General features: G+C 74.7%; 46 protein-coding genes (2 of these 46 running past the window's edge). 18 read left to right on the top strand and 28 right to left on the bottom strand.

Going from position 1 to position 57,671, the window contains the following annotated elements:
* The 4 genes from metH to RQM47_RS08110 all read right to left on the bottom strand — a co-directional run.
* Positions 1-1,487: the beginning of a methionine synthase gene (metH, locus tag RQM47_RS08125; protein ID WP_314008400.1), read on the bottom strand. The gene continues 2,227 nt to the left of window position 1, outside the view; only the first 1,487 of its 3,714 coding nucleotides appear in the window; it begins with the start codon at positions 1,485-1,487; its stop codon lies off the left edge, out of view.
* Between the two features lie 241 nt (positions 1,488-1,728).
* On the bottom strand, positions 1,729-2,514 hold the full coding sequence (locus tag RQM47_RS08120) for a YbaY family lipoprotein (RefSeq protein ID WP_311662297.1): 786 nt from the start codon (positions 2,512-2,514) through the stop codon (positions 1,729-1,731).
* Positions 2,515-2,641: 127 nt separating this feature from the next.
* Positions 2,642-3,292 carry a hypothetical protein gene (locus RQM47_RS08115; RefSeq protein ID WP_311662296.1) on the bottom strand — a complete coding sequence of 217 codons (651 nt, stop codon included), beginning with the start codon at positions 3,290-3,292 and terminating at the stop codon, positions 2,642-2,644.
* A 107-nt stretch (positions 3,293-3,399) separates the two neighbouring features.
* Complete coding sequence (locus tag RQM47_RS08110; RefSeq protein WP_311662295.1) at positions 3,400-5,145, bottom strand: aldehyde dehydrogenase family protein; 1,746 nt, start codon at positions 5,143-5,145, stop codon at positions 3,400-3,402.
* Between the two features lie 193 nt (positions 5,146-5,338).
* On the opposite strand from RQM47_RS08110, the gene RQM47_RS08105 reads away from it, so the two are divergent.
* Positions 5,339-6,655: an ATPase domain-containing protein gene (locus RQM47_RS08105; RefSeq protein ID WP_311662294.1), complete on the top strand. Its 1,317-nt coding sequence runs from the start codon at positions 5,339-5,341 to the stop codon at positions 6,653-6,655.
* A gap of 248 nt (positions 6,656-6,903) precedes the next feature.
* Here the strand turns inward: RQM47_RS08105 and RQM47_RS08100 are convergent, their stop codons facing one another.
* From RQM47_RS08100 to speA, 7 genes are all read right to left on the bottom strand, one after another.
* Positions 6,904-7,683 (bottom strand): SDR family NAD(P)-dependent oxidoreductase, encoded by a 780-nt coding sequence (locus RQM47_RS08100; RefSeq protein WP_311662293.1) that lies wholly within the window; start codon positions 7,681-7,683, stop codon positions 6,904-6,906.
* A 112-nt stretch (positions 7,684-7,795) separates the two neighbouring features.
* Entirely contained in the window at positions 7,796-8,218 is a 423-nt protein-coding gene (locus tag RQM47_RS08095) for a hypothetical protein (protein ID WP_311662292.1), read from the bottom strand.
* Positions 8,215-9,063, bottom strand: coding sequence for a 3-hydroxybutyryl-CoA dehydrogenase (locus tag RQM47_RS08090; protein WP_314008396.1), 849 nt, complete (start codon positions 9,061-9,063; stop codon positions 8,215-8,217). Before RQM47_RS08090 ends, RQM47_RS08095 begins: the two co-directional genes overlap by 4 nt.
* A gap of 83 nt (positions 9,064-9,146) precedes the next feature.
* Positions 9,147-10,322, bottom strand: coding sequence for a thiolase family protein (locus RQM47_RS08085; RefSeq protein ID WP_314008393.1), 1,176 nt, complete (start codon positions 10,320-10,322; stop codon positions 9,147-9,149).
* Between the two features lie 298 nt (positions 10,323-10,620).
* A complete protein-coding gene (locus tag RQM47_RS08080; protein WP_314009435.1) occupies positions 10,621-11,712 on the bottom strand; it encodes an agmatine deiminase family protein in 1,092 nt (363 codons plus the stop codon).
* Between the two features lie 148 nt (positions 11,713-11,860).
* Positions 11,861-12,754: a carbon-nitrogen hydrolase gene (locus tag RQM47_RS08075; RefSeq protein ID WP_314008390.1), complete on the bottom strand. Its 894-nt coding sequence runs from the start codon at positions 12,752-12,754 to the stop codon at positions 11,861-11,863.
* A 101-nt stretch (positions 12,755-12,855) separates the two neighbouring features.
* Positions 12,856-14,844, bottom strand: coding sequence for a biosynthetic arginine decarboxylase (speA, locus tag RQM47_RS08070; RefSeq protein WP_314008387.1), 1,989 nt, complete (start codon positions 14,842-14,844; stop codon positions 12,856-12,858).
* Between the two features lie 315 nt (positions 14,845-15,159).
* Here speA and RQM47_RS08065 point away from each other — a divergent pair, with 315 nt between their 5' ends.
* The 3 genes from RQM47_RS08065 (at position 15,160) to RQM47_RS08055 (ending at position 18,337) form a co-directional block, all read left to right on the top strand.
* Positions 15,160-16,152, top strand: a complete 993-nt coding sequence (locus tag RQM47_RS08065) for a deoxyhypusine synthase family protein (RefSeq protein ID WP_311662286.1) — start codon at positions 15,160-15,162, stop codon at positions 16,150-16,152.
* Between the two features lie 150 nt (positions 16,153-16,302).
* Positions 16,303-17,331: an N-acetylmuramoyl-L-alanine amidase gene (locus RQM47_RS08060; protein WP_314008384.1), complete on the top strand. Its 1,029-nt coding sequence runs from the start codon at positions 16,303-16,305 to the stop codon at positions 17,329-17,331.
* Positions 17,306-18,337, top strand: coding sequence for a rod shape-determining protein (locus tag RQM47_RS08055; RefSeq protein ID WP_311662284.1), 1,032 nt, complete (start codon positions 17,306-17,308; stop codon positions 18,335-18,337). The genes RQM47_RS08060 and RQM47_RS08055 overlap by 26 nt, the downstream gene beginning before the upstream one ends.
* A gap of 224 nt (positions 18,338-18,561) precedes the next feature.
* Here the strand turns inward: RQM47_RS08055 and RQM47_RS08050 are convergent, their stop codons facing one another.
* On the bottom strand, positions 18,562-19,059 hold the full coding sequence (locus RQM47_RS08050; protein WP_314008381.1) for a hypothetical protein: 498 nt from the start codon (positions 19,057-19,059) through the stop codon (positions 18,562-18,564).
* A gap of 278 nt (positions 19,060-19,337) precedes the next feature.
* Here RQM47_RS08050 and RQM47_RS08045 point away from each other — a divergent pair, with 278 nt between their 5' ends.
* From RQM47_RS08045 to RQM47_RS08030, 4 genes are all read left to right on the top strand, one after another.
* Positions 19,338-20,669 (top strand): inositol-3-phosphate synthase, encoded by a 1,332-nt coding sequence (locus RQM47_RS08045; protein WP_314008378.1) that lies wholly within the window; start codon positions 19,338-19,340, stop codon positions 20,667-20,669.
* Positions 20,666-21,457, top strand: a complete 792-nt coding sequence (locus RQM47_RS08040; protein WP_311662281.1) for an NTP transferase domain-containing protein — start codon at positions 20,666-20,668, stop codon at positions 21,455-21,457. The genes RQM47_RS08045 and RQM47_RS08040 overlap by 4 nt, the downstream gene beginning before the upstream one ends.
* A gap of 353 nt (positions 21,458-21,810) precedes the next feature.
* Positions 21,811-22,464: a DsbA family oxidoreductase gene (locus RQM47_RS08035; protein WP_311662280.1), complete on the top strand. Its 654-nt coding sequence runs from the start codon at positions 21,811-21,813 to the stop codon at positions 22,462-22,464.
* Between the two features lie 24 nt (positions 22,465-22,488).
* Entirely contained in the window at positions 22,489-23,532 is a 1,044-nt protein-coding gene (locus RQM47_RS08030; RefSeq protein ID WP_311662279.1) for a mechanosensitive ion channel family protein, read from the top strand.
* A gap of 94 nt (positions 23,533-23,626) precedes the next feature.
* Here RQM47_RS08030 and RQM47_RS08025 read toward each other — a convergent pair whose 3' ends face one another.
* From RQM47_RS08025 to RQM47_RS08015, 3 genes are all read right to left on the bottom strand, one after another.
* Entirely contained in the window at positions 23,627-23,896 is a 270-nt protein-coding gene (locus tag RQM47_RS08025; protein ID WP_311662278.1) for a hypothetical protein, read from the bottom strand.
* Positions 23,897-24,111: 215 nt separating this feature from the next.
* On the bottom strand, positions 24,112-28,029 hold the full coding sequence (locus RQM47_RS08020) for a PAS domain-containing hybrid sensor histidine kinase/response regulator (RefSeq protein WP_314008375.1): 3,918 nt from the start codon (positions 28,027-28,029) through the stop codon (positions 24,112-24,114).
* 159 nt (positions 28,030-28,188) lie between these two features.
* Positions 28,189-30,834: a response regulator gene (locus RQM47_RS08015; protein ID WP_314008372.1), complete on the bottom strand. Its 2,646-nt coding sequence runs from the start codon at positions 30,832-30,834 to the stop codon at positions 28,189-28,191.
* A 312-nt stretch (positions 30,835-31,146) separates the two neighbouring features.
* Here RQM47_RS08015 and clpB point away from each other — a divergent pair, with 312 nt between their 5' ends.
* The 4 genes from clpB to RQM47_RS07995 all read left to right on the top strand — a co-directional run bounded on the left by clpB (position 31,147) and on the right by RQM47_RS07995 (position 35,963).
* Positions 31,147-33,816, top strand: coding sequence for an ATP-dependent chaperone ClpB (gene clpB, locus RQM47_RS08010; RefSeq protein ID WP_314008369.1), 2,670 nt, complete (start codon positions 31,147-31,149; stop codon positions 33,814-33,816).
* A gap of 10 nt (positions 33,817-33,826) precedes the next feature.
* On the top strand, positions 33,827-34,132 hold the full coding sequence (locus RQM47_RS08005; protein WP_311662274.1) for a DUF4160 domain-containing protein: 306 nt from the start codon (positions 33,827-33,829) through the stop codon (positions 34,130-34,132).
* Positions 34,132-34,395 carry a DUF2442 domain-containing protein gene (locus RQM47_RS08000; protein ID WP_311662273.1) on the top strand — a complete coding sequence of 88 codons (264 nt, stop codon included), beginning with the start codon at positions 34,132-34,134 and terminating at the stop codon, positions 34,393-34,395. Before RQM47_RS08005 ends, RQM47_RS08000 begins: the two co-directional genes overlap by 1 nt.
* Positions 34,396-34,577: 182 nt before the next feature.
* Positions 34,578-35,963 carry an OmpA family protein gene (locus tag RQM47_RS07995; protein ID WP_311662272.1) on the top strand — a complete coding sequence of 462 codons (1,386 nt, stop codon included), beginning with the start codon at positions 34,578-34,580 and terminating at the stop codon, positions 35,961-35,963.
* 36 nt (positions 35,964-35,999) lie between these two features.
* Here the strand turns inward: RQM47_RS07995 and RQM47_RS07990 are convergent, their stop codons facing one another.
* From RQM47_RS07990 to RQM47_RS07965, 6 genes are all read right to left on the bottom strand, one after another.
* The gene (locus tag RQM47_RS07990) at positions 36,000-38,492 is read right to left on the bottom strand and encodes a protein kinase domain-containing protein (protein WP_311662271.1); all 2,493 of its coding nucleotides are present in this window, start codon (positions 38,490-38,492) and stop codon (positions 36,000-36,002) included.
* Between the two features lie 13 nt (positions 38,493-38,505).
* Entirely contained in the window at positions 38,506-39,087 is a 582-nt protein-coding gene (locus RQM47_RS07985) for a sigma-70 family RNA polymerase sigma factor (protein WP_311662270.1), read from the bottom strand.
* Between the two features lie 100 nt (positions 39,088-39,187).
* Positions 39,188-39,493 carry a hypothetical protein gene (locus tag RQM47_RS07980; RefSeq protein WP_311662269.1) on the bottom strand — a complete coding sequence of 102 codons (306 nt, stop codon included), beginning with the start codon at positions 39,491-39,493 and terminating at the stop codon, positions 39,188-39,190.
* Between the two features lie 179 nt (positions 39,494-39,672).
* Positions 39,673-41,334 (bottom strand): isovaleryl-CoA dehydrogenase, encoded by a 1,662-nt coding sequence (locus RQM47_RS07975; protein WP_314008366.1) that lies wholly within the window; start codon positions 41,332-41,334, stop codon positions 39,673-39,675.
* Between the two features lie 415 nt (positions 41,335-41,749).
* A complete protein-coding gene (locus tag RQM47_RS07970; protein WP_314008363.1) occupies positions 41,750-42,856 on the bottom strand; it encodes a D-Ala-D-Ala carboxypeptidase family metallohydrolase in 1,107 nt (368 codons plus the stop codon).
* A 12-nt stretch (positions 42,857-42,868) separates the two neighbouring features.
* On the bottom strand, positions 42,869-44,068 hold the full coding sequence (locus RQM47_RS07965; protein WP_314008361.1) for a murein L,D-transpeptidase: 1,200 nt from the start codon (positions 44,066-44,068) through the stop codon (positions 42,869-42,871).
* Between the two features lie 163 nt (positions 44,069-44,231).
* Here RQM47_RS07965 and RQM47_RS07960 point away from each other — a divergent pair, with 163 nt between their 5' ends.
* The 3 genes from RQM47_RS07960 to smc all read left to right on the top strand — a co-directional run bounded on the left by RQM47_RS07960 (position 44,232) and on the right by smc (position 48,772).
* Positions 44,232-44,516: a hypothetical protein gene (locus RQM47_RS07960; protein ID WP_314008359.1), complete on the top strand. Its 285-nt coding sequence runs from the start codon at positions 44,232-44,234 to the stop codon at positions 44,514-44,516.
* A 72-nt stretch (positions 44,517-44,588) separates the two neighbouring features.
* Positions 44,589-45,113 carry a hypothetical protein gene (locus RQM47_RS07955; protein ID WP_314008357.1) on the top strand — a complete coding sequence of 175 codons (525 nt, stop codon included), beginning with the start codon at positions 44,589-44,591 and terminating at the stop codon, positions 45,111-45,113.
* Between the two features lie 62 nt (positions 45,114-45,175).
* Positions 45,176-48,772 (top strand): chromosome segregation protein SMC, encoded by a 3,597-nt coding sequence (smc, locus tag RQM47_RS07950; RefSeq protein ID WP_311662263.1) that lies wholly within the window; start codon positions 45,176-45,178, stop codon positions 48,770-48,772.
* A gap of 159 nt (positions 48,773-48,931) precedes the next feature.
* On the opposite strand, the gene RQM47_RS07945 is transcribed toward smc, so the two are convergent.
* Entirely contained in the window at positions 48,932-49,870 is a 939-nt protein-coding gene (locus RQM47_RS07945; protein WP_314008354.1) for a haloalkane dehalogenase, read from the bottom strand.
* 468 nt (positions 49,871-50,338) lie between these two features.
* Between RQM47_RS07945 and RQM47_RS07940 the strand changes: the two genes are divergently transcribed.
* From RQM47_RS07940 to RQM47_RS07930, 3 genes are all read left to right on the top strand, one after another.
* Positions 50,339-50,758 carry an HIT family protein gene (locus RQM47_RS07940; RefSeq protein WP_314008351.1) on the top strand — a complete coding sequence of 140 codons (420 nt, stop codon included), beginning with the start codon at positions 50,339-50,341 and terminating at the stop codon, positions 50,756-50,758.
* Positions 50,759-50,831: 73 nt separating this feature from the next.
* Positions 50,832-52,763 (top strand): ABC1 kinase family protein, encoded by a 1,932-nt coding sequence (locus RQM47_RS07935; RefSeq protein ID WP_314008348.1) that lies wholly within the window; start codon positions 50,832-50,834, stop codon positions 52,761-52,763.
* A 54-nt stretch (positions 52,764-52,817) separates the two neighbouring features.
* The gene (locus tag RQM47_RS07930) at positions 52,818-52,949 is read left to right on the top strand and encodes a hypothetical protein (RefSeq protein WP_314008345.1); all 132 of its coding nucleotides are present in this window, start codon (positions 52,818-52,820) and stop codon (positions 52,947-52,949) included.
* On the opposite strand, the gene RQM47_RS07925 is transcribed toward RQM47_RS07930, so the two are convergent.
* From RQM47_RS07925 to RQM47_RS07900, 6 genes are all read right to left on the bottom strand, one after another.
* Positions 52,907-53,464 carry a zinc finger domain-containing protein gene (locus RQM47_RS07925; protein WP_314008342.1) on the bottom strand — a complete coding sequence of 186 codons (558 nt, stop codon included), beginning with the start codon at positions 53,462-53,464 and terminating at the stop codon, positions 52,907-52,909. The genes RQM47_RS07930 and RQM47_RS07925 overlap by 43 nt on opposite strands.
* Before the next feature lie 18 nt (positions 53,465-53,482).
* Positions 53,483-54,043 (bottom strand): DUF421 domain-containing protein, encoded by a 561-nt coding sequence (locus tag RQM47_RS07920; RefSeq protein ID WP_314008339.1) that lies wholly within the window; start codon positions 54,041-54,043, stop codon positions 53,483-53,485.
* An 84-nt stretch (positions 54,044-54,127) separates the two neighbouring features.
* On the bottom strand, positions 54,128-55,249 hold the full coding sequence (locus tag RQM47_RS07915) for a DHH family phosphoesterase (RefSeq protein WP_314008336.1): 1,122 nt from the start codon (positions 55,247-55,249) through the stop codon (positions 54,128-54,130).
* Between the two features lie 279 nt (positions 55,250-55,528).
* On the bottom strand, positions 55,529-55,627 hold the full coding sequence (locus RQM47_RS07910; protein WP_314008333.1) for a transposase: 99 nt from the start codon (positions 55,625-55,627) through the stop codon (positions 55,529-55,531).
* A gap of 402 nt (positions 55,628-56,029) precedes the next feature.
* Positions 56,030-57,259, bottom strand: a complete 1,230-nt coding sequence (locus RQM47_RS07905) for an alginate lyase family protein (protein ID WP_314008331.1) — start codon at positions 57,257-57,259, stop codon at positions 56,030-56,032.
* Positions 57,256-57,671 carry the 3' end of a glycosyl hydrolase family 28-related protein gene (locus RQM47_RS07900; RefSeq protein ID WP_314008328.1) on the bottom strand. It continues 1,273 nt past the right edge of the window, so the window shows 416 of its 1,689 coding nt (coding positions 1,274-1,689); its start codon lies beyond the right edge, outside the window; the stop codon is at positions 57,256-57,258. Before RQM47_RS07900 ends, RQM47_RS07905 begins: the two co-directional genes overlap by 4 nt.

Genomic DNA, 57,671 nt, shown 5'->3' with positions numbered 1-57,671 from the left:
ATCCGGCGCTCGACCGTATCGGCCTGGCCGTCCTCGTCGAACGCCATCACGATGACGGCGGCGCCGTAGTCGCGGGCGCGCTCGGCCTGCTCGCGGAAGGCGTCCTCGCCCTCCTTGAGCGAGATCGAGTTGACGACCGGCTTGCCCGGCACGCACTTCAGCCCGGCCTCGATGACCGCCCACTTCGACGAGTCGACGACGACGGGCACGCGGGCGATCTCGGGCTCGGACATGGCGAGGAGCAGGAACCGCTCCATCGCCGCCTCGCCGTCCAGCATCCCCTCGTCCAGGTTCACGTCGATCATCTGCGCCCCCGCCTCGACCTGCTGCCGCGCGACCGCGAGCGCCTCGTCATAGTCACCCTCCAGGATCAGGCGCGCGAAGCGGCGCGAGCCCGTCACGTTCGTCCGCTCGCCGACGTTGACGAAGTTGGTGTCGGGGCGGACCGTGAGCGTCTCCAGCCCGGCCGCGCGGAACGTGCGGGGCGGGGCGGCGGGCACGCGCGGGGCCGCCCCGCCCACGGCGTCAGCGATGGCGCGGATGTGCTCGGGCGTGGTCCCGCAGCAGCCGCCGACGAGGTTGAGCAGGCCGTCCTGGGCGTAGGCCCGCGCCTGCTCGGCCATGAACGCCGGCCCCTCGTCGTAGCCGCCGAGCTCGTTCGGGAGCCCGGCGTTGGGGTAGAGGCTCGTGAACACGGGCGCCACCCCGCTCAGCTCCTCGATAAACGGCCGCATCTGGGCGCTCCCGAGGGCGCAGTTGAGGCCGACCGACAGCAGCTCCGGCGCGTGCGCGAGCGAGTGGTAGAACGCCTCGACCGTCTGGCCCACGAGCGTCCGCCCCGACTGGTCCACGACGGTCCCCGAGAGCATGACCGGCGGGAGCGAGCCGTGCGCGCGCCGGTGCTCGCGGAGCGCCACGACGCAGGCCTTGGCGTTGAGCGTGTCGAAGATGGTCTCGACGAGGAGCACGTCCGCCCCGCCCTCGACGAGCCCGGCGATCTGGGTCGCGTAGGCCGCGCGGACCTCGTCGAAGGTGACGGCGCGCGAGCCCGGGTCCTCGACGTCGGGCGAGAGCGAGAGCGTCCGGTTCATCGGCCCAATCGAGCCGGCGACGAACCGGGGGCGGCCGTCGACGGCGGCCGCGTCGCACGCCTCGCGCGCCAGCCGCGCCGCCGCTTGGTTCAGCTCGTGCGCGAGGCCGCCCAGGCCGTAGTCGGCCAGCGAGACGGCCTGCGCGTTGAACGTGTTCGTGGTCACGACGTCGGCGCCGGCCGCCAAGTACGCCGCGTGGATCTCGCGGACCACGTCGGGCTGCGTGAGGACGAGCAGGTCGTTGGCGCCGGCCAGCGACTCGGGCCAGTCGGCAAAGCGCTCGCCGCGGACGTCGTCCTCGGTGATCCCGCGCGCCTGGACCATCGTCCCCATCGCGCCGTCGAGGACGAGGATGCGGTGGCGAAGGGTCTCGCGGAGGCGGTCGAGCGGGGTCATGCCGGGGCGGGGCGGGGTGACCGAACGTACGGAGCGGCGGCGGGCGGAAGATGCCCGCCCCGCCCGCAGCCAGGGGCGGGGCGGCCTGCGTAGCGCCGTTGCATGCAACGGCGTGGCACCGCGGCGCACTGCGGGCGGGGCGGTCTGGGAGGGAGCCGCCCCGCCCGCAGAACGCAGGGGCAGACGCCGCCCCGCCCACGCGTCGTACGGGACCGCGGGCGGGGCGGCCGGGCGGGGCGGGCTACTCGCCCCGCTCGAACACGAGGGCCGCGCTGTCACCCGTGCGGAGGCGGAGGCGGTCGCCGTCGACGGCGTAGCGCTCCGTCTGGCCCAGCGTGGCCAGGAAGCGGCCGCTCAGCGACGGCCCCGGGCACGCGGCGAGCGTGGCGGCCGTCTGCTCGAAGCCGATGCGGCCGCCGTCTTCGGCCTCGTAGCGGCCGGAGTAGGCGTTGCAGTCGGCGCGGCCGTTGAAGCGACCGTCCGCCCCGAGCGTGAGCGTGAGCGTCTCGTCGGCGCCGGGCGCCACCGCCCCGCCATCGTGCGCCTCGATCTGCACGAGCCGCCACGTCGGGCCGACGAGCGCGCTGGCGACCGCCGAGGAGTCGGCGGCCCCCGCCTGCACCACGCGCACCTTGAGCCCGTCCGCCGACGCCCCCTGCGTGAGGGCGGGCACGTCGGGGTCCGTCACCCACTGGAGCGCGCCGCTGCCGTCGCGGATCTCGGCGTGGACGACGTAGCGGCGGCTGGAGTCGATGCGGGCGGGGTCGTAGCGGAGCGTGAACGAAACCGGAACCGACCGCCCCTCGACCGCGATCGTCTCTTCGGCGAGCATCTCGGCGGCGCCCGCGTCGTCCAGGCGGACGTGGACGACGGCGTCGGGCGGCAGCGCGATGCGGGGGAGGTAGAACACCTCGCCGGTGAGCACGGCGTCGGACTCGGCCGCGCCGGGCTCGGCGGGCACCCGGCCGTCGGCGCACCCGACCAGGGCGAAGAGAAGAACGGCGACGCAGACGGAGAGCGGGCGCATGGCGGTAGAGCCGGAGAGAGGGCACTCGGGGAAGCAGAGCAACGGGCGGCGTCCGCCGAACGGTGCGCCGCCCCGCCCGGACCGCGTGCGGGCGGGGTGGCCTCGCCGGTCCGCGACCGCCCCGCCGCTACAGTCCGAGCGCCTTCGCCAGCCGCGCACCGCGGAGCGTCACCGACGGCACGACAACGACGTTCTCCGTTCCCCGGAGCGGGGTGGGGCTGTAGAACACGCCGACTTCGGGGCTGACCGCGAGGTCGGGCCACCCGAGCCGGGCGCCGAAAAAGCCGCCGACCGCCGGCTGCGTGTTGAGCGCGTCGCCCGAGAACGGCGTGAGGTCCTGCACGCGGGCGCCGAAGTACGGCGTCACGCGGCGGGCGAACGACAGCGGCCCCGGCGAGGCGACGACCGTGCCCTCGATGTGGAGGTGGCTCGTCCCGACGACGCCGCCGCCGACGATGAAGGCCGCCCCGCGGTCGGCGCCGGGCGCTCCCAGAAACTGGCGCTGGTACGTCGCCACGATGCTGCCCAGGCCGAGGATCTGGAAGCCCACGTCGGAGCGGTCGTCGAGCCCGAGGCGCGCGCCGTTGCCGATCATGAGCTGCGCGCCGCCCGGCCGGTCGTCCTCGTCGAGCGAGCGGTCCTCGGACGCGATCTGGAACACGACGCTGGGGCGGACCTCGCGGGCCGGCGTCGTCGCCGGCGTCGTCCCGACGGCGTAGGGGACGCACGCGGCGAGCGCGGGCACGAGGCAGGCGAGGGCAAAGAGGCGAAGGCGCACGGCGGGGCGGTCCGGGGGGAGGCCAAGCTACGCCGCCCGACCGCCCCGCCCCGCCCGCGCGTCGAGGAGGAGAGGACGGGGACGCCGAGCAGCGCCTCCGCCCCGCGCTACGACCGGAAGCGGCGGACGAGCGCGTCGATCTCGCCCTCCGGCAGCGGCAGCGCGTCCGCCCCGCCCCGCTCCTCCGGGCGGGGCGGCCCCTCTCCCACCCCGCCCCGCTCGGCGCGGGTAGCTGCGCCATCCTGACGGGTGGCTGCGCCCACCTTTCGGTTGGCTGCGCCGACCTCCTGGTTGCCCGCGCGGGCGACGAGCCGCGCCTCGATCTCGTCCATCCACGAACCGTCGCCGGACGGGTGCGCGGCCGCGCCGTTCGTGCGCTCGGGGCGGGGCGGGGTGGCGCGGGCGGGGCGGGCGCGCTCCGAGCGGGCGCGCTCGGAACGGGCGGCCGAGCGGGGCGGGGCGGCGCCCTCGGCGAGCGGCTCGCCGTGGTCGTCGTTGAGCGGGGCGGTCTCGAACGCGACCCGCTTCAGGTTGACGAGGTGGAGCGGCGTCACGTTGTCGCTCGTGATCGAGCCGCCCAGCGTGCCCGGCCCGAGCGTCATGGCCGGGAACAGGTCGGTCGTCATGCCGACCGAGCCCAGCGCGGCGACCGTGTTGACGACGATGCGCATGGACGGCTTTTTCAGCGCGAACTGCTCGATCACGCGGTCGCTCGTGGCGTGGAGAGCGAGGGTGTGGCCGATGCCGCCGAACTCGAGCACTTCGAGGCACCGCTCGCACCCGGCCTCCCAGCCGTCGGCGACGTAGAACGAGAGGATGGGCGAGAGCGTCTCCATCGAGAGCGGCTCGTCCGGCCCCACGGCGTCGACCTCGGCGACGAGCGCTCGGGCGCCGTCGGGGACCGAGAAGCCGGCCATCTCGGCGATCCGGCGCGGGCTCTGGCCCACGAGGTCCGTGTTGAACCGGCCGCCGGGCTTGATGATGGCCCGGAGCTTCCGGGTCTCCTCGTCCGAGCACACGTGCCCGCCCCGCTCGCGGAGCGCGTCGAGCATCCGCGAGCGGACGGGGCTGTCGGCGACGACCGAGCGCTCGGTCGAACACAGCGTGCCCCAGTCGAACGAGGTGCCCGTGAGGACGTCGGCCGCCGCCTTCTCGACGTTCGCGCTCCGGTCGACGTAGACCGGCACGTTGCCCGAGCCCACGCCGTAGGCCGGCTTCCCCTTCGAGTACGCCGCGCGCACCATGGCCCCGCCGCCCGTCGCCAGGATGACGTCGACGTCCGGGTGTTCGAGGAGCGCGTCGGTCCCCGCGATCGTCACGCCCGCGTCGGTCCGCCCGAGGCAGGCGAGGAGGTGGGGGGGCGCGCCGGCGTCGGTCGCGGCCTGGGCGATCACGTCGAGCGCCTCGGCCGTGCAGCGTGCCGCGCGCGGATGCGGGCTCATGACGATCCCGCACCGGGCCTTGAGCGCGATGAGTGCCTTGTAGAACGCCGTCGCCGTCGGGTTCGTCGACGGCACGAGCGCCGCGACGACGCCCATGGGCGTGGCAACGGTCCAGACGTTGCCGTCGTCGCTCTTGCCGACGATGCCGGCCGTCCGCATCCCGTCCATCTGGGCGGCCAGCGTGCGCGTGGCGAACAAGTTTTTCTGCTCTTTCGACTCGGGCCTCCCGAACCCGGTCTCGTCGTGGGCCAGCTGGCCCAACCGCTTCGCCTCGGCAGCGCCGGCCTCGACGCACGCCGCGACGATGCGGTCCACGTCGTCCTGCGTGGCGGTCTTAAATTGCTTCTGGGCGGCGGCGGCGGCCTGCGCGGCGTCGCGGGCTTCCTGGATCGAAACGAGGTCGGCGTCCATCGGTCGCAAGGGTCGGGGGCGGGGCGGTGAACGTACGGACGGCGGCGCTGTGCCGGCCGCGTTACGAAGTCGCCCCGGCATCGGTCGAAGGTTCCCGCCCCACCCCACCTCCCGCGCGCCCGGGCGCGGGTCCACCCCGCCCCGCCCGGCGGTACGGCGTTTGTCGTCGGTCACGCGGACCCCTCCCCTGCCCATGTCCTCCGTCCTCACACTTTCGCCCTCCGGCCTCCCTGCCGTCGACCGCCAGTGGGGCGGGTTCGACGCCGGCGCCACGTACCTCCTCGTGGGCACCGGCGGGGCGGGGCGGTCCGCGCTCCAGGCCGCCCGGGCGACCGTCGACGGGGGGGGCGCGTGCCTCCTCCTATCGCCCCGCTCGCCGGACGAGCTCGCCGAGACCGGCCGGGGCGTCGGGTTCGACCTCGCCGCGGCCCACGGCTCGGGGCTCCTCCACCCCCTCCGCATCCCAACGGCCGCCGCGCTCGCCGAACGTGGGTCGGACGACCTCGAAGCGGCCTACCGCGGCCTGATCGGCCTCGTCCGCTCCCAGTCTCCGGCCCGCGTCGTCGTCGAAGACGCGACGCCGCTCGTCCAGTTCGACTCGGCCGAGCGCCTGGAGGAGGCGTTTGCGGGCCTCGCCGCGAGCCTCCGCGCGCTGGGGTCGACGCTCGTCGTCGGGCTCGGGGCGCCGGCCGACGGCGCCTCGGACGAGGCCCTCGACGTCGTGCGCCGCGTGGCCGACGGGGTGGTCCGGGTCGGGGAGGACGGGGAGCTCACGCTCGACCCAGCGCCCAACGCCGCCCCGCCCGACGACGAGCGGGTCGGGACGCCGTTCCTGTCCGAAGTCGTCTTCGACGCGCCGGCCGACGGCGCCCGCTCGGGCGGGGCGGTGAGTCCTCAGGGGGCGGGTGCCAAGGCCGCGCCCGCGCCCCCGGCCGCCGTCATCGCCCCGCCCGCCGTCGACCCCGCCCTCCTCCACGCCGGCGACGGGCTGCCCGGAGTCGACCCTGCCGACGCGCTCCTGGAGCAAGGCTACCTCGCCGACTCCAGCGGCGACGGTCAGAGCTCGCCGCCGGCCCCCGCCCCGCCCGCAGTGGCTCCCGCCCCGCCCGAGCCGGCTCCCGAAAGTCCCGACGCCGCGTTCCGCAGCGCCCTCGCCGATGCGTTCCAGGCCCGGAGCGCCGACGCCCCGTTCCTCGTCGTCGCCGTGCGGATGGAGCCCGCGGCGCCCGAGGCCGCCCACTTTGCGGACGTGGCGGCGGCCGTCGGCCGCTCGCTCCCCAACGCGGCCCACCTGCTGACCGACGACGACCGCAAGCGCCTCATCGTGCTCCTGCCGGCGGCCGGGGCCGAGGCGGGCCAGGCGCTCTTCGAGGCGCTCCGAGCCGACCTCCGCCAGTCGGTCGGCGCGCCCGCCGAGGCCACGCTCCGCGCGATCTCGGCCGTGACAATTCCCGACGCTCAGCCGTTCGAGACGCCCGCGGACCTGATGGCCTACGCCTTCGACAGCTAGCGGGCAGCGGGGGCAAAATGCACCACCCTGCCCGCGCCGGGGGCGGGGCGGCCGTCGTAGCGGCGTTGCATGCAACGCCGTCGGGCCGCGGCGCCCGGGCGGGGCGGATCCGTAGGGACACCACGCGTGGTGTCCGCATCGGGCACACCGCCCTGCCCGCAAGACGTGGGGCGGGGCGGGCGCAGTCTGGGGCACACCGCCCGCCCCCGGCGCGCACGAGGGACGGGCCGCGACGGGCGGGGCGGCTCCTACAGCCCCTCGGCCTCCTCCCCCCGCGCCGTCATCGTGTACCCCGACTGCACGCGCGGCGTGACGAGGAGCTCGGCCACGTTCACACGCTCCGGCGCGTGCGCGCAGTAGACGACGGCGTCGGCCACGTCGTCGGCCGTGAGCGCGTTCGTGTCGGCGTAGACCGCGTCCGCCCGCTCGGCGTCGCCGTCGAAGCGGACGAGCGAGAAGTCGGTCTCGACCAAGCCCGGCGAGACGGCCGTCGCGCGGAGGGGCGTCCCGTGGAGGTCCACCTTGAGGCCCTCGTTGATGGCGAGGAGCGCGTGCTTGGTCGCGCAGTAGACCACCCCGCCCGCGTAGACGGCGTGGCCGGCCGTCGAGCCGATCGTGACGACGTGGCCCCGCCCGCGCGCGAGCATGTCGGGCACGAGCGCGCGGATCCCATTGAGGACGCCCTTCACGTTCGTGTCCACCATCTGGTCGACCTCCCTAGAGGTGTTCTCCCACACCGGCCGCAGCCCCTTGGCGAGCCCCGCGTTGAGGACCGCCACGTCGACGGCGTCGAACGGGGCGGGGAGGTCGGCGACGACGCGCGCGTGGGCCTCGGCGTCGGTCACGTCGAGGGCGACGGCGAGCGCGGTGTCGTCGCCGTGCGCCGCGTTGAGCTCGTCGGCGAGCGCGGCGACGCGGTCTTCGGAGCGGGCGGCGAGCACGACGCGGTCGCCGGCGGCGGCGAAGGCGCGGGCGCAGGCGGCGCCGATCCCGGCGGAGGCGCCGGTGATAAAGACGACGTGGGGCATGGACGGGGCGGGGTCAAGAGAATGGAACGTGAGCACGCGCTCCACCCCGCCCGTGTGCCCGGGCGGGGCGGAACTGACCCCCGCGTCCGCCCTGGCCGCGCGAGCGGGGCGGCTAGCGCGACGTGAGGAGCACCAGGCCGACCGCGCACGCCGCCACGCCGGCCCACTGCCGCACCGTCAGCACCTCGCCAAAGGCCAGCAGCCCGATCGCCACGAGCACCGCCGCGACGGCCGCGTTGACGCCCAGCGAGGCCGTCGAGATCGGCCACCCCGCCCGGTAGGCCAGGAGGTAGCCCGCCTCGACGCCGAGCGCGCCCAGCCCGATCCCCGCCGCCTGGCGCCACGCCACGCGCACGCCGCCGGCCACGTCCGCCCCGCCCCAGACCACGACGCCCGCGCACACGGCCGCGCCGACGGCGTACGCCAGCCCGACCACGACGAACAGCGACGCCCGGTCCGGGACCGACTTCTGGGCGATGTGGTAGACGACGGCCCCGGCCACGGCGAGCGCCAGCGGGAGCGGGGTGGCCGTCACGCGGCGTAGTCGTAGAAGCCGCGGCCCGACTTCCGCCCGAGCCGAGCCGCCGTCACCATCTTGCGCAGCAGCGGGCACGGCCGGTACTTGTCCTCGCCCAGCTCGCGGTGCAGGACCTCCATGATGGAGAGGCACACGTCGAGGCCGATAAAGTCGGCCAGCGTGAGCGGCCCCATCGGGTGCGCCATGCCCAGCTTCATGACGGTGTCCACGGCCTCGGGCGTCGCCACGCCCTCCTGGACGCAGAAGATGGCCTCGTTGATCATCGGCATGAGCACGCGGTTCGAGACGAACCCGGCCGCGTCGTTGACCTCGACCGGCGTCTTCCCCAGGCTCTCGGCCAGCGTCTGCACCGTCTCGTACGTCTCGTCCGACGTCGCCAGCCCGCGCACGACCTCGACGAGCTTCATGACGGGGACCGGATTGAAAAAGTGCATCCCGATCACTTGCTCCGGCCGGTCGGTCGCCGCGGCGATCTGGGTGATCGAGATGGACGACGTGTTCGAGGCGAGGATCGCCGTGGGCGGGGCGGCGTCGTCGAGCTGGTCGAAGATGCGGGCCTTGAGTTCGGCGTTCTCCGTCGCCGCCTCGACCACGAGGTCGGCGTTTGCCACGCCCTTGACGAGGTCGGTCTCGGCCTTCAGGCGGTCGAGCGTCGCGGCCTGGTCCTCGGCCGTGATCCGCTCCTTGGCGACCATCCGCCCGAGGTTCTTGTCGATCGTGGCGCGGGCGGCGCCCAGCCGGTCGTGGTCGAGGTCGACGAGCGTGACGTCGTGGCCGGCCTGGGCGAACACGTGGGCGATGCCGTTGCCCATCGTGCCGGCGCCGATAACGGAGAGGTTCATGGTGTGGGGGGACTGGGACTACAAGGGACTGGGGACTGGAAGGGTGCTCGGACTGGGCTCCCCCAGTCCCTGGTCACCAGTCCCTAGTCCCGCTCCAGGATCATCGCCGTCGCCTCCCCGCCCCCGATGCAGATGGCGGCGAGGCCGCGCTTGGCGTCGGTCTCCTTCATGGCGTGGAGGAGCGTGGTCAGGATGCGGGCGCCCGACGCGCCGATGGGGTGGCCGACGGCGACCGACCCGCCCCGCACGTTGAGCTTCTCGTCCGGGATGTCGAGCGCGTCCTGGGCCGCGAGCGCCACGACGGCGAACGCCTCGTTGACCTCGAACAGGTCGATGTCGTCCATCGTGAGTCCGGCCCGGTCGAGCACCTTGCGGACGGCCTCGATGGGCGCCGTCGTGAACTCCATCGGCGCCTGGCTGTGCTGGGCCGACGCCACGATGCGCGCGAGCGGGGTGGCGCCGTTCGCCTCGGCCCACTCGGACGAGGCGACGACGAGCGCGGCGGCGCCGTCGTTGATCGTGCTCGCGTTGGCGGCCGTGACCGTGCCCTCCTCGGAGAACACGGGCCGGAGCGACGGGATCTTGTCGAAGTTGGTCCGCGCCGGCTCCTCGTCCGTGTCGACCACCGTGTCGCCCTTGCGGCCCTTGACGGTCACCGGCACGATCTCCTGGGCGAACGCCCCATTCTCCGTCGACGCCTGGGCGCGGCGGTAGCTCTCGACCGAGAACGCGTCCTGGCGGTCGCGCGGGACGTTGCAGGTCACCCCGCACTGGTCGGCCGCGACGCCCATCGCCACGCCGTCGTAGGCGTCGCGGAGGCCGTCGTGGAACAGGCCGTCGACGAGCTTGCCGTCGCCGTAGCCGTAGCCGTAGCGGGCCTTGGGGAGGTAGAACGGGACTTGGCTCATGTTCTCCATGCCGCCCGCGACGACGACCTCAGCGTCACCGGCGCGGATGGCCTGGTCGGCCAGCATGACCGCCTTCATCCCGCTCCCGCACACCTTGTTGATGGTCATGCACGCGACGGACTGCGGGAGCCCGGCGCCGAGCGCCGCCTGCCGCGCGGGCGCCTGCCCCTCGCCGGCCGTGACCACGTTGCCCAGGATGACCTCCTGGACCTGGTCCTTGTCCACCCCGCCCCGCTCCAGGGCGCCGGTGATGGCGGCGGCACCGAGGTCGGGGGCCGAGACGGTCGAGAGCGCGCCGCCGAACGAGCCGACGGGCGTGCGGGCGGCGGAGAGGATGACGGACTGGGGCATCGGACGGCGGGGCTAGAGGGCGGGACGGAAGCGTTTCCGACAAGCTATCCCGCCGCCCCGCCCAACGGTTGACGGACGGGTGAAAGCAGCGGGCAGCGGGCAGCGGGCGCAAGATGCGCCACCCCGCCCATGCCGCGGGCGGGGTGGCTGTCGTATGGGGCGACCGGCGGTCGCCCGTGGGCGGGGCGGGCACGCTGGCGGGGCGGATTCGTAGGGACACCACGCGTGGTGTCCGCATCTGCGGGCAGTGGCCACCCCGCCCGCGCCGTGGGGCGGGGCGACACCGGACGCCCCTCCCCTACCGCCCCGCCGGCACGTCCTGGCTGAGGCAGTGGCACGCACCCAGGCCCCACACGAGGTCCCGCGCCGGGATGCGCGCGACCGGCCGGTCGAGGACGCGCTCCAGGACCGCCGCCGCCCGGTCGTCCTCGGGCACGCCGAACGACGGCATGAGCGTGGCCGCGTTGGCCACGAGGAAGTTGGCGTAGCTCGCCGGCAGCCGCTCGGCCGCCCCGCCCCCGGGCGCCCCGCTCTCGGGCGTGTGGAAGAGCGCCGGCGGCATGGGCAGCTCGACGATTTCCAGGCCGCGCCCGTCCCGCCCGCGCCACGCCTTGAGGCGCGCGAGGTTCTCGGCGAGCGGCTCGTGGTTGGCGTCGTCCGGGTCCGGCTCGACGGCCGTCACGACGGTCCGCTCGCCCACGAACCGCGTCATGTCGTCGACGTGGCCGTCCGTGTCGTCGCCGGCGATCCCGTCGCCCAGCCAGACCGTCTCGGTCACGCCCAGGCCGTCGAACAGGAGCCGCTCGATGTCGGCCTTGCCGAGCCCCGGGTTCCGGTTCGGGTTGAGCAGGCAGCTCTCGGTCGTGAGCGCGAGGCCCGCGCCGTTGACTTCGACCGACCCGCCCTCCAACACCACAGGGAAGGCGACGCGCTCGGCGTCGTAGGCGGCCGCCATCGCCGCGGGGACGGTGTTGTTCCGCTCGGTCCGGTCGTACTTGCCGCCCCAGGCGTTGAACACCCAGTCGGTCGCAATCCGCCGCCCCGCCCCGTCGCGCACGAAGAGGGCGCCGTAGTCGCGGACCCACTCGTCGTCGGTCGGCACGACGCGGAGGCGGACCGGCGTGCCGTGGCCGCTCGCCACCCCGCCCGCGCGGAGCCGGTCGGCCACGGTTGCCGCGTGGTCGTCCGAGAGCACGCACACGTTGACCGCCTCGCCGTGCCGGAGCGCGTCGATCATGGCGACGTAGGCCGGCTCGACGGCCTCGGCGAGCACGACACCGGGCCACGTGTCCTGGCAGTGCGGCCACGTCAGCCACGTCGCCTCGTGGCGGTCCCATTCGGCGGGGCGGCGGTACCCGAGGGCGCCGGGCGTGGGCGGGGTGGGGGTCATAGACACGTCAGGGGTACGGGGTACGGGGTACCGGGTACGGCCTGAGGCCGCCCCGCCCGCCGCATGGGCGGGGCGGGGCGGGCCGTCCGTACCGGCGGCGTTCGGTGCGGGCGGGGCGGCGTACCTCGTACCCGGTACCTCGTCCCCCTCACCGCCCGTAGCGCTCGGTGACGCCGCCGTAGGCGTCGACGCGGCGGTCGCGGAGGAACGGCCACCCGTGGCGCTGGTCGCCGATGGCGCCGAGGTCGGCCTCGACCACGAGCACGCCCTCCTCGTCCTGCCCGAGTTGGCCCAGGACGCGGCCGTCCGGCCCGGCGACGAACGACGAGCCCCAGAACTCGATGCCCCGCCCCGCCCGCTCCGCGTCCGGGTCGTCGAGCGTGACCGGCTCGAAGCCCGTCCGGTTGACGGCGACCACGTAGACGCCGTTGGCGATGGCGTGGGCGCGCTGAGCGGTGATCCACGCCTCGCGCTGCGCCTCGCCGTGCTCGTCCTTTTCGCCCGGATGCCAACCAATCGCGGTCGGATAGAAAAGAATCTCGGCGCCCTGGAGCGCCGTGAGCCGCGCGGCCTCGGGGTACCACTGGTCCCAGCAGACGAGCACGCCGAGGTCGCCCTTCGAGGTCTCCCAGTTCAAAAACCCCAGGTCGCCCGGCGTGAAGTAGTATTTCTCGTAATACAGAGGATCGTCCGGGATGTGCATCTTCCGGTACTTGCCCTGGTAGCCGCGCGGCCCGTCGATCACGGCCGCCGTGTTGTGGTAGAGCCCGCGCGCGCGCCGCTCGAACAGGCTCGCCACGACGACGACATCGAGCTCGGCCGCGAGCGGCTCCAGCGCCTCGGTCGTCGGCCCGGGCACGGGCTCGGCCCAGGCGAACGGCTCCGGGCTCTCGGTCTTGCAGAAGTACGGCGAGAGGAACAGCTCGGGCAGGCACACGACGCCGGCGCCCCGCCCGGCCGCCTCGCGCACGAGGTCCTGGGCGCGGGCGAGGTTGGCGTCGCGGTCCGTCGTCATCGACATCTGGACCAGGCCGATCTTCAAGGGGTCAGGCAAAACGGGTAAAGAGTGAGGAGTGACGGGTGACGGGCAGGAGGAGGACGGGCGGGGCGGCGAAGGGCCTTTTGCCCTTTACTCGTTACCCGTCACCCGTCGCTCGCATCGAGGTACGTCGAGGCGTCGAACAGGGCGCGGTAGTCGGCGAGGATGGCCTGGGCCTGCTTCGGGCGGACCACCCCGCCCTTCGTCTTCTCGCGGAGCAACGCCTGCACGCGCGTCTGGAGCTCGGACGGGAAGTACTGGACGCGGGCCAGCATCTGCTCGACCGTCGTGCCCGGCAGCGTCTCCTCGACGTAGTAGCCCGAGGGCTCCGTCTCGTCGAGGTAGACGTGGGCCTCGGCGACGCCGCCGAACAGGTTGTGCGCGTCGCCCAGGATGTCCTGGTAGGCGCCGACGAGGAACACGCCGAGCCGGTACGGCCGCCCCGCCCCGCCCTCGCCCCCGATGTCGTGGACTTCGAGCGCGTGCTTGTCGCCCTCAGGCGAGACGAACCGGGCCACCTCGCCGTCCGAGTCGCACGTGATGTCGACGAGCCGCGCGCGCCGCGTCGGCCGCTCGTCGAGCCGCGCGATGGGGACGATGGGGAAGCGCTGGCCCAGCGCCCAGTGGTCCATGAGCGACTGGAAGACGGAGAAGTCGCAGAGCACCTGGTCGGCGAGCGCGTCGCCCAGCGCCTCCAGCTCGGGCGGGGTCCAGTCCGGGTCCGCCGCCTCGACGCGGGCGTGGACGGCCCGGCAGACGGTCCAGTACAGGCGCTCGGCGAGCGCCATCGGCCCGATGTCGAGGTAGCCGTACTGGAACAGGGCCTCGGCCTTTTCGCGGGCCTCGGTCGCGTCGTGGACGACCTCCAGGAGCTCGCCCAGCCCGACCGCCCCGCCCGCCGACGCCCGGAGCGCGTCGAGGTCGCGGACGACCGGGTGGGCGTCGGCCGGGAGCGCGAAGTCGTCGGCGACGCCCGGCTTCTCGGTCTGCTCGAGCGCGTCCACCACCAAGACCGAGTGGTGCGCCGTGACCGCGCGGCCGTTCTCGCTCACGAGGTGGGGCGGGGCCACGCCCTCGGCCTCGCACACCTCGCCCACCGCGTAGACGATGGCGTTGGCGTACTCCTGCATCGAGTAGTCGACGCCGCCCCGCCCCGCCCCCAGCGGGAGCGCCTCGTAGTTCACGCCGAGCCCGCCGCCCACGTCGAGGTACGGGATCTCGAGGCCGCGCTTCGTGAGGTGGGCGTAGACGCGCGTGATCTCGCGGACGGCCGTCTTGAGCGCGCCCACGTCGCCGATCTGGCTGCCCACGTGGAAGTGGAGGAGCCGGAGCGCGTCGGCGCGGCCCGTCGCCAGCAGGCGGTCGGCGACGTCGACGACCTCGGGGAGCGAGACGCCGAACTTCGAGAGCGTCCCGCCCGACTTCGTCCACGGCCCCGGGGCCACGGCCGAGAGCTTGACGCGGAGCCCAAACCGGGCCGGCTGCCCGGCCGCCTCGGCGAGCGCGAGGAACTGGTCGAGCTCGGCCGTCTTCTCGACGATCGGGAGCACGCGCCGGCCCAGCCGCTGGAACGTCAGGATGAGCCCGAGCATGGCCGCGTCCTTGTATCCGTTGACCAGGCACAGCGTGTCGTCGGACTCGAGCCGCGGGAGCGTGGCCACGAGCTCGGTCTTCGACCCGCACTCGAGCCCGAACCCGTACGGCCGCCCCGCCTCGACGATCTCGTCGACCACCTCGCGGAGCTGGTTCACCTTGACCGGGTAGACGCCCGTGTAGGCGCCGCCGTAGCCGGCCTCGGCGATCGCCGCCTGGAACGCTTCGTTGAGCTGGCGCACACGCGTGTCGAGCAAATCCTGGAACCGGACGACAGCCGGGAGCCGCAGCCCGCCGGCGACCACCTCGTCGACGACGGCGGCCAGATCGATCTCGCCCTCGCGCCGCGGGTCCGGCCGGCAGACGACGTGGCCGGCGTCGTTGACCCCGAAGTACCCCTCGCCCCAGGCGCCCATGTGGTACAGGCCGACGGCGTCGGCGGGCGCCCACGCGGCCTCGGGCGGGGCGGTCTCGGAAACGGTCGGGGCGTCGATCTGCAACGGCGGGCGGGGCGGGGTGACGGGGCGCTCGGACGCGAGCGGGGCGGGGCGGTTCGGGCGGGGGCACCGCCCCGCCCGAGTCGGGAACGAGGCGCGCGTGGGGCGGTGGGAATGCACCCCCCGTTTGTGCGCCGGGAGCGAGGCGACCTGCCGGAAAGCGGGGGGTGAGCTCGGGCGGGGCGGCGCAGGCTACAGGAGCGGGCGGGGCGGCCTGGAGAGCCGGCGAAAAAGCTACGACGGCGGACCGCCCGCGCTCCCGTGAACGTCCCGAGGCCACCGTCCGCATCTCCCCGACCACCCCGCCCCGCCCGAGCCGTGTCCGACCGCCCCGTCTCCGACTTCCTCCGCCACCACTACCGCCACTTCAACGCCGCCGCGCTCGTCGACGCCGCCGAGGCGTACCGCGCCCACGTCGACGGCGGCGGGCGGATGCTCGTCGCCCTCGCCGGCGCCATGTCGACGGCCGAGATCGGGCTCTCGCTCGCGGACATGATCCGCCGCGGGCACGTCCACATCGTCTCGTGCACGGGCGCGAACCTCGAAGAGGACCTGTTCAACCTCGTCGCGCACGACCACTACGAGCGCCTCCCGAACTGGCGCGACCTCACGCCGGCCGACGAGCAGGCGCTCCTGGAGCGCGGCATGAACCGCGTGACCGACACGTGCATCCCCGAGGAGGAGGCGTTCCGCCGCATCGAGGCCGCGCTCGTCGACGAGTGGCGCGGGGCCGAGGAGCGAGGCGAGCGTCTGTTCCCGCACGAGGTGCTCTACCGGATCATCCGCTCGGGCCGTCTGGAGGAGTTCTACCAGATCGACCCCAAAGACAGCTGGCTCGTGGCCGCCGCCGAGGCCGACCTGCCGATCGTGACGCCGGGCTGGGAGGACTCGACGACGGGCAACATCTTCGCCGCGCACGTCCTGGCCGGCGACGTCAAGAGCCCGCACACCGTCAAGCACGGGGTCGAGTTCATGACGTGGCTGGCCAACTGGTACACGGCCAACGCCGACGGCGCGGGCATCGGCTTTTTCCAGATCGGCGGCGGCATCGCCGGCGACTTCCCGATCTGCGTGGTCCCCATGCTGGAGCAGGACCTCGACCGGCGGACGCCGCTGTGGGCCTACTTCTGCCAGATCTCGGACTCGACCACGAGCTACGGGTCGTACTCGGGCGCCGTCCCCAACGAGAAGATCACGTGGGGCAAGCTCGGCCCGGACACGCCGCGCTTCATCGTCGAGTCGGACGCGACGATCGTGGCGCCGCTCATTTTCCAGTACGTGCTCGAACGGTCGGAGCGGGGCGGCGCCTGAGCGGGCGGGGCGGCCGGGTTTGTGCGCCCACCCCACCCCACCCCGCCCCGCCCAGAGCGCCCGCCCGCCCGCACCCCGTCCGCCCGGAGCCCACCCCGCCCGGGCGGGGCGGCGTAGACTGCGGGGACGGTCCCCCCGCCCCGTGCACTCATGGCTCAGGCCCCGCCCGGGCGCCGCCCCGGCAAACAGGCCATCCTCCGCGAGGTCTACGAGACCAACCGGACCGGCACGCCGCCGCCCCGCCGGCGCCGCCCCGCCCCCACGCCGCCGCCGCCCGAGCGGGGCGGGGCGGGGCGGGCGTGGGTGGCCGTCGCCGCGGCGCTCGCCGTCGCGCTCGCCGCCGTGGGGGCGTGGGCGCTCGCGCGGCCCGAGCCCGCCCCGCCCTCGCCCCCCGCCGCGGACGCGGGCGCGCTGGAGGACCCCGCCCCGCCCCGCCCCGCCGGCTCGGGCGGCGTGGCCGACGTGCTGGGCCTCGACGTGCGGACGATCGTGGTCGACCCCGGCCACGGGGGCTACGACCCCGGCGCCGTCGGCCCGGGACGGCTGGAGGAGAAGGCCGTCACGCTCGACGTGGCCCGGCGGCTCCGCGACCGGCTCGAGCGGGGCGGCGACTACCGCGTGCTCCTGACGCGCGACGACGACCGCGCCGTGTCGCTGGCCGAGCGCGTCGCGTTCGCTGACCAAGCCGGTGCCGACCTCTACGTCTCGGTCCACGTCAATGCGCTGCCCGACCCGGCGCTGGCGCCGGTCGAGACGTACTACTTCGGCGTCGAGGCCGACTCGGCGGCGCGGGCGCTGGCGCGGGCCGGCAACGCGGGCGGCGGGTTCTCGGTCGCCGAGTTCAACGCGGCCGTGCGCCGAGCGGGCATGGCCGTCAAGCTCCAGGAGTCGCGGGCGCTCGCCGAGTCGGTGCAGCGGGCGCTCGTGGACCAGGGCGGCCTCGTGTCGCGGGCCGACTGGGGCGCCAAGCCGGCCCCGTTCGCCGTGCTCCTGCACACCGAGGCGCCGGCGATCCTGGCCGAGATCACGGCGCTCAGCAACCCCGCCGAGGAGGACCGCCTGCGCACGGCGGCCTACCGCGACGCGATCGCCGCCGCGCTCGAAGCGGGCGTCCTCACGTACCTTCAGGGCTCCCCCCCACCCGCCGCCGCCGATGCCCCCCGCGAAGAAGACCGATAAGACCTCCGCCCCGCTCCACGTGGGCATCGACCTGGGCACGTCGCGGAGCGCGGCGGCCGCCTCGAACGAGAAGACGACGTGGGTCGAGAGCTACGTCGGCTGGCCCAAGGACTTCGTCTCCCGCAAGATGCTCGGGAAAGAGGTCCTCTACGGCGCGGACGCCGTCCGCCACCGGATGTCGCTCGACCTCGTGCGCCCGCTCGAGGGCGGGGTGATCCGCGAGGGCTCCGAGCGCGACCACGAGGCCGTGCGCGAGCTGATTCGCCACCTGCTCGAAGCCGTCCAGACCGAGGACGACCAGCCTGTCCGCGCTGCGATCGGCGTGCCGGCCGAGGCGCTCCACGCGAGCAAGGCGGCCGTCCGCGACGTCGTCGGCGACCTGGCCGAGGCGCTCATGATCGTGTCCGAGCCGTTCGCCGTCGCCTACGGGATCGACGCGCTCGACGGCGCCATGATCGTCGACATCGGCGCCGGCACGGCCGACCTGTGCGTCATGCACGGGACGATGCCGACCGAGGAGGACCAGCGGACGCTCACGCTGGCCGGCGACGCCATCGACCGCCAGCTCGCGCGGCGCCTCAGCGAGCGGTACCCGTCCGTCCGCTTTGGCGAGACCACGCTCCGCCAGGTCAAGGAGGCCTCGGCGTTCGTCGGCGAGCCCGAGGGCAAGGTCTCGGCGCGCGGCGCCGACGCCTCCACGCTCGGCGACTACGACGTGACGGACGACCTCCGGGCCTCGTGCGAGAGCATCGTCCCGGCCCTCGTCGAGGCGGCCGCCGACCTCCTCTCGCGCTACGAGCCCGACTTCCAGGAGACCGTCCGCAAGAACGTGTACCTCGCCGGCGGCGGGGGCCAGATCCGCGGGCTCGCCGAGATGCTCGAAGCCGAGCTCGCCAAGACCGGCCCCGCCCGCGTCCGCACCGTCGACGACCCGCTCTACAGCGGCGCCCAGGGCGCGCTCGCGCTCGCGCAGGACATGCCGGCCGAGTACTGGGAGGACCTGTAGCCGGGGGATGAGGGAGGGATCGGGGATGGAGGGACGGGCAGACAAACGCTCGTCCCTCCGTTCGTTTTCGCCCGTCGCCGCCGCTCCCTCGTCTCGGTTCTGACACGGAATCGCTGAGTTTGCAAGGCATTCGCCACCCCGCCCGTGTCCCCGCCCCTCACCCAGAGGAAGAGGGCGGGGTGGGCGTGTCGCAACTACTCGGCAACCGGGTGTCAGCGCCGCCACTACGCCGGCAGGTCTGCCACGGCGACGGCGTGGGCGAACGCCTCGGCCCGCGCCCGGTCGCCCCGCCCGACGCCGAACGAGACGGCGCCGCGGGGCCGGCCCGGGAGGTCGCGGAGGCCGCCCCGCTCCATCGGCGTCAGCCGGAGCGTGCCGCCCCAGCGCCCCGGCTCCCACCGGACGTCAAGCACGTCGTCCAGCGAGTAGACGCGCCGCCGCACCGGCAGCCGGAGCCCGCCGAACAGCGGGTGCGGCAACTCCACGCCGAGCCGGTGCGCGCCCGCTGCCGTCCGGTGGAGCGACAGCGTCCCCGCCACGGACAGCGCGCCGTCCCCCAACCCGCCCAGCGTGACGGGCACGTCGGCCAGGCGGACGCCTGGGAAGGCCGCGTCCACGACGGGCGGGGCGGCCAGCTCGCGCCAGACCAGCCGCAGGAACGCGACACTAGACGGCACGAGGGGCGGGGCGGCGAGACGCACCGGGAGCGGAGCCTTGGCCATGGGGCGGGGCGGCGGTTCGGGGCGCCCGTACGGCGCTCGGAGAAGCGGGTTACGCCGGGGCCGCCCCGCCCTCGATCTCGGCCCGCCCCGCCCGTGCGGGAATCGTCCGTTTAGAAGCCGGGGTCTGCCCGTGAACGTTTCGGGCCGAGCGGGGCGGACGGCGCTCCCACCCCGCCCCCGGCGGCGCGGGGCGGGCGCCCGCGGCGGAGAGGGCGGGGCGGCTCACGGCACCGGCCGTAGCTTCGCGGGCAGGCAATCTCCCCCTCCACCCCGCTCTCATGGCTCACCACGCCGTCACCCCGCACGAAGGAAAGCTCCTCGTGCTCACGCCCGGCCTCGGCGCCGTGGCCACCACCTTCGTCGCCGGCGTCGAGATGGTGCGGCAGGGGGCGGGGCAGCCCTTCGGGTCGCTCTCGCAGATGCAGACGATCCGGCTGGGCGCGCGGTCCGAGAACCGGACGCCGCTCATCCGCGACTTTTGCGACATCGCCCCGCTCGGCGACCTGGAGTTCGGGGCGTGGGACGTCCACGCGGCCGACGCCTACGACGCGGCGCTCCACGCCGGCGTGATCGACAAGCACGAGCTGGCGCCCATGGAGGGTTTCCTGCGGACGGTGAAGCCGATGGAGGCCGCCTTCGACCAGCAGTACGTCCGCCGCCTCGACGGCCCGAACGTGAAGCCGAAGGGGACCAAGAAGGAGTGGGCCGAGGCGCTCCGCGCCGACATCCGCCGGCGGCTCGACGAGACCGGCGCCGCGCGCGCCGTCATGGTGTGGTGCGGGTCGACGGAGGTGTACCTCCGCCCCGCCCCGTGCCACGAGACGGTCGAGGCGTTCGAGAAGGGGCTCGCGGACGACGATCCGGCCATCTCGCCGTCCCAGCTCTACGCCTACGCCGCCATCATGGAGGGCGTCCCGTACGCGAACGGCGCCCCCAACCTCTCGGCGGACGTGCCGGCCCTGGAGCAGCTGGCCGAGGAGAAGGGCGTCCCGCTCGCGGGCAAGGACTTCAAGACGGGCCAGACGCTCATGAAGACGATCCTGGCCCCGGGCATGAAGGCCCGGATGCTCGGCGTCAACGGCTGGTTCTCGACCAACATCCTGGGCAACCGCGACGGCGAGATCCTCGACGACGCCGACAGCTTCCGCGCCAAGGAGGTGACGAAGACGGGCGTGCTCGACTCCATCCTCCAGCCCGACGTCTACCCCGACCTCTACAAAGACCTCTACCACAAAGTCCGCATCAACTACTACCCGCCGCGGGGCGACGAGAAGGAGGGCTGGGACAACATCGACATCTTCGGCTGGCTGGGCTACAAGATGCAGATCAAGGTCGACTTCCTGTGCCGCGACTCGATCCTGGCGGCGCCCATCGTGCTCGACCTCGCGCTCTTCCTCGACCTGGCCTCGCGGGCGGGGCGGTCGGGCGTCCAGGAGTGGCTCTCGTTCTACTTTAAGAGCCCGCACGTCGAGGTCGGCCACGTGCCCGAGCACGACCTGTTCATCCAGCACGTCCGACTCAAGAACACGCTCCGCGTGATGATGGGCGAGGAGCCGCTCACGCACCTCTCGGAAAACGACGAGATCTACGAGAACGCGGACGCCTCGTGAGCGCCGCCGGCCACCCCGCCCCGGCGGGCACGGGCGGGGCGGGGCGGGAGCCCGCAGGGCGGGCGGGGCTCGTCCTCGCCGCCGGGTTCGGCTCGCGCCTCGCCGGCGTCGACGCGGGCACGGCGCTCAAGCCGCTCACGCCGGTCGCCGGCGTCCCGCTCGCCGCGCGGACGCTCCGCGGCCTCGAACGGGCGGGGTGCGCCCGAGCCGTCGTGGTCCTGGGGTTCGAGCCGGACGAGGTGCGCGCAGGCGTCGAGGCGGCCTACGACGGGCCGCTGGAGCTGGCGTTCGTGGTCAACGAGCGGTACGCCGACTCGAACGGCGTCTCGGTCCTGGCCGCGCGGCCGCACCTCGACGGCCCGTTCGTGCTCACGATGGCCGACCACGTCGTGGGCGACGAGGTGTGGGACCTCGTGCGCGACCACCGCCCCGCCCCGGACGGCGCGACGCTGCTCGTGGACTACAAGCTGGAGACGGTCTTCGACATGGACGACGCGACCAAGGTGCAGACGGCGAACGGCCGCGTCGTGGCGATCGGGAAGGAGCTGGAGGCGTTCGACGCCGTCGACACGGGCGTCTTCGTGTGCACGGACGCCCTCCCGGACGCGCTCGCCGCCGTCGACCGCGAGCGGGGCGACGCCGCGCTCTCCGACGGCGTCCGCCGCCTGGCCGAGCGGGGCCGGATGGCGGCGCTCGACGTGGGCGACGGGTTCTGGCAGGACGTGGACACGCCGGCCATGCTGGCGCACGCCGAGCGCCGCCTCGGCGAGCGGGGCGGGGCGGCGTAGCGACCACCCCGCCCCCGCTGCCGACGTGCGGTGGCGGGTCTGGCTGCTCCCACGGCGGGCGGCCGCTCAGACGGGCGGGGCGGCCGGACGAGGCTGGGGTCACAGGGCTGGGGCCGTCCAAGACCGCCCCGCCCGCCCCAGACACGACGCGTCGTGTCCCTATGGTGCTACGCGGGCGGGGCGGCCTCGGGCGGGGCGGCGGTCGTCCCTACGACACACGGCGGGGTGGCCGGAACTTTTCGCGGCGCCCGCCCCATCCCCCATCCCCCATCCCCCATCCCCCATCCCCCATCCCCCATCCCCCATCCCCCATCCCCCATCCCCCATCCCCCATCCCCCATCCCCCATCCCCCATGACCCTCGACGTGTTCGCTGACATCGCCTGCCCGTGGTGCTACATCGGGGAGGCGCGCCTCGCGGCCGCCCTCGACGCCCGGCCGCACCTGGGCGTCGAGCGGCGGTGGCGGCCGTTCCAGCTCCAGCCCGGGCTCCCCCGCGAGGGCGCCCCGCGTGAGCCGTTTTTCGAGCAGAAGTTCGGCGGCGCCGACGCCATGAGCGCCGCCTTCGACCACGTCACGCGGGCGGGGCGGGAGGCCGGGCTCGCGTTCCGGTTCGACCGGCTGGCCGGGGCGCCCAACACCACCGACGCCCACCGCCTCGTGCTCCTCGGCGCCACTTACGACCGCGCCTTCGAGACGGCCGACGCCCTGTTCGAGGGCTACTTCTCCGACGGCCGCGACCTGAACGACGCCGAGGACTTCGTAGCCATCGCCGAGCACGCTGGGCTCCCCGCCGCCGACGCCCGCGCGCTGCTCGGCGACGACCGCTTCGAGGCTGACGTCCGGCGGAGCCAGGAGATTGCCGCGCAGTCCGGGATCTCGGGCGTCCCGCTCTACCTGTTCGACGGACAGTTCGCGCTCTCGGGCGCGCAGCCGGTCGAGGCGTTCGTGCAGGCTCTCGACCGGGCCGCCGAGGCGGGGATGGAGGACGCCGCGGGCGCTCCGTAGCTTCCGCCCCCCCCCGACCGCCCCATGCAGACCGCCCCGCCCGCCCCCGACTCGGCCGCCGTCGACTCGCTCGTCCTCCAGCCCCTCGACGTGAGCGACGCGGCGTCGGGGCTGTGGATCAAGCTGGGCGAGTGGTACGAGGGGCTCGTCGTGCTCCTGCCGAACCTGTTCGTCGCCGTCCTCATCGTCGTCGCGGCCGCGTTCCTGGCCCGGCTCGCTCGGCGCGTCGTGTCGGCCCTGCTGCTCCGGGTGACGGACCACGCGCCGCAGGCCCGGAACGTCGTCGAGCTGCTGAGCACGCTGGCCTACGTGGCCGTGCTCGCCGTCGGGCTGTTCCTGGCGCTCCGGGTCATCGGCCTCAGCGGCGTCGTGACGACCCTCCTGGCCGGGGCCGGGATCGTCGGGCTGGCGTTGGGGTTCGCGTTCCAGGACATCGCGGCCAACTTTATCGCCGGCGTCCTCATGGCCGTGCGCAACCCGTTCGTGGTCGGCCAGATCATCGAGTCCAACGGGTTCATGGGCACCGTCAAGGAGATCTCGCTGCGGTCGACGGTGATCGACACGTTCGCGGGCCAGAAGGTGATCGTCCCCAACGCGAAGGTGTTCGGGGACCCCATCGTGAACTACTCGGCCCGGCTCGACCGGCGCGTGGACGTGGCGTGCGGCGTGGGCTACGGCGACGACCTCGAGCACGCGGAGCGGGTGGCGGTCCGGGCCATCGAGGGGCTCGACGGGATCGCCCGCGACAAGCCGGTCCAGCTCTACTACAGCGAGTTCGGCGACTCGTCGATTAACTTCACGCTCCGGTTCTGGGTCTCGTTCGGAAAGCAGACCGACTTCCTGGACGCGCAGTCCCGGGCCATCAAGGCCATCAAGGCGGCGTTCGACGCGAACGGCGTGACGATCCCGTTCCCCATCCGCACGCTCGACTTCGACCCCAACGGCGGCGTCGACCTCCGGTCCGCCCTCAAGGGCTCCGGGGGCGGGGCGGCGGACGGCCCGCAGGACGACGACGACGGACGCTACGACGATGCGTACGGCGACCCGTACGACGACGGCGGGCGCTGACTCACCCCGCCCGCTCCAGTGCTCGCGGGGAGGCCGATCCCGCCCCGCCCCGCCCGCGAGCGCCGCCTCTAGCTGGAGGCCGACTTCGCTCCGCTCAGTTCCACGGCAGCTCCGCCACAACGTCCTCGTGGAGCGCCGCGCGGACGTAGCCGACGAGCGCCCGCCGGCCCGGGCCGTCGCGGTGGACGCGCCCCTCGTCGGTCCGCATGCGGACGCGGCAGACGGGGAGGCCGGGGATCACGACCACGCCGTCGATGAGCGCGCGGCCGTCGCCGTCGCCGGCCGTCGTGATGAGGACGAACTCGGGCGTCGGGTCCGGGAACCCGAACTGAGCAAAGTCGCCGGAGGGCGAAGAGAGGGACATGGAGCCGGGGTCGGTGTCCCCTTCCTATCGGCCCGCCTCGCCCCCGGGTAAAGGGCGGGGCGGGATCCGAGGCGCGAAAGCCAAGCGCCATCCCGCGGCGGTCGGGGCGGGGACCGCGTCCCACCCCGCCCGCTTCCTGGGCGGGGCGGGCGGTCCGCAGCGTCCGCGCGCGCGCCGGTCCAGGCGCACGGTCGTCCTGCGCGCGCCGCCCCGCCCTACGCCGCCGCCACGGGGGCGGGGCGGCCCAGACCGGCCGCTTTGGCGAGCGCGTCGCGGAGGCCGTCGAGGGTGACGGGCTTGGTGAGGTAGTCGTCGGCGCCGGCGTCCAGGCACGTTTCGCGGTCGCCGCGCATGGCGTTCGCCGTCAGCGTGAGGACGTAGGGCTGGCGGTCGGGCGGGAGGTCGGCCCGGATGCGGCGCGTGGCTTCGAGCCCGTCCATCCGCGGCATCTGCACGTCCATGAGCACGAGGTCGTAGGGGCGCAGGGCCAGCGCGTCGAGGGCCTCGACCCCGTCGGCCACCACGTCGGCCGTGTGGCCGAGCCGCTGGAGCAGGCGGAGGGCCACCTTCTGGTTGACCACGTTGTCCTCGGCCAGCAGGATGCGGACAGTGGGCGGAGCCCGCTCCGCCCGGACGATGAGCGTGCCGCCCGCGTCCGGGGTATCGCCCACATCTGGGGCGTCGCCCACCCCACCGTCGTCGTCGGGGCAGGGCGAAGCGAGCGCGTTGGTGAGGGCGCCGAAGAGGGCGTCCGGCTTGACCGGCTTGTAGAGCACGGCGCAAGCGCCGGCGGCGAGCGCCTGCTCGCGGACCGCGCGGTCGCGCGTGATCGACGTGAGCATGACGACGGCCGGGCAGTCGGCCCCGTCCGGGCGCGCGGCGAGCGCCTGGGCCACGTCGAGCCCGCTCATCCCGGGCATCTGCGTGTCGAGGACGACGACGTCGACCGGCCGCCCCGCCCCCGCCGCGCGGTCGACGGCGGCGAGCGCCTCCGGCCCCGACGCCGCCTCCTCGACTTCGCCCCCCCACCGGGCGACAAGGTGCGCGAGGACCCCGCGGCCCACCCCGTTGTCGTCGACGACGAGCACGCGGCGCCCCCCGAGCGTGGCGTCCCGGCGGGCCAGCGGGCGGGGCGGGCGCGCGACGCCGAGCGGGACGGTGAACGCGAACGTGGACCCCACGCCGGCTTCGCTCTCGACGCCGATCTCGCCGCCCATCAGCTCGACGAGCCGCCGGCTGATGGCGAGCCCCAGCCCGGTCCCCCCGTACTCCCGCGTCGTCGAGGCGTCGGCCTGCGTGAAGCTCCCGAACACGTGGTCGAGCTTGTCAGAGGCGATCCCGATGCCCGTGTCTTCGACCGCGAACCGGAGCGCGACCGCCCCGCCCTCGCCCAGCGCGTCGGCCTCGGGCGGGGCGGCCTCGGGCGGGGCGGCCTCGGGCGGGGCGGCCTCGGGCGGGGCGGCCTCGGGCGGGGCGGCCGTGACGCGGACGCACACGCTCCCCTCGTGCGTGAACTTGACCGCGTTCGAGAGCAGGTTCACCAGCACCTGCCGCACGCGCGTCGCGTCGCCGACGACGGCGGCCGGGACCTCGGCATCGACAAGGTGGACGAGCTCGACGCCCTTCTCGGCCGCCGGCCGGGCCACGAGGTCGAGCGCGTCCTCGACCACCTGCCGCACATCGAAGGGGGCCTCCTCGAGGTCGAGGTGCCCGGCTTCGATCTTCGAGAAGTCGAGGATGTCGTTGATGAGCGTGAGGAGCGCGTCGCCGCTCGTGCGCACGGTCTCGACGAACTCGCGCTGCTCGTCGTCGAGGGCCGTGCCGAGCAGGAGCGACGTCATGCCGACGACGCCGTTCATGGGCGTGCGGATCTCGTGGCTCATGTTGGCCAGGAACTCGCTCTTCGCCCGCGTCGACGCCTCGGCCGCCTCCTTGGCCGCGACCAGCGCGCTCTGGGCCTCCCGCTCGACCGTCACGTCGCGCGTAACGGCGATGACCCCGACCGCCCCGCCCGCGGCGTCGCGGAGCGGGACGTGCGTGGTCTCGGCCGTACGCCGGTCGCCGGTCCCGTTGAGGAGCGGGTGCTCGAACGGGCAGCCCGGCGCGTTCCGTTTGAGGACGGCCTGCATCCGGCCTTCGATGTCGCAGGCGAGCGCCGGGGGGAGCGTGTCGGCCGCCCGCTTCCCGATTATGTCGCTGGGCGCCGCGACCGGATTGTACCGGCTGGCGTCGGCGTTGGCGAGGGCGACGCGGAAGTCGGCGTCCATGACGAGGACCGAGAGCGGGAGCGCGTCGACGGTTGCCTGGAGCAGCCGCTTCTGGTCCTCGACGGCAGCCCGCGCGCGGCGCTCGTCGGTCACGTCGCGCGTGACGCCGACCACGCCGACGACCGCCCCGCCCCCGTCGCAGAGCGGGACCCGCGAGGTTAGCCCTGTCCGCTCCTCGCCGTCGGGACGGGCGAGCGGGTGCTCCACGTCGAGGATGGCCTCGCCCGACTCCAACACGGGGAGGCGGCTCCGGAAGATCTGCTTGGCCATCGAGCCGACAAACACCTCGAACACCGACCGCCCCACGGCGGCCTCGACCGAGTCGACCGTCGCGTCGGCGAGGCTGGCCACGTTGGCCGCGAGGACGCGGCCGTCCCTGTCAATCGCGACGACGACGTCGGGGACCGTGTCGATCACCGCGCGGAGCAGCGCGTGCTGCCCCTCCGCCTCGCGCTCGCGGGCCTCGGCCGCCCGCTTCGCCTCGCGGAGCGCGGCCTCGGCGGCCCGCGCCTCGGTCACGTCGCGGAAGATGCCGACGAGCCCAGCGACCTCGCCGTTGGCCTGCCGGAGCGGGACCTTCGACGTGTGGAACCACCGCTCCTCGCCGGCGATGGTCAGCGACTGCTCGTCGCTCAGCGTCTCGCCCGTCTCCATCACGTGGACCTGCCGCTCCCAGTCGTACCGGGCCACCGGCTCGGGGAGCACGTCGAACGGCGTCGTGCCCAGGCCGTCCTCGACGTGGTCGTACCCCAGCATGGCCGAGCACGAGGCGTTCCGCGTGACGCACCGCCCCGCCCGGTCGTTGACGTAGACGTAGTCCGGGAGGCTGTCGATGACGGTCCTGAGGAGGACCCGCTGCTCCTCGGCCTCGCGCCGCTCGTCTTCGGCGGCCTCCTTGGCGGCGACGAGCGCGGCCTCGGCCCGCTTCGCCTCGGTCACGTCGCGCGAGACGCCGACGAGCCCGACGACCGCCCCGCCCTCGTCGCGGAGCGGGACCTTCGTCGTCGAGAGCCACACCTCGCGGCCGTCCGAGGTTGTGTAGAAGTCCTCCTGGTCGTGGACGGCCTCGCCGGACGCCATCACGGCCTGGTCCCCCGCCGCGACCTCGGCGGCGAGCGGGGCGGGGAGCGTGTCGAACACGGTGAGCCCGATTGTCTCGGCCGGGTCGTCGTGCCCGATCAGCCGGGCGTCGGCGACGTTCCGCACCACGCACCGGCCCTCGGCGTCGCGGACGAAGATGGCGTCGGGGATGGCGTCGACGAGCGTCCGCAGCAGCCGCTCCCGCGCGGCCACGCCGTCCCGACTCCGCCGCAGCGCCCGCGTCACGTGGACGTGGACAGCCCCGGTAATCGCGATGAGCGAGGCGATGACGGCGAAGTTCGACACGAGGAGGAGAGCCTCGCCGACCGGCGCCCCGGCGACGGCGAGCGTAGCGGCCATGGTCGCCACGAGCGCCCCCACCCCGCCCCACACGGACCGTGTCGACGGGGAGTACAGTGCGATGATGATGGCCGGCCCGCTCCCCACGACGAAGATCCCCATGGTCCACGGTCCGTCCAGCCCGTTGAGGACTCCCAGCCACGTGAAGTACGCGACCAGGCCGCACGCCACGACGACCGAGACGGGGTAGATCCTCCGGCGGACGCCGGCGGAGACGAGGGTGAGCGCGATGACCGCGGAGCAAACCGCGGCGCACGCGACTCGGTAGGCGAGAGGGTCGACGTACGTCGGGTCCAGGAGCCGGTACGGGAGCCAAAAGGCGACGCTCGCGACGGCGCCGATCCCCATCATCCACCGGAACTCGGCGAGGGCCTTCCCCCCGGCTTCGTGGTGGGGGCGGGGTGGCAGGGCGGGGGGCAGCGGCATGGCGGCGGAGGGGCGCCCGTCGGGTATCGGCCGGGCGGGGCGGGACTATAGAAACCGCCCCGCCCACGCGCAGCGGGGCAGACCGCCCCGCCCTCGCGCGGCAGGGCAACCGGGCGGGGCGGCTGAGCGGGGTGTGAGGGCGGGGTGGTCCTGCCGGCGCTACGCGGGCAACGGGTCCGCCTCGGAGGCCGCCGGCCCCGCCGCGACGGACGCGATGGCCGCCGCCAGGGACTCCCGGTTGACCGGCTTCGAGAGGTAGCTGTCGCACCCGGCGTCCAGGCACAGCTCGCGGTCGCCGCGCATCGCGTTCGCCGTGAGCGCGATGACGCGGGGCTGGTGGATGTTGGGGTCGGCGCGGATGCGGCGCGTGGCTTCGAGCCCGTCCACGTGGGGCATCTGCATGTCCATGAGTACGACGTCGTAGGCCTGCCGCTGGACGGCGTCGACGGCCTCGGCGCCGTCGGCGACGACGTCGGCCGTGTAGCCGATGCGGTCGAGCAGGCGGAGGGCCACCTTCTGGTTGACCGCGTTGTCCTCGGCGACCAGGATGCGGAGGGGCCGCGCAGCGGAGCCGGCCGCCGCCCCGCCCGGCCGAGCCACCCACGCCGTCCGCCGCTCGGGCGCCGCGTCCGGCCCGTCGGAGCCGCCCCCGAACAGGCCCAGGACCGTCCGGTGGAGGGAAGCCGGCTTGGTCGGCTTGTAGAGCACGGCCTGGACGCCGGCCGCCGCCGCCCGCTCCCGGAGCGAGGCGTCCCGGTTGATCGACGTCAGCAGGACGACGGCGGGGCCGTCGCCGGCCTCGGCGCGCCGCGCCTGGAGGTGCTGGGCCGTCTCCACGCCGTTCATCTCGGGCATCTGCATGTCGAGGAGCACGAGGTCGTACGGCCGCCCCGCCCCGTCCGCCTCGGCCACCGCCGCGAGCCCCGCCCCGCCCGAGGCGACCGCGTCCGCCGTCATGCCCCAGCGCTCCACCACCCGCGTCAGGATCTCGCGGTTGACGGCGTGGTCGTCGACGACGAGCACGCGGCGGCCGTCGAGCGCCGGCTGCTCGCGCTGGAGGAACGCCTGGCGCTCGCCTGCCACCACCGTGACGGCGACCGAGAACGTGAACGTAGACCCCACGCCGGCCTCCGACTCGGCCCCGATCTCGCCGCCCATCAGCTCGACGAGCCGCCGGCTGATGGCGAGCCCCAGCCCGGTCCCCCCGTACTCCCGCGTCGTCGAGGCGTCGGCCTGCGTGAAGCTCCCGAACACGGCTCCGACCTTGTCGGCGGCGATCCCGATGCCCGTGTCCTCGACCGCGAACCGGAGCGCGACCGCCCCGCCCTCACCCAGCACGTCGGCCTCGGGCGGGGCGGCCTCGGGCGGGGCGGCCGAGACGCGGACGCACACGCTCCCCTCGTGCGTGAACTTGACCGCGTTCGAGAGCAGGTTCACCAGCACCTGACGCACGCGCGTCATGTCCCCGATGACCTGCTGGGGGACACCGTCTTCGACGTGGTAGGCCAGCTCGACGCCCGTAGCCGCCGCGCGCTGCGCGACGAGGTCGAGCGCGTCCTCGACCGCCTGCCGCACGTCGAACGGGTGGGCTTCGAGGTCGAGGTGCCCGGCCTCGATCTTGGAGAAGTCGAGGATGTCGTTGATGAGCGTGAGGAGCGCGTCGCCGCTCGTGCGCACGGTCTCGACGAACTCGCGCTGCTCGTCGTCGAGGGCCGTGCCGAGCAGGAGCGACGTCATGCCGACGACGCCGTTCATGGGCGTGCGGATCTCGTGGCTCATGTTGGCCAGGAACTCGCTCTTCGCCCGCGTCGACGCCTCGGCCGCCTCCTTCGCGGCGAGGAGCGCGGCCCGGGCCTCGTGCTGCTCGGTCACGTCGCGCGTGATCCCGACGACGCCGACCACCCCGCCCTCGCGGTCGTACAGGGGGACGCGCGTCGTCGAGACCACGCGGGCGCCCCCGCCCACGTCGGGGTAGACGTGTTCCGTGTCGAAGATGGCGCGGCCCGTTTCGAGGACCGGGAGCCGCCCGCTGTGGATCAGCGACGCGACGGCCGGCGAGAACACGTCGTGCGCCCGCTTCCCGACCAGGTCACAGAGGGCATCGACTGTCGACTGAGCGACGCTGACGGCGTTGGCGGTGACGAACCGGCCCTCGCGGTCGACGACGAAGATGGCGTCGGGGAGCGCGTCGAGGAGGGTCCGCAGCACCCGCCGGTTCTCCTCCGTCTCGCGCTGGTGGGCCGCCACCTGGCGGCTCGTCTCCGACAGCTCCTGGATCGCCCGGAGCCGCGCGGCGGCCATGACGTAGGTGCTGATCCCGATAAAGACGAAGGCTCCGACGGCCAGCGCCGGCTGAATCCCGGGCTCGGGTGTGAGGAGAACGAACGCCGAGTTGAGGGCCGTGAGCCCCACCAGCAGCCAGCCCGTGCGCCGGGCGCTGTCGCTCATGAACCCCACCACGAGGGCGCAGGCGAACGTGGGGAACATCTGCCCCACCGCCCACGGCCCGTCGTACCCGTTGCGGAGCGAGACCCACCCGAAGTACCCGACGACGGCGTAGGCCACCGGCACGACGACCAGGCCCGGCCGCCGCTGTACCCGACTGCTCACGAACGTCGCAACGACCAGCCCGAGCGGCAGCGTGGCCAGAGCGAGCCGCCCGACGAACGGGTCGTCGTAGCTCGGGTCCTGGAGGTAGAACGTGATCCAGAAAAACGGGATCGCGACCGCGGCCGCCGAGGCCACCCACCGGACGCCCATCAGCGTCGGGTGAACGTCGGCTCTGCTCATCGAGAGTGGGCTCATGGGCGTGACGGCGCTACGCGAGGAGCGGGTATCGGCAGGCCGCCCCGCTCCTAAATCGCCGCGCTCTTTCCACCTGACATTCCGCCCCGCCCGAGTCCGCCTCGGCGGGGCGGGGTGGCGCCGGGGCGGGGTGGCGCGCGGTCCCGCCCCGCTCCCGCGGGCGGGGCGCAGACGGGGCCGCCGACTCTTTCCCAATAACGGCTGACATGGTGGCAGCCGCCCCGCCCCTGGCACGGCCTTCGCCGATGGAGGGGAAACGACTCTGATTCGCCGGCGTCCGCCACTCTGACCGCCGGACCGACCACCCCGCCCATGAACCTCCAGAAGTTTACCGTCAAGGCCCAAGAGGCCGTCCAGGCCGCGCTCGAGATCGCGCAGGCCGAGAACAACCAGGGGCTCGAGCCGCCCCACCTGCTCAAGGCGTTCCTCCAGGACGAGGGCGGCCTCGTGCCCACGCTCCTCTCGCGGCTCGGGGCCAACGCCGAGACGCTCTCGGCCCTCGCCGACCGGGCCATCGAGAAGCTCCCGACCGTGACGGGCGCGTCGGTGTCCGGCCAGTACGTCGGCGACGCGCTCAACAAGGCGTTCGACGCCGCGCTCCAGGAGGCCGAGGCGCTGGGCGACGAGTACGTCGCGTCCGAGCACCTGCTCATGGCGATGTCCGAGGGCGAGGGCGGGGTGGCGAACGCGCTCCAGAGCCAGGGCGTGACCAAGGACGCGCTCCTCGGCGTGCTCCAGCAGGTGCGGGGCGGGCAGCGCGTGCAGGACCCCTACGCCGAGTCCAAGTACGACGCGCTCAACCGCTACGCCCGCGACCTCAACGAGGCCGCTCGCAAGGGGCGCATCGACCCGGTCATCGGCCGCGACGAGGAGATCCGCCGCGTGCTCCAGATCCTGAGCCGCCGCACCAAAAACAACCCGGTCCTCGTCGGCGAGCCCGGCGTGGGCAAGACGGCGATCGCCGAAGGCCTCGCCATCCGCATCGTCGAGGGCGACGTGCCCGAGGGGCTCCGCTCGAAGCGCATCCTCGCGCTCGACATGGGCGCGCTCATCGCCGGCGCCAAGTACCGCGGCGAGTTCGAGGACCGCCTCAAGGCGGTCGTAAAGGAGGTGGCCGACTCGGACGGCGAGGTCGTCCTGTTCATCGACGAGATCCACACGCTCGTGGGCGCCGGGGGCGGGGAGGGCGCCATGGACGCGGCCAACATCCTCAAGCCGGCGCTCGCGCGCGGCGAGCTCCGCGCGATCGGGGCGACGACGCTGGACGAGTACCAGAAGTACTTCGAAAAGGACAAGGCGCTCGAACGGCGCTTCCAGATGGTGCTCGTGGCCGAGCCGTCGGTCGAGGACACCGTCGCGATCCTGCGCGGGATCAAGGACCGCTACGAGCTCCACCACGGCGTCCGCATCACGGACGGGGCGATCGTGGCGGCGGCCGAGCTCTCGGACCGCTACGTCACCAACCGCTTTCTGCCCGACAAGGCCATCGACCTCGTCGACGAGGCGGCGTCGCGGCTCCGGCTCGAGATCGACTCGACGCCCGAGGAGCTCGACCGCGTCGAGCGCGAGGTCCGCACGCAGGAGATCGCCCGCGAGGCCGTCAAGCGCGAGGGCGACGAGGGCGGGGTGGAGGAGATCTCGGCGCGCCTGGCCGACCTGGAGGAGGAGCGCGACCGGCTCCGCGCGCGCTGGGAGCAGGAGCGCGACCTGGTCATGACGATCAAGGAGTCGAAGGCCGAGATCGACCGGCTCAAGACCGAGGCGGCCGACCTGGAGCGCCAGGGCGAGTTCGGCCGCGTGGCCGAGATCCGCTACGGCCAGATCCCCGAGCTCCAGGAGACCATCGACGCCACGACGGCGCGGCTCGCCGAGGTCCAGGAGGGCGGGGCGATGCTCAAGGAGGAGGTCGACGCCGAGGACATCGCCGACGTCGTCTCGCGCTCGACGGGCATCCCGGTCTCGCGGATGCTGGCGACCGAGCGCGAGAAGCTCCTGCACCTGGAGCGCGAGCTCGAAAAGCGCGTTGTCGGGCAGCCCGAGGCCGTCGAGGCCGTCGCGAACGCGGTCCGCCGGAGCCGGGCGGGGCTCCAGGAGGCGAGCCGCCCGCTGGGCTCGTTCATCTTCCTCGGAACGACGGGCGTGGGCAAAACCGAGCTGGCGAAGGCGCTCGCCGAGCAGCTGTTCGACGACGAGAACGCGCTCGTGCGCATCGACATGTCGGAGTACCAGGAGCGCCACACGGTCTCGCGCCTCGTCGGCGCGCCTCCCGGCTACGTGGGCTACGACGAGGGCGGGCAGCTGACCGAGGCCGTCCGCCGCCGGCCGTACTCGGTCGTGCTCCTGGACGAGTTCGAGAAGGCGCACCCCGAGGTCTACAACGTGCTCCTGCAAGTGCTCGACGACGGCCGCCTGACGGACTCGAAGGGCCGCGTGGTCGACTTTTCGAACACGCTCATCATCATGACCTCGAACCTGGGGTCGGAGCTCATCACGCAGCAGCTCGGGCAGGGCCAGGACGTGACGGAAGACGAGCTCGACCGGCTCCGCGACGAGCTCCTGGCGCTCCTGCGCACGCGGCTCCGGCCCGAGTTCCTCAACCGGATCGACGAGACCGTCGTGTTCCGCCCGCTGGGCCGCGACCAGATCCGCCAGATCGTCGCCATCCAGTTCGACCGGACGCGGCGGATGGCCGAGAAGTCGCACGGCCTCCGCCTCGTGCTGACCGACGCGGCCGCCGACGCCGTCGCGGCCGAGGGGTTCGACGCCGCGTTCGGCGCACGCCCGCTCAAGCGCGTGCTCCAGCGCCAGGTGGCCAACAAGCTGGCCGAGCAGATCCTGGCCGGCCTCGTCTCCGACGGCGACACGGTCATGGTCGTCGCCGCGCCTGGGGGCGGGGTGGCGCTCGAAACCTCGCGCGGCCGCCCCGCCCCGCCCGAGGGCGACGGCGCGGACGTGCCGATGGCGCCGGCGGGCGAGGCGTAGCGCGGGCGGGGTGGGTGTACGTTGCCCCGCCCGCGCCTCGGACCGATGCCTGCGGTCTCCTTGCTACTACGGCCTCGTCGTTTACCTGTACTTCTACGACGAGGGTCAGCACCACGAGCCCCACGTCCACGTCAAGTACCAGGGGGAGGAGGCCGCCCTGCGCATCCCGGACGGCGAGGTTCTCGACGGAACCCTCCCCCGCGGTAAGCTGAAGCTGGCCCAGGCCTGGATGGAGATCCACGCTGAAGAGCTCGAAGCCAACTGGGCATTGGCGGCGGCCGGCGAGCCCGTGTTCAAGATCGACCCCCTCCGCTGATGGCCCTCCGCACCATCGTCTCGGCCCGCCCCGCCCATGAGGGGGTTCTGCACGTCCGGTTCGCGTCCGGCGAGGAGCGACTGTTCGACACCCGGCCGTTCCAGCGGAGCGACTTTTTCCAGCGCCTCGCGGACCCCGGCTACTTTGCCCAGGTCCGCGTCGAGGCGGGGACGGTAACGTGGCCGGAGGGGCACGACTTCGATCCCGGGACGGTCTTCGCGAGAGGCGAGGAAGTCGGCGCCTCCGCCGGAAGGGCTCGCTGAGGGCGGGGCGGCGTTCAGAACCGCCCCGCCCGAGGGCACCGGCCGGCGAGGCGTAGCGCGGGCGGGGTGGTCCGCCGCCCCGCCCTGGCGGCCCCGCACGGGCGGGGCGGTTCTTGGCTCGCGTGACCGGCCGGGGCCGCAAACTCCGTGGTAGAGGGTGGACCCCCACGACCACCCCGCCCATGCGCCACCGCCCCGCCCCGCTCCTCCTCGTCGCCGTCCTCGGCCTCTCCCTGGCCGGCTGCGCCGCGGGCGACCGCATCATGGACCGCGCGGGCCAGGCCGCCGAGCGCGCCCTCAACCGTCAGATCGACAACCGGACCAACCGGGCCGTCAACGGCGCCATCGACGGAGCGTTCGCGGCCGGCGAGGACGCCGTCCGCTGCGCGTTCGACGACGACGCGTGCGTTCGCCAAGCGACGGGCCGCGGCGAGAACGTGGTCCTGGTTGACCGCGACGGGACGCCCGTCGACCGCAACGGCAACCCGGTGGACGCCGACGACGTCGAGGGCGCGATCGTCCGCGCGCCCGGCTCGGCCGGCCCGCCGCGCCCCGGCGTCACGAACACGGGCTTCGACTTCGAGCCCGGCGCCCGCACGCTCTTCGAGGACGACTTCGAGGGCACGCGGACCGGCAACGTCCCCGGCTCCATCCGGTTCATCAAAGGCGAGATGGACGTCGTCGAGGACCGCGGCAACAAGGTGCTCCGCGTGCTGCGCGAGTCCATGTTCGGCGTCCCGATGGGCGAGCGGCCGGACCTGTTCACGATCGAGTTCGACGTCTACATGGAGCCCAACGCCGCGCTCTGCATCACGACGACGAAGATCGACGAGTACAGCCGGCTCGACGGGATGCGCTCGTGCGAGCAGGCCGTGGCCTGGATGGACATGACCGCCTTCCGGATCGCCAGCGGCACGGGCCGCGTCCCGCATCAGACCGGGTTCATCGCTCCCGATGGCAGCTCCAGTGGTACGGGCGCGTTCGGAGGGTACGCGCCCCTAGCCGAGCGCTACGTCCCCGTCCGCGCGACGATGGACGGGACCTACCTCAAGGTCTACCTCGACGAGACGCGGGTGGTCAACATCCCAAACGCCCAGCTAGCGCCGGGCTCGGAGCTCATCTTTTTCGTCCAGAGATACTCGGGCTCCTACGCCGAAGAGACGGTGTACATCGACAACCTGCGCGTGGGCTCCGGCGGCCAGGAGACGGGCTACGGCGCGCTTTCGACCGGCGGCCGCGTGACGGCGCGCGGCATCCTGTTCGAGAGCGGGAGCGCCCAGCTCACGGGCTCGTCCACGGCCGAGCTGACCCAGCTGCTCGCTGCCCTCGAAGACGCCCCCGGGCTCCGCGTCCGCATCGAGGGCCACACGGACGCCTCGGGCGGGGCGGACACGAACCGGCGCCTCAGCCAGCAGCGCGCCGACGCCGTCGCGGCGTGGCTGACGGGCCGCGGCGTCTCGCCGTCGAGGCTCGAAGCCGTCGGCATGGGCGAGGACCAGCCCATCGCCTCGAACGACACGGCGGCCGGGCGCGAGCAGAACCGGCGCGTCGAGATCGTCGGTTTGTGAAGCCTCCGCCCCGCCCGGAGCCCGGGGCGGGGTGGCCTACACTGAGTCAGACGAGGGTGCGGGCGGGGCGGCCTCGACGTCGGCGGCCCGCCGCTCGCACTCCCGCGTCTTCTCGTGGTCCGGCCCGAGCACGCGGCGGAGGCGCGGGAGCAGGCGCGCGGCCCGGGCGCGGGCCGCCCCGCCCCGCCCGGCGCGGTCGAGGTTGGTGATCCAGCGGCGCTCGGCCGCGAGCGCCGTCGGGTGGTCCGGCCCGAGCGCACGGGCGAGCGTGGCGACGCCGTCGGCGACCTCGTCGAGCCCGCCGGCGTCGCCCTGGAGCAGGCGGATTTCGCCGAGCAAGAGGAGGCTGTTGCCCACCGAGGCGTGGTCCGGCCCGAGGTGCGCGCGGCGGCCGGCGAGCGCCTCGCGGTAGAGCGGCTCGGCGTCCGCGTAGCGGCCTTGCGTCTGGAGCGCCCACCCGAGGTGGCTCAGGCTCTGCGCCACGTGCGGGTGCGAGCGGCCCAGGAGCCCGCGGCGGACGGCGAGCGCCTCGCGGTGGGCGGCCGCCGCCCCGCCCACGTCGCCCAGGTCGGCGAGGGCCGCGCCGTAGTCGCTCAGCGACTGGGCCGTGAGGATGTGGGCGCCGAGCGCCCGCCGCCGCCCCTCGATGGCCCGACGGAAGAGCGGGGCGGCCTGGGCGGGGCGACCCGCCACGTGGTGGAGCGTAGCGAGCGCGCTGACCGAGGCGTACACCTCGGGGGCCTCGGCCCCGAGCGTCGCCTCGCGGATGGCGAGCGCCTCGCGGACGAACGGGACGCCGCCGTCGGGGTCGCCGGCCGCCCGGCGGAGGAGCCCGCGGCCCTCGATGGCCTCGGCCGCCGTCGGCGTCCGCCGCCCCTCGGCCGCCGTCTCCACGTCGAGGGCCGCCGCGTACAGCGAGTCGGCCGCGCCGTAGTCGCCCTGCGCGAAGGCGAGCCAGGCGAGGTGGTTGAGGCTCTCGGCCACCTCGCGGTGCGCGCGGCCGTAGAGCGCGCGGCGGGCGTCGAGCGCCCGCCGGAGCAGGCGGCCGGCGTCGTCGTAGCGGGCGTAGGTCTGGTAGATCTGGCCGACGTGGTCGTAGAGCCGGGCCTGGACCGCCGGTTCGCCGTCGAGGTCGGCCTCGACGCGGCGGACGGCGCGGTCGAGCACGTCGCCGGCGTCGAGCCGCTCGGCGCCGGCCTGGTTCGGGTCGAACTCGCCGAGGAGCCCGACCATGAACGCCGCCGCCCGCTCGGCCCGGTCCCGCTCGGCCGTCGCCACGCGGCCCTGCCAGACGGCGAGCGCGAGCCCGGCCGCCAGCACGAGCACGCCGGCCGCCGCCCCGCCCACGCCGAGCCGGTGGCGCCGGACGAACGAGCCCGCGCGGTACCGCACGGTGGCGGGCCGGGCCTCGACGGGGAGCCCGCTGCGGTGGCGGGCCACGTCGGCGGCGAGCGCCGCGGCCCCGTCGTAGCGCCGCTCGGGCTCCTTGCGGAGCGCCTTGAGCACGATCTGGTCGAGGTCGCCCGCGAGCCGGCGCGCGAGCCGCTCGGGCGCCCCGGGCGGGGCGGCTCGGGCCGGGGCGCCCTCGGGCGGGGCGGCGCGGACGGCCACGCTCGGGCGGGGCGGCGCGTCGCTGAGCACCGCCCGCTCGACGTCCGCGCGCGTGGCGCCGGCGTGGGGGCGCCGGCCCGTGAGCAGCTCGTAGAGCAGGGCGCCGAGGGCGTAGACGTCGGTCGCCGTCGTGACCGCCCCGCCCGCGACCTGCTCCGGCGCCGCGTAGGTCGGCGTCCGCGGGGCCGACCCGGCGACCGTCACGTCCGGGTCGTCGAGCGCCTTGGCGATCCCGAAGTCGAGGAGCTTGACGCAGGCCGCCCCGCCCCCGTCGCACACGAGCACGTTCGACGGCTTGAGGTCGCGGTGGACGACGAGCCGCGAGTGGGCGTACTGGACCGCCGCGCACACGTCGGCGAACAGGTCGAGCCGCGCCTCGACGCCCAGCCCGCGGCGGGCGGCGTAGTCCGTGATCGGCTCGCCCGCGGCCAGCTCCATCGCGAAGAAAGGCCGGCCGTCCGGGGCCAGGCCGCCGCCGTAGAGCCGGGCGATGCCCGGGTGGTCCAGCCGCGCCAGCGTCTGGCGCTCGGCGAGAAAGCGTCGGACGTCGCCGCCTCCGAAGCGGAGCACCTTGAGCGCGACGGTCCGCTCGAACGCGCCGTCGGCCCGGGCCGCCCGGTACACGACGCCCATCCCGCCCTCGCCGATGCGCGCCTCGACGCGGTACGGCCCGACGCGGGCGCCCGGCGCGAACACGTCGGGCGGGGCGATCCGGCGGACCGCGCGCTCGAAAAAGGCGCCGGCGCCGTCGTGGGCCGCCAGCAGCGACGCGACCTCGGCCCGGAGCGCGGCGTCGCCGCCGGCCTCGCGGTCGAGGAGCGCAGCGCGGGCGTCGCCGTCGAGGCCGAGCGCCCGGTCAAACAGGGCCTCGACGCGGAGCCAGCGGGCGCGGTCGGTGTCTGTGAGGGCGGGGTCCATGCGGGCGGGGCGGCTAGACGGGGTCCGAGAGCGCCCGGTAGAGCCACGCCCGCGCGAGCCGCCAGTCCCGCTGGACGGTCGCGGCCGAGACGCCGAGCGCGGCGGCCGTCTCGTCGACGCTCATCTCGCCGAAAAACCGGCACTCGACGACTCGCGCCTTCCGGCTGTCGAGGGCCGCCAGCTGATCGAGCGAGCGGTCGAGCGCGAGCACGTGGGCGTCCGGCGCCGCCCCGCCCCCGTCGGCCAGCGTCTCGGAGAGCTCGACGCGGGCGAGGCCGCCGCCCCGCTTCTGCGCCCCCTGCCGCCGGGCGTGGTCGACGAGCACGTGGCGCATGGCCTTGGCCGCGACGGCCAGAAAGTGGCTCCGCCCCTCGAAGTCCGACGAGCCGCCGCCGCCGGCCAGCCGGAGGTAGGCCTCGTGGACGAGCGCCGTCGTGTTCACGGTCTCGCACGACGGCCCCCGCCGGACGGCCCGGGCCAGCGCCCGGAGTTCCTCGTAGACGACCGGGAGCAGCCGGTCGAACGCGCCGCCGTCGCCCTCGCGGAGCGCCGCGAGCAGGCGGTCGACCTCGGCCGAGGAAGCGGGCGGAGACATAGGGGTGGAGCCGGTCCTGACGCCCGAAAGGTAGGTCATCAAACGCCTTACGCCACCCCGCCCCTCCACGCCGCCCGACGAGCCTGCGCGGGCGGGGCGGCTAGTTGGCCGAGAGGGCCGGCCCGGCGTCGGGGATGACGGTCACGTCCTGGACCGCGAACCACCCCTCGCCCTCCCCGCCCGCCGAGTTCTTGTACGGGACCGGCTCGCCGTCTGCCCCCCGCCCCGGCTCGATGCCGACGACGTAGACGAGGTCTTTGCGGATGTCCCGCCCCGCCCCGTCCTGGCCCACCACGACGCCGGCCGAGGCGTCGGCCACGCGGCCCTCGATGGCGGCCAGCAGCTGCCCCTCGCGCGTGTACAGGTGGACGCGGACGCGCTTGCCGATAAAGTCGTAGTCAGACACGGGCTCGCTCGGTAGGCCGGTGAGTCAATGGGTCAGAAAGTTGGCAGGTGCCCCGCCCGTGCGTGAGGGCGGGGTGGGCGGCTCCAGGATACCCCCCGGAACGGCCCCCACCCCGCCCACGCGAGCGGGGCGGGCACGCACGGATCTAGCGGGGTCCGCTGCCCTACGAATCCACCGGCTCACGCCAATGGCGGCCACGCGCGCTCCACGACGGCGCGGGCGTCGGCCTCGGGCGGGAGCGTCCCGAAGGCGAGGCCGCCGCCGCCCAGCCGCGCCGCGCAGAAGGCGTCGGCGACGGCGGGCGGAGCGTGGCGGACGAGGAGCGAGCCCTGGAGCCCCAGCGCGAGCGCCTCGACGAGCCGCCGCGCCTGTCCCTCCGCCCCGCCCGGGTCGGCCGCCGCCGCGGCCAGGTCGCGGGCGAGGCGCCCGGCGTGGGTGTCCAGGTGCCGGTTGCCGCCGCGCGCGAGGGCGATCTCGGCGAGCGCGGCCTCGACGGCCTCGGGCGCCTTCTGCGCCGTCCGCAGCACGTCGAGGCACTGGACGTTCCCCGAGCCCTCCCAGATCGCGTTGACCGGCACGTCGCGGTACAGGCGCGGCATGCCCGACTCCTCGACGTAGCCGTTCCCGCCCAGGCACTCGACGGCCTCGGCCACGCCCGCCGCGGCCCGCTTGGTCACCCAATACTTGGCGACGGCCGTGGCGAGCCGCGTGAACGGCGCCTCGGCCTCGCCGGCGTCGAACCCGCGCGCGAGGCGGAGCGCGAACGCCGTCGCCGCCTCGCTCTCGAGCGCGAGGTCGGCGAGCACGTTCTGCATCAGCGGCTGCTCGGCGAGCGGGCGCCCGAACACGTGCCGGTGCGCCGCGTGGTGGGCCGCCTCGGCGAGCGCCCGGCGGAGCGTGGCCGCGCTGCCCAGCGCGCAGTCCAGCCGCGTGTGGCGGACCATCTCGATGATCGTCGCCACGCCCCGCCCCTCCTCGCCCACGAGCCGCGCCCACGCCCCGTGCAGCTCGACCTCGGACGACGCGTTCGAGCGGTTGCCCAGCTTGTCCTTGAGCCGCTGGAGCCGGACCGCGTTGACGTCGCCGTCGGGCGTGAACCGGGGGAGCCAGAAGCACGAGAGGCCGCCCGGCGCCTGCGCGAGCACCAGGAAGGCGTCGCTCATGGGCGCCGAGCAGAACCACTTGTGCCCCGTGATCCGGTACGGCTCGCCCGGGCCGCCCCGCCCCTCGGGCTCGGCGCGCGTGACGTTGGCGCGGACGTCGGTCCCCCCCTGCCGCTCCGTCATCGCCATGCCGACCGTCGCGCCGCGCTTGTCGGGGGCGGGGCGGAAGCGCTCGTCGTAGTCGGTCGAGAGCAGGCGCGGCTCCCACTCGCGGGCAATCTCGGGCTGGAGCCGGAGCGTGGGGAGGGCCGCGAACGTCATCGTGATGGGGCAGGTCGTCCCCTCGTCGGCCTGGTGGCGGAGCATGAGGGCCGCCCCGCGCGCGACGTGGGCACCCGGGCGCGGGTCGGTCCACGGGCGGCCCGCGAGCCCGGCCCCGATGCCCAGCCGCATGAGGTCGTGGTAGGCCGGGTGGAACTCGACGGTGTCCAGCCGCGCGCCGTAGCGGTCGTGCGTGCGCAGGACCGGCGGGTGCTCGTTGGCGAGCCGACCCCACGTGAGCACCTCGGCGCTCCCGCACCGGGCGCCGAACGCGTCGACCTCGCCGTCGGCCCACCCCGCCCCCTCGCGGGCGACGGCCTCGCGCAGCGCGGCGTCCTGGGGGTACGGGTTGTAGTCCTCCAGCGGCGGCGGCTGGTTGAGGACGGCGCGGACGGGGTCGGGGGCGACGACGTGCATGGCAGGATGGAGGAGGTACTCGGTACAGGGTACTCGGTACGGCCGGGGCGCACCCGCTACTCTTTGTTTCGTGCCGTGTGCGGGCGGGGCGGCAGCCGGGGGCCGCCCCGCCCAGGCAGGAGCGTGGGGGCGGGGCGGCCTTACAGCCGGCTCGGAACGCAGAACCAGGCAGCGACTCAGAGGCTGTTCGGTAGAAGCGGAGTCCCCCTCCTGGCCAGGAGGGGACAGGGGTGGTTGTCGATGCGGGCGGGGCGGCCGGCCTGAACGCCCCCCTCCCGGCCTCGCGCCAGTGAGGCAGGAGACTCCACGTCGGTTACCCAACCGTTTCTCAGACCGAGCCCGCAGGTCGGAGGGTCTCCCCCACCCCGCCCCAGGCGCCGACGAGAACGAGTAGCCCCGGCGGCCGCCCCGCCCGCTACCAGCGGACGCGGGAGCCGCGCGTGTCGACGTGGACGAACGGGCCGCGGTGCGGGGCGGGGCCGTAGATGCCCACCCCGCCCACGAGGCTCGCGTTGTGGGGCACGGCCTCGACGCCGTCGGCGAGCGCCGCGAGCCACTCGGCGTCGGCCTGGTCCACGACGCCGTCGCCGTTGAGGTCGTCCATGCGGCCGTCGCCGTCCTCGTCGACGAAGACGTCGGCGGCGTCGCCGTAGAGGTGGCGGCTGTAGACGGTCGTGTTGCCGATCGCCGCGTTGTAGGCCGGCGTCCGGTAGCCGGACATGACGGTGAGGTCGCGGGCGGGGACGCCGGCCTCGTTCACGGCCGCCAGCAGGCGCTCCATCTTGATCAGCAGGTGCGGGCTGAGCGCGACGTACTTGGGCCACCCCGACGCCTGCTTCGCCAGGAAGTCGCCCAGCGTGAAGTTCGGCGAGACGGGCACGTCGCGCGTCTCGGCCGTCACGGCTACGAACCCGAGCGGCTCGTCGTAGGCCGAATCGCCGCCCATCGGCTCGTCCTGGTAGTCGCCGATCTCGTACGCCCCGATCCGGTCCGTGGTGTGGTCGAACGGCGTCAGCGCGAGCGCCTGGAGCACGACGGCCTCCCCGCCCGCGTCCGCCACGCGGACCTGCGAGAGGCCCGGCGTGGGCGGGGCGGTCCAGGTCCACGCGCGCGGGCCGGTCCGCCGGATGGCCCCGCCCGAGGCCGTCGCCTCGGCCTCGCCGGCGACGTAGAGCGCTTCGAGCGCGAGCGTATCGCCGGGCAGCACCACCACGGCGAGCGTGTCGAACGGGACGACGACGTCGCCGGCGCGGACGGCGAACGCCGCCCCGCTCCCCAACAACCCAGCCGGGGCGGGGTCGGCCGGGGCCACGCGCGCCGGCAGCACGGGCGGCGGCGGGGACGTCAGCGCGAACGCCACGGCGACGGCTACCAGCACGGCCACGACCGCGAACGCCGGGCGGAGCCGGCTCGGCCGCACCTCGGGCGGGGTGGCCGCGGCGCCCTCGGGCCGCGCAGGGCCGTCGGGCGCCGCGGCGGCGTGCTCTGCCGTCTCGTCTCGTGTCTCCTGTTCGCGTGCCACCGGTCCCTCTCGTTAGTTGATCTCGTCGTAGACGTCCTGGGCAAAGTGGACCGCCCCGCCCGCGTCGGCCCAGACGGGCAGGTAGACGATGTAGACCGGGATCTCCTCGTCGAGCACCACCTTTTCGCGGTCGCCCGTCGTCATGTTCTCGCGGACGCGGGCCTCGTCCCAGCCCTGCGGGCCGAGCACCCAGGCGCCGAACTCGGCCGGCCTCTCCAGGCGGATGCAGCCGTGGCTGAACGCGCGGTCGGCCTCCTCGAACAGGTGGTCGGCCGGCGTGTCGTGGAGGTAGACGGCGTGCTGGTTGGGGAACATGTACTTCACGAGCCCGAGCGCGTTGTCGGGGCCGGGCGTCTGGCGGAGGCGGAGCTCGCCGTCCCTCACGCGCCGGAGGTTGGCCCACGTCATGGGGTAGACGTCGGCGTCGGCGTGGTAGTTCGCGGCGATCTCGAACCCCTTGCGTTCGAGCGCCGACGGCCCCTGCGACACCAGCTCCTCGCTCGCGATCGACGCCGGAACGCCCCAGTACGGGCGGAAGATGACGTGCTCCATCTTGTCGTGGAAGAGCGGCGTCTCGCGCCCGTCGTACGACGCGCCGACGACGACCTCCATCTGGAGCGCCTCGCGGCCGCCCTCGAACGCGCGCACCCGGAACTCGGGCACGTTGACGACCACGTAGCGGGCGTCCGGCCCGGTCGGGAAGGCGGGGAGCTCGTCCCACCGCGCGAGCGTGGACTGGATCTGCTCGACGCGCCGGTCCGCGCTCTCGTTGAGGGCCGCGCGCGTGTTGCCGCCGAGGAGGCTGTCGACCGCGAGCCCGTGCGTCGCCTGGAACCGGGCGAGGGCGCCGACGAGGGCGCCGTCGTAGACGTCGCCGGCCGGGTCCGCCCCGCCCAACTCGCCCGACGCCGCGAGCCGGTCGCGGAGCGCCTGCACCTGCGTCGCCGCCGTGTCGCCGGGCTCGACGAGGTCGCCGTCGGGGACGGTCGACCAGCCGCCGCCCTGGGCGACCTGCTGGTACCGCGCGAGCGCCTCTTCGAGCCGCTGCCGGGCGGGAACGGTCGAGTCGGCCGGCGCCCCGCTCGCGGGCGCCGCCGTCGCCGGGGGCGGGGTGGCGGCGTAGGCCGGGTCGCCGCAGGCGACGAGGAGCAGGGTGAGGACGAGGACAGAGACGGCGGTGAGGCCGAAGAGCGTGAGTGACAGTCGGTTCATGTGGGGACGGAGGGGTGAGCCGCAGAGACAACGCAAACGGCGCGCCACGGATTGGCCCGGCGGGGGCACCCAGGGTTTCCCCCATGCCCCGCCCCCGCCCGAACCCGAGCGGGCGGGGCGGGTTGGACCGGCCTCCCCTCCCGCCCCGCCCGACGCTCCCGCCATGCCCGCCGACGCCACCCCGCCCGACGCCAACCGCCGCCCGTCCGACGAGTCGCGCGCGCCCGAGGCCCGCGAGCCCGAAGCCGACCAGCAGGTGGAGGGCGTGGACCTGGAGCGCGACGCGGCCCCGGCTGCGACCGAGGTCGACGACGGCGAGGCCCGCGTCGCCGAGGCTGGCAACGCCTACGTCGGCCGACAGATGTCGGACCGCCTCAAGGCCAACCCCCGCGTCGAGGACGGCGACGAGGCGGTCGACGAGGACCCGTCCACACCAGAAGACGACTGACCGGGTAGTCCTCCTGCACCAGGGAGGCCGCGGGGCGGGGCGGTACGATGCGGCCCCTCTTCCACCCCGCCCGTGCCCGCTCCGCTGCTCCGCCCCGCCCCCGCCGGCCTCCTGGTTTTCGCCGTGTGCGCCCTCGCCGGGTGCACCCACATCCAGCCTGCCCCGCTCGCGTCCGCCGGTGGGCGGTCCGACGTCAACGACCGCGCCCGGACGGCAGACGCCACGGTCGTCCTCGCGGACGGGGAGCGCGCACGGGCGCGGGCGCTCCACCTCGCCCCCGACCTCGCCACGTGGACCGATCCCCAGACCGGGGCCGCCCGCTCGGCGCCCACGGCCGACCTCCTCTCCGTCCGCTTTGTTGACCGGGCGCGGGGCGGGGCGGAGGGGGCCGGGCTCGGCCTGCTCGCGGGCGCGGGCGTCGGGCTCGCCCTGAGCGCGCTCGTCGTCGCGAGCGGCGACACGGGTCCCCTCGAACCGGCCGAGGGGGCGGCCCTGATCACGTCCGCGTTCGGCCTGATCGGCGCCGGCGTGGGCGCGGTCGGCGGCCTCGACCGGGGCTCGCAGGCGGTGTACCGCCCGGTTCCGGGCGCCGACTGACGCCGCCCACGGCGGGCAGGGCGGGGCGGTCGGTATCTTCGGGCTCCCCCCGACGCGCCCGCATGTACCTCAGCCGGCTCGAGCTCCACGGCTTCAAGAGCTTCGCCCAGAAGACGGCCGTGTCGTTCTCGCCGGGCGTGACGGCGATCGTCGGGCCGAACGGGTGTGGAAAGTCGAACGTGATCGACGCCGTGCGGTGGGTGCTCGGCGAGCAGCGCGCGCGGCTCCTGCGCAGCGAGTCGATGTCGGGCGTCATCTTCAACGGGGCCGCCGAGAAGCGGGCGCTCGGGATGGCCGAGGTCTCGCTGACGGTCGAGAACAACCGCGGTGTGCTCCCGACCGAGTACGCCGAGGTGACGGTCACGCGGCGGCTCTACCGCAACGGCGACTCGGACTACCTCCTCAACGGGACCGTCGTCCGCCTCCGCGACGTGCTCGACCTGTTCATGGACACGGGCATGGGCGCCGGGGCGTACTCGGTCATCGAGCTCTCGATGGTCGAGGACATCCTGAGCGAGAACGCCGACGACCGGCGACGGCTGTTCGAGGAGGCCGCCGGCGTGACCAAGTACAAGCGCCGCCGCGCCCAGGCCCTCCGCCGCCTCGACGCCACGCGCGCCGACCTCACGCGGCTGGACGACATCGTGGAGGAGGTCGAGAAGCAGGTCCGCTCGCTCTCGCGCCAGGCGCAGAAGGCGGCCCGCCACGAGCGGCTGGCGGGGCGGCTCCGGCGGATCGAGCTGGCGCTCGCCGCCCACGACGTGGCCCGCCTCCAGACCGAGCGCGACGCGCTCGACGCCAGCACGCGCGCCCAGCGAACCGAGGCCGAGGGGCTCGGCGCCCAGCTCGCTGGGGGCGAGGCCGACCTCGAAGCGGCCCGCGCCGCCCTCGTCGACCGCGAGGGCGAGATGGCCGACCGCGCCCGGGCGCTCCAGTCCCACGCCGAGACGGTGCAGCGGCTGGAGGCCGAGGCGCGCGTCGCCGCCGAGCGCCGTGACGCCGCCCGCCGTGCGCTCGACCGGATCGCCCGCGAACGCGAGGCCGACAAAACGCGCGCCCGCAACCTGGACGCCGAGCGTGAGCGGGCCGCCGCTCAGATCGAGGCCGCCGAGGGCGGGGTGGTCCAGACGCAGGCGGCCCTCGACGCCGCCCAGGCCGCCCGCGCCGAGGCCGCCGACCGGGCCGCCGCCGCGCGGCAGGCGCTCCAGTCCGCCCGCGCCGACGCCGGCGACGCCGCCCGCGCGCTCCGCGAGGCGCAGTCCGCCCGCGACCGCGCCGCCGACCGCCGCGCGTTTTTGGAGGCCGACCGCGAGCGTGCCCAGTCCGCCCGCGCCGCGCTCGCCGCCCCGCCCGCCGACGGCGCCGCCCCGCCCGAGGCCGCCCCGCCCGAGGCCGCCCCGCCCACCCCGCCCGATGACCTGGAGGCGGCCGAGGCGGAGCTTGAACGAGCCGGCGCCACGCTCGCCGAGCGCGTGGGTGCCCGGGACGCCGCGCGGGCCGCGTTCGACGCCGCGCAGGGCGCGCTCCAGGAGGCGCGCACGGCCCGCAACACGGCGCGCGCCGAGCTTGACCTGCTCCGCGCGTTCGTCGCCTCGGGCGAGGGCGCGGGCGGGGCGGTCGCCTTCCTGCGCGCGCAGGCGGGGTGGACGGCCCCGACCGTCGCCGACGTGGTCGGGGCGGACGAGGCCGACCGGCCCGCGCTCGACGCCGCGCTCGGCGCCTACGCCGACGCGCTCGTCGTCGGCACCGCCCGCGAGGCCGAGGCCGCCGTCCGCGCGCTCCGCGACGCCGACGAGGGCCGCGCCACGTTTTTCGTGCTGGACCGCGTAAAGGCGCCCGCCCCGCCCGCCGCCCCGCCCGGCGCGGTGCGGCTCCTCGACCGCGTCCGCGTGTCGGAGACCCGGTTCGAGCCACTCCTCGCCGCGCTCCTGGGCGACGTGTTCCTCGTCGACGCGCTCCCCGAGCGGGCGCCGCGGGCGGGGCGGCTCGTCACGCCGGACGGGGCGTGGGCCGATGGCCGGGCCGTCCACGGGGGGAGCCCGGCGACGCAGGAGGGGGCGGGGCGGTTCGGGGCGCGCGAGCGCCAGGACCGGGCAGCCGAGGCGCTGGACGCGGCCGAACGCGCCCTGGCGTCCGCCGAGTCCGCCGCGGCCGACGCCCGCGACGCGCGCGACCGCGCCGAGGCCGACCGAGCGGACGCCGAGCGCGCCCGCGACGCGGCGCGCGAGGACCGGGACGCGGCGCGCAGTGTCCGCGCCCGCGCCGCCGCCGCCGAGGCGGCGCGCGAGGCCGAGGCCGCCGCGCGGCGCGCCGAGGCCGCCCGCCTCGACCAGCGCGTGCAGGAGATCACGGACGCCCTCGGTGCGCTCCCCGCCCCGCCCGCCCTGGACGCGGCCGTCGCCGAGGCCGAGGGCGGGGCGGAAACGGCCGAGGCCGCGCGTGCCCGCGCCGAGGCGGCGGCCGACGACGCCGCGCGCGAGGGCGCCGCGGCCGAGGCGGCGTGGAGCGACGCCCGCCTCGCCCACGCCCGCGCGCAGTCGGCCGTCGAGGCGGCGCGCGCCGACCGCGACCGGGCCGCGCGGTCGCTGGACGAGGTCGCCCGGCGCCAGGCCGAGCGGGCCGCCGAGGCCGAGCGGCTGGAGGCGGGGCTCGCCACGGGCGACGCCGACGACGGCGGGCGGGGCGAGCGGATCGGCGCGCTCCGCCGCGAGACGGACGCGCTCCAGACCGCCGCGGCGGACGCCGAGAGGGCCGTGCTCGACGCCCGCGCCCGGATCGCCGACGGCGAGCGCGCGCTCCGCGACCTCCGCGCCGCCCGCGAGCGCGTGACGACGGCGCTCGCGGACGCCGAGCGGCGCCTCGTCGAGATCGCGACGCGGCAGGAGACGACGCTCGAACGGCTGGCCGACGAGCACGGCACGACGCTAGACGACGCCACGGACGAGCTCGACCGGCTGGGCGAGGAGGCCCCGTTCGAGCCAGCGGCGGCGCGCGCCGAGGTGCCCACGCTAAAGGAGAAAATCCGGGCGCTCGGGGCCGTCAACTCGCTCGCGCTCGAGAGCTACGAGGAGGAGCAGGACCGGCTCGAAACGCTGACCGCGCAGCGGGCCGACCTCGCCGGCGCCGAGGCGTCGCTGCTGGAGACGATCCGCGAGATCAACGAGACGGCGCGGCGCCGGTTCGACGAGACGTTCGGGGCCGTCCGCGAGGCGTTCCAGAAGATCTTTGCCGACCTCTTCGGCGGCGACGCGGCGGCCGACGTCCGCCTCGACGGCGACGACCCGCTGGAGGCGCCGGTCGCCATCACGGCGCGGCCGAAGGGGAAGCGGCCGGTCTCGCTGGCCCAGCTCTCGGGCGGCGAGAAGACGCTGACGGCGACGGCGCTCCTGTTCGCGATCTACCTCGTCAAGCCGTCCCCGTTCTGCATCCTCGACGAGGTCGACGCCCCGCTCGACGACGCCAACGTGGGCCGCTTTATGCGCCTCATCCGCTCGTTCGCGGACTCGACCCAGTTCATCCTCGTCACCCACAACAAGCTGACGATGGAGGCCGCCGACCGCATGTACGGCGTGACCATGCCGACGCCGGGCGTGAGCCGCCTCGTCGGCGTCCGCTTCGACGGCGGCGACGGGGCCGAGGTCGAGGCGGAGCCGGCGTGAGTCGGTGAGTCGGTGAGTCGGTAGGTCGAAAGATGCCCACCCCGCCCGCGCGGCACTGGGGGCGGGGCGGGGCGTTGTCCGATCGTTGTCCACCCCGCCCTCGCCCGCTGCGGGCGGGGCGGCGCTCTGGACCGGCCGACGCCCGGCGCCCCCGGTGCGTTACGTCGGCCTGCCCGGCCGGGTCTGCTCCATGAACCGGAGGACGTAGCCTGCGATCTCCGCCCCGCTCTTGTCCTGGAGAAAGTGCCCGCCCCGGACCTCAACGGCCGGGCCAGCGGTCGGGATCAAACGTTCAAAATGGCGAGCCACCCCGCCCAGGATCGGGTCCTGCGGCGACCACACGAGGAGCGCCGGCTTGTCCCACCGCGAGAGCGCCTCGCGCGCCGCCGTCATGTGGGCCGCCACTGGCCCTCCGGGCTCGGTGGGCACGAGGAGCGGCCACGCGACGGCACCGGCCTTCGAGGCGCGCGTCGGGAACGGGGCTGTGTACGCCGGGACGAACCGGCGCTGGCTGGCTGGCAGCGCGAGGCGCATGAGCGGCCCAACGGGCAGCCACGTCCGCACGACGCCCACGCCCGCTTTCCACGCGCGGAACGCCAGCGACGGCGTCTCCTCGCCGGTCGGCAGGAACGTGTTCATCACGACGAGCCGGGCCACGCGGTCGGGCACGTCGAGCGCGGCGGTTGGCAGCCCCACCAGCCCGCCCCAGTCTTGAACCACGAGCGTGACGCCGCGGAGGTCGAGCGCCTCCATCACGCCGAGCAGCGTCCGCCGGTGGAGCTCGTAGGTGTAGGCGCCGACGCTGGTCAGCTTGTCGCTCCGCCCGAACCCGACGAAGTCGAACGCGACCACCCGGTGCCCGGCGGCCACGAGCGGCGGGATCATCCGGCGGTAGAGGTAGCTCCACGAGGGCTCGCCGTGGAGCAGAAGGACGGTCTCGGCCGCGTCGCGCGGCCCCTCGTCGACGACGTGGACCGAGAGCGGGATGGGCGCGCCGGGGAGCCCCTCCAACGTGAGGTACGTCGGAGCGAACGGCCACTCGGGAAGCCCGGCGAACTGGGCATCGGGCGTGCGGACGACGGGGGCGGGGTGGGGCATCGGGGAGGCGGAAGGCGGAAGGCGGAAGGCGGAAGGCGGAAGGCAAGATGACCGCCCCGCCCCACCCACGCCAGCGGGCAGCGGGCAGCGGGCAGCGGGCAGCGGGCAGCGGGCAGCGGGCAGCGGGCAGCGGGCAGCGGGCAGCGGGCAGCGGGCAGCGGGCAGCGAAGATGCGCCACCCCGCCCGCGACGTGGGCGGGGCGGGTACCGTAGGGGCGACCGGCGGTCGCCTGTCCGGGCACGGCGCGTGATGCTTGGCGAGGCGGCATCGGGCGGGGCGGTGGCATCCCGGACCGTCCCGCCCTCGTCGTCCACCACCCCTATCCCCTCCTGGCCAGGAGGGGGACTGCCGCCGCTCGCGGCCCGCGTCGGCGTCCACTTCCACCGCCCCGCCCAGGTATAAACGGACGGGGCGCAACAAATCCAGCGCCACCCCGCCCACTTTCCACTTTCCACTTTCCACTTTCCATGCCCGACACCATCTTCGACCAGATCGTCCGCGGCGAGGCGCCGGCCCACCGCGTGTGGGAGGACGACGGCTTCCTCGCATTCCTCGACACGCGGCCCTCGCGGCCCGGCCACGTCCTGCTGATCCCGAAAGAAGTCCCCGCCGACGGGGGCGACGACGTGTTCGCGCTCCCGCCCGACGTGTACGCCGCGCTGTGGGAGCGGGCGCGACGGCTGGCCGGCCCGATCCGCGAGGCGATGGACGCCCGCCGCGTCGGGGCCGTCGTCGAGGGGTTCGGCGTGGCCCACGCGCACGTCCACCTGATCCCGCTCGACGACGTCGGCGACCTGGCGCCGCAGGCGGAGGAGCCGGTCTCGCACGGCGAGTTGGCGGCGGTCGCGGCGAAACTCCGAGCGGCCGTCGAGGCGGCGGGCGTGTAACACGACGGGCGGGCTGTCGGGGCCAAGAGTCTGCGGGGGCGGCACCCGAGCGCGCGCCGCCCGTTCCGGCCCCATGCTCGCCAAGACCGCCGCCCCGCCCCCGAACGCCTCGCCTGGCGCCATCCCCGTCGCCCGCCCGGCGCGGCGGCGGTTCCGTCAGACGCGGGCGTACGCGGCGGCGCTCCGCGTGGCCCTCAGCTACCTCTGGTTCGACGCCGTCGCCCGCGTCCGCGGGCCGGGGTGGGCGGGGCGGCGCCGGACCGCGCTCCACCGGCGGAACGGGCGGCGCGTGCGCGAGGCCGTCCTGCGGCTGCGGGGCCTGTTCATCAAGGCGGGCCAGCTGGCGAGCGTGCTCACGCAGCTTCTCCCCGAGTCCTTCCGCGAGGAGCTGGAGGGGCTGCAGGACCGGGTGCCCGCCGGACCGCCCGACGCCGTGCGCGCGCGCATCCGCGAGGAGCTGGGGGACGAGCCCGAAGCGCTGTTCGCGTCGTTTGGCGAGGCGCCGGTCGCGAGCGCGTCGCTCGCCCAGGTCCACCGCGCGCGGATGCCGGACGGGCGCGACGTGGCCGTCAAGGTCCAGCACGTCGACATCGAGGCGATCGCCCGAATCGACTTGAAGGCCATCGAGACGATCCTGCGCGTCGTCGGGCGGTGGTTCGGGGTCCGCGGGCTCCGCGAGCAGTTCCGGGAGATCGAGTCGGCGGTCCTGGCCGAGCTCGACTTCGAGCAGGAGGCGGGGTCGGCCGAGGCCATCGGCGCCGTGCTCGGGCCGGGCGTGTCGGTGCCGACCGTCGTCCGCGAGCGGTCGGCGCGGCGCGTGCTGACGACCGAGTACATGGACGCCGTCAAGGCCGGCGACCTGGCAGCGCTCGACGCGGCCGGCGTCGACCGTGCGGCGCTCGCCGAGCGGATCCTCGACGCCTACGGCGGGATGATCTTCCGCGACGGACTCTACCACGCCGACCCGCACCCGGGTAACCTGCTGGTCCAGCCCCTCCCCGCCCCGCCCGCGAGCGACCAGGCCGACGCCGCCCCGCCCTCGGGCGACGAATCCGCGGGCGACGGGCTGGGGCCGCTCTCCCCCACCCCGCCCCCGGCCGGCGAGCGAGGAGGCGAGGCGCCAAGCCCTCTCCCGATCACTCCGCCCGTCGTCGGCGAGGGAGACGCGGGCGGGGCGGCTTCGTCGGGGGCGGGGCGGCCCTTCGAGCTCGTGTTCCTCGACTTCGGCGCCGTCGCCCGGCTCACGACCGAGATGCGGAGCGGGCTGGCCGAGATGATCGCGGGCGTCCTGGCCCGCGACGCGGGCCGCGTGACGGCGGCGCTCGGGCTCATGGGCTTCGTGGCCGAGCGCGGGCGGGGCGGAGCGGCCGACGCCGCCGTGCTCGCCCTCGTCGAGCGGGTCCACGAGCGCGTGCTCCAGGGCGTCGACCCCGACGCGTTCCGCCTGGGCGACCTCACGCTCGAGTTCGCGATGGAGACCCACGCCGACACGTTCGGCGACATGGCCGACCTCGGCGTCTCGGTCGGCGACCTCGCGAGCGCCTTCCGCGTGCCGCGCGACTGGATCCTGCTGGAGCGGACGGCGCTCCTCCTTATCGGCCTGTGCACGACGCTGGACCCGGACGCTAACCCGCTCCGCGTGCTCCGCCCCCACATCGAGCCGCTCGTCGGCGACCTCGACGTGGGCGGGGTGGCGGCCGACCGCGCGCAGAGCGCCCTGCGGACGGCGCTCGCCCTCCCCGCCCGCCTCGACCGCGTTCTCACGGCGGCCGAGGCCGGCACGCTCGCCGTCCGCGCGCCCGACGCGCTCCGGGCGGCGGACCGCGTCTACGCCGGGCTCCGCCAGGTGGCCTACGCCGTCGGCGCGACGGGCGCGGGCGGGGTGGCGTACGCGGCGCACGTCGGGGGCGAGGGCGGCCTCGCGCTGGGGCTCGGCGTCCTGAGCGGGGCGTGCGCGCTCGGCGCGCTGGGCTCGGCGCTGAGGGAGCGCCGGCGGGCGGGGTGAGGCAACGGCGGCGTCCCGACCGTGTCTTGGAAGGACCACCCCGCCCCGCTCGCCATGCTCCTCGTTCCCTTTTCCGTGCTCCTCGTTGTGATCGCCGCGGCCGCCGTCGTTGCCCGCCCCGCCCTCCGGCAGCCGCGGCGGCCCTACGCCTGGCAGACGGGGCAGAGGTACGTCGCCCGGTCATAGGGCGGCAGGCGCACGAGCTCGACCGGCGTCCCGCACACGAGGCACGGCTTCCCCTTCCGCTGGTACACCCAGTGCGTCTCGCCCCGCTCCTGCATCGCGGGCGGGGTGGTCTGCGTCCGCCCCCACCGCGTCGTCCCGCCCCACATCATCGGGCAAACCGCGTCCCACAGGGCGTCGAGCTCGGCGTCGGTCACGCTCTCGGCGGGGCGGCGTGGGTCGACGCCGGCCAGGAACAGGCCCTCGCTCGCGTAGATGTTGCCGACGCCAGCCACCATCGTCTGGTCCAGGATCACCGGATTGACGGGATCCCCGCCCCGCCCGCGGATGCGGCGCGCGGCCTCGGCGCGGTCGAAGGTCCCGCCCGGCTCCAGAGCGTCGGTCGGCGCCATGACGTCGGGGCCGAGCGCGTTGAGGCGCTCGTGAGCCGCCAGCTCGTCCGGCGCGAGCAGCCCGACGTCGGCATCTGGACATGAACGAGCGGCCGGCCCACGAGTGGGGCCAGCCGGCGCGTCCACCGGATGACGGCGTGGCCCTCAGCCACCGCCCCGCCCGTCGCGCTCGACGGTCGCCACGCGGTCGGCGTCGCGGACGCCGCGCAGGAGGCCGGCTTCGAGCGCCGGCCCGTCGGGGTCGCCGTGAAGCACCGAGATGTCGCCGGTCGTCTCGAAGACGACGGCCCGGACCTGGTCGAGCGTGAGCACGTTCGCCTCGCGGAGCTTGCCCCGGAGGTCGGCCTTGGTCACGCCCGCCCGCTTGAGGTTGTCCTCCAAGACCTCGGCGCCGGCCATGAGCACGAGCGGCTCGTTGTCGAGGACCGAGAGCCCGTGCCGGCGGCCCCACGAAGCGGCCGCCTGGAGCGCGAACAGCGCCGCGAGCGCGACGACGCCCTGGAGCAGCGGCGGGCTCTGGTTGAGGAGCGTCGACGCGAGCACGGCGCCGGTCGTGATCGTGAGCGCGAAGTCCACGCTCGTCATCTTCGAGAAGCTTCGGAGCCCCACGAGTCGGACGAGCACCACGAGCGCGACGTAGACGCCAAGCGTCGAGAGCACGACGGCGAGGAGGCTCTGGGGGGAGGCGACGAACCAATCGGCCATGCGGGGCGGGGAGGCAAAGCGGGCGGGGAGGCCGGAGGGTACCACCGCCCCGCCCGCCGAACGCGGGCGGGGCGGGGCGGCGGGCTACGCGTCCGGGACGTGGGCGTCGGGCTCGAACCCGAGCGCGTCGAGGACGCCGTTGAACACGTCCGGCGGGAGGTGGCCGCCCGAGGCCTGGTCGTGGCCGTGGCCCCAGCGCCCGTTCCACGCGCCCGTGTCGATGGCCTGGTACACCTCGGGGAGCGAGACGTCGGTCCGCGACGACCGGGTCGAGAACGCGACGAGGCCGTCGAGGTAGCCCGTGTTCGCGCAGATCACGGGGTACCCCTTCAGCCGCCCCCGCCACTGCTGCGCGATGAGCGGGTGGACCTGCGCCGGGCTGTGCACGCGGACGAGCGCGAACCGGAGGTCGTCGGGCGCCACCCCGCCCCGGGCGGGGCGGTCTGAAAAGACGGGCGCCGCCTTGCGGGCCTCGGCGACCTCGGCCTTGACCACGTCGCGGGCCTCGCGGAGCCGCTCGGCCTCGGGCGTCTCGGCCGTCGCCAGCGCCTTCGGCCCGTCGAACGTCATGAGCGCGTCGAGCGCCGCGTAGGCGTCGAACTTCGGCGCGCGGCGGGCGGCGTTCACGAGGGCGACGGTCTCCTTGAGCCACTTGGCCGTGTGGCGCGTTTTCGCGTCGGCTAGGAGCGGCCACGGCGCCTTTTCGCCCAGGTCCGAGATCACGCCGACGGCGGCGATCCAGTCCAGCTCGCGGAACTCGTCGACGTCCGGCGCGGCCCCCTCCAGCAGCTCGTAGGCCAGCCACGCCGAGCACGGGATGGGGTCCCAGTCGTAGCCGCTCACGACCGCCCCGCCCTCAGGCTCGCCGCTCAGCCGGTGGTGGTCGACGTAGAGGACGGGCACGCCGTCGGCCTCCAGCGTACCGCGCTCGTTCACGCCCAGGTCGGTCACGACGAGCGCGTCGGGCGCGAGCGTGCGGAGCCGGTCGCGGGCCTCGTCCGAGAACGCCGACTCGCTCCGCCCCGACGGCACGACCACCACGTCCTCGAACCCGAGCAGCGGGAGGCCGCGCCCGAAGAGCGCGCCGGCGCCCAGCCCGTCGGCGTCGAAGTGGCAGAACACGACGGTCCGCCCCGCCCGGTCGGCCCGGCCGATCCAGTCGCGGAAGGTGTCTTGCGCAGCGACGAGATGCTGGTTGAAGGTCATGGGCGGGGTGGAGACGGGTGAGGGCGGGGCGGCCACGGGCGGGGCGGGCGGCATCGCCTCCGTCTACCTCCCAAGGCCGGACCGGCTCCGGCCTTCCGGCACTGGGTGGCTCCCGGTCAAGTAGCGAGTCCTGCGGGTTGGTAAAACAGGGCGTGGAGGGGGTCCATGTTCAGGTACCAGCGGCCCAGTCCTCCGAGACTCGGTGAGGGACGGCATCTCGCGCACTCGGGAAATGCGGATCTGCTCGATGTGATCGGCGGTGGTTGTGAGCGCGCAGCCTTAGTGGCCGTTCCGCTCGCCGGATCGGCGCTCGGTCCGCTCGCGGTGCTCGGCTCGGAGTTGGGTCGTCATCTCCTCTTCCATGACCTGCTCCAGCACGTCCTTGAGGCGTCGCGGACGCGGCCTTCGAGAGAGGCGGTGGCCTCGTTGGCGAAGTCGTCGTGGGCCATCATCGGCTGGGATGGCTGAACCCACAAGACTCGCCACGCCACCTCCAGAATCGGCCCTCGCGGCTCGGAGAAATTTTTTGGAGAGACCTACCCGCCCTGTCGACTGCCTTCGCTTCGCTACGACCAGATCGTCTCGAAGCGGTTCGTCAAGCGTTAGCAGATGCAACGGGCGCGGCGCAGAACGCACCTGCTCTTGCAGGAACGTACGCGGGTGCTCGACGGGGAGCTCGCACCTCGCTTCCGCGAGTGGTACTCCCGCTTCTCGGTCGACGAGCTGAGCGGAACCACGCTCCGGCTGGCCGCCTGATCGACCGACAGTCTTCCGTGCTCTCTACCCTTGAGAAGCCGCGGGCAATGGCAGCCTCGGCGGCTCCCACAGGAGCGGTTGCCGGACCGGGAAGTTGCGGACCACCTCGGCCTCCGTCGGGTCCGCCTCCAGCGTCGTCCACAGCGCGACGTACGCCGGCTCGTCCAGGGCTAGCCCGCCGAACAGGAGGGCGGGGTGGCGGACCGGCCACGCATCATCGTACATGACGTCCGGGGGGAGCGGCCACGCGGACTTGTCGGCGACGTAGGGCGCCATGTAGTCCAGCGCCCGCTCCATGCCCCGGCCGTCCGGGAGCGCGAACGTCCACAGGTCGTCGTCCGGCGTCGAGGCGATCTCGGCGACCATTCCCAGCATGTCGAGGTTGAAGAGCGCGTAGCCGTAGGGCTTGGTCCGCTCCATCTCCTGCGGGAAGCTCCCGTCCGCCGCCATCTGGTCCGGCAGGAGGACCGTCTTGAACCGGCGCCGGACGTCGGCCAGCACGTCGTCGCGGCCGACGAGGCGCGCGAACGCCGCCGCCTGGAGCGCCCACGCGCTGCTGTGGTTGTTGCCGTGGTCGCGCTCGTCGGTCCCGTACTCGTGCGTCGTCATCCAGTCGAGGTAGTCCGCGAACCACGCCTTGACGGGCCGTGCGGCCTCGGCGTCCACCCCGCCCTCCGCCTCCAGCACGCGGACGGCCTGGGCGACTTCCACGAGGTGGACCGTGTCGATGATGCCGATGCCCCGCCCCGTCACGCGGCCGCTGATGGCCTGGGCGTAGAGGAGGTTCGGGGTCATCCGCGTCGATTCGTCCACGAACCAGGCGTCGAGGTGGCGGCGGGCGTGGGCGGCGTAGCGGTCGTCGCCCGTGAGGCGGTACGCGGCCGCGAGCGCCGGCACGATCACGCTCAGCCGCCGCATGGCGTCGCGGTGGGCGACGAAGTTGTCCGGGTTCGTGAGCCCGTCGCGGCGGACGTACGGACCATCGAGGTCGTCGGGGTCCGGCCACCAGTAGTCGCCCTCGGAGTAGAAGTCGTGGCGCCCGCCCGCGCTCCGCTCCGCGACGGCCGCCGTGACCGTCACCGGCGGCTCGTCCAGGTACGCGTCGGCGGCGGACAGGACGCGCTCGCGCTCCAGGTCGGCGAGCGTCACCGCCCCGCCCGCGTCGTCGGACGCCGCCCCGCCCGGCGCGCAGCCGGCGAGGGCCAGCACGAGGGCGAGCCCAACAGAAAGGGCGGGGCGGGGCGGGGTGGTCATGGCGTGGAGCGGTCGGCCGCCTCGTGCGCGAGGCGCCGGCGGAGTTGGTACTCGTAGAGCGACGGGACGGCGATCTCGGGCCGGTTCAGCCCCTCGACGTAGGCGTCCGGGCCGTAGCTCAGCGTGATCGGGCGGTTCGCGCGCATCCCGACGATCCGGGCCGCCGGCCCGTCGTCGAGGCCCTCGACGGCGACCGCCCCGCCCCCGGAGTAGAGGGGCTCGGGGTAGAGGAACTCGAAGCGGACGTTCCACAACACCGGGTAGGCCGCGTGCGACGGCTTCCAGTAGCTCGCCCCGCCCCCCGTGATCGGCCCGTGCTCCGGGTCGTCGAGGTAGAGGACGAGGTCGTCGAACAGGTTCTGGTAGTTGAGCCCGCTGTGCTGGTCGAGCACCGGGCCGTCGGTGGCCGTCG

The organism is Rubrivirga sp. S365 (assembly GCF_032248475.1).
Lineage (GTDB): Bacteria > Bacteroidota > Rhodothermia > Rhodothermales > Rubricoccaceae > Rubrivirga > Rubrivirga litoralis.
Note: the sequence above shows the minus strand (reverse complement) of the source record. Positions and strands in the feature narration are given on the sequence as shown.

Excerpts from the sequence above, each read along its gene's own strand:
- RQM47_RS08120 (WP_311662297.1), bottom strand. The coding sequence starts at position 2,514 with ATGCGCCCGCTCTCCGTCTGCGTCGCCGTTCTTCTCTTCGCCCTGGTC.
- RQM47_RS08110 (WP_311662295.1), bottom strand. The coding sequence starts at position 5,145 with ATGGACGCCGACCTCGTTTCGATCCAGGAAGCCCGCGACGCCGCGCAG.
- RQM47_RS08105 (WP_311662294.1), top strand. The coding sequence starts at position 5,339 with ATGTCCTCCGTCCTCACACTTTCGCCCTCCGGCCTCCCTGCCGTCGAC.
- RQM47_RS08100 (WP_311662293.1), bottom strand. The coding sequence starts at position 7,683 with ATGCCCCACGTCGTCTTTATCACCGGCGCCTCCGCCGGGATCGGCGCC.
- RQM47_RS08090 (WP_314008396.1), bottom strand. The coding sequence starts at position 9,063 with ATGAACCTCTCCGTTATCGGCGCCGGCACGATGGGCAACGGCATCGCC.
- RQM47_RS08085 (WP_314008393.1), bottom strand. The coding sequence starts at position 10,322 with ATGCCCCAGTCCGTCATCCTCTCCGCCGCCCGCACGCCCGTCGGCTCG.
- RQM47_RS08080 (WP_314009435.1), bottom strand. The coding sequence starts at position 11,712 with ATGACCCCCACCCCGCCCACGCCCGGCGCCCTCGGGTACCGCCGCCCC.
- RQM47_RS08060 (WP_314008384.1), top strand. The coding sequence starts at position 16,303 with ATGGCTCAGGCCCCGCCCGGGCGCCGCCCCGGCAAACAGGCCATCCTC.
- RQM47_RS08055 (WP_311662284.1), top strand. The coding sequence starts at position 17,306 with ATGCCCCCCGCGAAGAAGACCGATAAGACCTCCGCCCCGCTCCACGTG.
- RQM47_RS08050 (WP_314008381.1), bottom strand. The coding sequence starts at position 19,059 with ATGGCCAAGGCTCCGCTCCCGGTGCGTCTCGCCGCCCCGCCCCTCGTG.
- RQM47_RS08045 (WP_314008378.1), top strand. The coding sequence starts at position 19,338 with ATGGCTCACCACGCCGTCACCCCGCACGAAGGAAAGCTCCTCGTGCTC.
- RQM47_RS08035 (WP_311662280.1), top strand. The coding sequence starts at position 21,811 with ATGACCCTCGACGTGTTCGCTGACATCGCCTGCCCGTGGTGCTACATC.
- RQM47_RS08030 (WP_311662279.1), top strand. The coding sequence starts at position 22,489 with ATGCAGACCGCCCCGCCCGCCCCCGACTCGGCCGCCGTCGACTCGCTC.
- RQM47_RS08025 (WP_311662278.1), bottom strand. The coding sequence starts at position 23,896 with ATGTCCCTCTCTTCGCCCTCCGGCGACTTTGCTCAGTTCGGGTTCCCG.
- RQM47_RS08020 (WP_314008375.1), bottom strand. The coding sequence starts at position 28,029 with ATGCCGCTGCCCCCCGCCCTGCCACCCCGCCCCCACCACGAAGCCGGG.
- RQM47_RS08015 (WP_314008372.1), bottom strand. The coding sequence starts at position 30,834 with ATGAGCCCACTCTCGATGAGCAGAGCCGACGTTCACCCGACGCTGATG.
- clpB (WP_314008369.1), top strand. The coding sequence starts at position 31,147 with ATGAACCTCCAGAAGTTTACCGTCAAGGCCCAAGAGGCCGTCCAGGCC.
- RQM47_RS08000 (WP_311662273.1), top strand. The coding sequence starts at position 34,132 with ATGGCCCTCCGCACCATCGTCTCGGCCCGCCCCGCCCATGAGGGGGTT.
- RQM47_RS07995 (WP_311662272.1), top strand. The coding sequence starts at position 34,578 with ATGCGCCACCGCCCCGCCCCGCTCCTCCTCGTCGCCGTCCTCGGCCTC.
- RQM47_RS07990 (WP_311662271.1), bottom strand. The coding sequence starts at position 38,492 with ATGGACCCCGCCCTCACAGACACCGACCGCGCCCGCTGGCTCCGCGTC.
- RQM47_RS07985 (WP_311662270.1), bottom strand. The coding sequence starts at position 39,087 with ATGTCTCCGCCCGCTTCCTCGGCCGAGGTCGACCGCCTGCTCGCGGCG.
- RQM47_RS07975 (WP_314008366.1), bottom strand. The coding sequence starts at position 41,334 with ATGCACGTCGTCGCCCCCGACCCCGTCCGCGCCGTCCTCAACCAGCCG.
- RQM47_RS07965 (WP_314008361.1), bottom strand. The coding sequence starts at position 44,068 with ATGAACCGACTGTCACTCACGCTCTTCGGCCTCACCGCCGTCTCTGTC.
- RQM47_RS07960 (WP_314008359.1), top strand. The coding sequence starts at position 44,232 with ATGCCCGCCGACGCCACCCCGCCCGACGCCAACCGCCGCCCGTCCGAC.
- smc (WP_311662263.1), top strand. The coding sequence starts at position 45,176 with ATGTACCTCAGCCGGCTCGAGCTCCACGGCTTCAAGAGCTTCGCCCAG.
- RQM47_RS07945 (WP_314008354.1), bottom strand. The coding sequence starts at position 49,870 with ATGCCCCACCCCGCCCCCGTCGTCCGCACGCCCGATGCCCAGTTCGCC.
- RQM47_RS07940 (WP_314008351.1), top strand. The coding sequence starts at position 50,339 with ATGCCCGACACCATCTTCGACCAGATCGTCCGCGGCGAGGCGCCGGCC.
- RQM47_RS07935 (WP_314008348.1), top strand. The coding sequence starts at position 50,832 with ATGCTCGCCAAGACCGCCGCCCCGCCCCCGAACGCCTCGCCTGGCGCC.
- RQM47_RS07930 (WP_314008345.1), top strand. The coding sequence starts at position 52,818 with ATGCTCCTCGTTCCCTTTTCCGTGCTCCTCGTTGTGATCGCCGCGGCC.
- RQM47_RS07920 (WP_314008339.1), bottom strand. The coding sequence starts at position 54,043 with ATGGCCGATTGGTTCGTCGCCTCCCCCCAGAGCCTCCTCGCCGTCGTG.
- RQM47_RS07915 (WP_314008336.1), bottom strand. The coding sequence starts at position 55,249 with ATGACCTTCAACCAGCATCTCGTCGCTGCGCAAGACACCTTCCGCGAC.
- RQM47_RS07905 (WP_314008331.1), bottom strand. The coding sequence starts at position 57,259 with ATGACCACCCCGCCCCGCCCCGCCCTTTCTGTTGGGCTCGCCCTCGTG.